The organism is Acidobacteriota bacterium, from assembly GCA_009861545.1.
Lineage (GTDB): Bacteria > Acidobacteriota > Vicinamibacteria > Vicinamibacterales > UBA8438 > WTFV01.
On the sequence record VXME01000095.1, the window covers coordinates 1 to 57,671 of the forward strand.

At 69.5% G+C, this 57,671-nt stretch carries 48 protein-coding genes, 1 tRNA gene and 1 pseudogene (1 of these 50 running past the window's edge); 9 read left to right on the forward strand and 41 right to left on the reverse strand.

Annotated features, from left to right (window positions below; translation table 11 throughout):
- The 12 genes and pseudogenes from F4X11_15565 to F4X11_15620 form a co-directional block, all read right to left on the reverse strand.
- On the reverse strand, positions 1-1,200 hold a 1,200-nt coding region (locus F4X11_15565), incomplete at its 3' end, for an AAA family ATPase (GenBank protein MYN66427.1).
- Positions 1,201-1,426: 226 nt separating this feature from the next.
- Complete coding sequence (locus F4X11_15570; protein ID MYN66428.1) at positions 1,427-4,915, reverse strand: PD-(D/E)XK nuclease family protein; 3,489 nt, start codon at positions 4,913-4,915, stop codon at positions 1,427-1,429.
- Positions 4,916-5,684: 769 nt separating this feature from the next.
- Positions 5,685-6,698, reverse strand: a pseudogene (locus tag F4X11_15575) (IS110 family transposase).
- Between the two features lie 395 nt (positions 6,699-7,093).
- Positions 7,094-9,562 carry an FtsX-like permease family protein gene (locus F4X11_15580; GenBank protein ID MYN66429.1) on the reverse strand — a complete coding sequence of 823 codons (2,469 nt, stop codon included), beginning with the start codon at positions 9,560-9,562 and terminating at the stop codon, positions 7,094-7,096.
- Between the two features lie 722 nt (positions 9,563-10,284).
- Positions 10,285-10,908: a hypothetical protein gene (locus tag F4X11_15585; protein MYN66430.1), complete on the reverse strand. Its 624-nt coding sequence runs from the start codon at positions 10,906-10,908 to the stop codon at positions 10,285-10,287.
- Positions 10,909-11,378: 470 nt separating this feature from the next.
- A complete protein-coding gene (locus F4X11_15590) occupies positions 11,379-12,431 on the reverse strand; it encodes a hypothetical protein (GenBank protein MYN66431.1) in 1,053 nt (350 codons plus the stop codon).
- Between the two features lie 807 nt (positions 12,432-13,238).
- Entirely contained in the window at positions 13,239-14,579 is a 1,341-nt protein-coding gene (locus tag F4X11_15595; GenBank protein ID MYN66432.1) for a hypothetical protein, read from the reverse strand.
- Positions 14,580-14,603: 24 nt separating this feature from the next.
- On the reverse strand, positions 14,604-15,026 hold the full coding sequence (locus tag F4X11_15600; protein ID MYN66433.1) for a hypothetical protein: 423 nt from the start codon (positions 15,024-15,026) through the stop codon (positions 14,604-14,606).
- A complete protein-coding gene (locus tag F4X11_15605; protein ID MYN66434.1) occupies positions 15,023-15,478 on the reverse strand; it encodes a hypothetical protein in 456 nt (151 codons plus the stop codon). The genes F4X11_15600 and F4X11_15605 overlap by 4 nt, the downstream gene beginning before the upstream one ends.
- A 224-nt stretch (positions 15,479-15,702) precedes the next feature.
- Complete coding sequence (locus F4X11_15610; GenBank protein MYN66435.1) at positions 15,703-16,500, reverse strand: hypothetical protein; 798 nt, start codon at positions 16,498-16,500, stop codon at positions 15,703-15,705.
- Positions 16,501-16,769: 269 nt separating this feature from the next.
- Positions 16,770-16,846 (reverse strand) — tRNA-Arg (locus tag F4X11_15615).
- A gap of 75 nt (positions 16,847-16,921) precedes the next feature.
- A complete protein-coding gene (locus F4X11_15620) occupies positions 16,922-18,802 on the reverse strand; it encodes a hypothetical protein (GenBank protein ID MYN66436.1) in 1,881 nt (626 codons plus the stop codon).
- A gap of 72 nt (positions 18,803-18,874) precedes the next feature.
- Here F4X11_15620 and F4X11_15625 point away from each other — a divergent pair, with 72 nt between their 5' ends.
- Positions 18,875-19,378 carry a MogA/MoaB family molybdenum cofactor biosynthesis protein gene (locus F4X11_15625; protein MYN66437.1) on the forward strand — a complete coding sequence of 168 codons (504 nt, stop codon included), beginning with the start codon at positions 18,875-18,877 and terminating at the stop codon, positions 19,376-19,378.
- Positions 19,379-19,401: 23 nt separating this feature from the next.
- Positions 19,402-20,613 (forward strand): molybdopterin molybdotransferase MoeA, encoded by a 1,212-nt coding sequence (locus tag F4X11_15630; GenBank protein MYN66438.1) that lies wholly within the window; start codon positions 19,402-19,404, stop codon positions 20,611-20,613.
- A gap of 96 nt (positions 20,614-20,709) precedes the next feature.
- Here F4X11_15630 and F4X11_15635 read toward each other — a convergent pair whose 3' ends face one another.
- The 10 genes from F4X11_15635 to F4X11_15680 all read right to left on the reverse strand — a co-directional run bounded on the left by F4X11_15635 (position 20,710) and on the right by F4X11_15680 (position 29,767).
- A complete protein-coding gene (locus tag F4X11_15635; protein ID MYN66439.1) occupies positions 20,710-21,174 on the reverse strand; it encodes a hypothetical protein in 465 nt (154 codons plus the stop codon).
- Positions 21,171-21,971 (reverse strand): hypothetical protein, encoded by an 801-nt coding sequence (locus F4X11_15640; protein MYN66440.1) that lies wholly within the window; start codon positions 21,969-21,971, stop codon positions 21,171-21,173. The genes F4X11_15635 and F4X11_15640 overlap by 4 nt, the downstream gene beginning before the upstream one ends.
- Before the next feature lie 95 nt (positions 21,972-22,066).
- Positions 22,067-22,666 carry a superoxide dismutase gene (locus tag F4X11_15645; GenBank protein ID MYN66441.1) on the reverse strand — a complete coding sequence of 200 codons (600 nt, stop codon included), beginning with the start codon at positions 22,664-22,666 and terminating at the stop codon, positions 22,067-22,069.
- Positions 22,667-22,842: 176 nt separating this feature from the next.
- Entirely contained in the window at positions 22,843-23,973 is a 1,131-nt protein-coding gene (nadA, locus tag F4X11_15650; GenBank protein MYN66442.1) for a quinolinate synthase NadA, read from the reverse strand.
- Positions 23,974-24,260: 287 nt separating this feature from the next.
- Positions 24,261-25,361 carry an aminofutalosine synthase MqnE gene (mqnE, locus tag F4X11_15655; protein ID MYN66443.1) on the reverse strand — a complete coding sequence of 367 codons (1,101 nt, stop codon included), beginning with the start codon at positions 25,359-25,361 and terminating at the stop codon, positions 24,261-24,263.
- Positions 25,362-25,401: 40 nt separating this feature from the next.
- Positions 25,402-25,896 (reverse strand): hypothetical protein, encoded by a 495-nt coding sequence (locus F4X11_15660; protein MYN66444.1) that lies wholly within the window; start codon positions 25,894-25,896, stop codon positions 25,402-25,404.
- Between the two features lie 116 nt (positions 25,897-26,012).
- On the reverse strand, positions 26,013-27,551 hold the full coding sequence (locus tag F4X11_15665; protein MYN66445.1) for a trehalose-6-phosphate synthase: 1,539 nt from the start codon (positions 27,549-27,551) through the stop codon (positions 26,013-26,015).
- A 51-nt stretch (positions 27,552-27,602) separates the two neighbouring features.
- A complete protein-coding gene (locus F4X11_15670) occupies positions 27,603-27,926 on the reverse strand; it encodes an iron-sulfur cluster assembly accessory protein (protein MYN66446.1) in 324 nt (107 codons plus the stop codon).
- 77 nt (positions 27,927-28,003) lie between these two features.
- Positions 28,004-29,173 carry an aminotransferase class V-fold PLP-dependent enzyme gene (locus F4X11_15675; protein MYN66447.1) on the reverse strand — a complete coding sequence of 390 codons (1,170 nt, stop codon included), beginning with the start codon at positions 29,171-29,173 and terminating at the stop codon, positions 28,004-28,006.
- A gap of 78 nt (positions 29,174-29,251) precedes the next feature.
- Positions 29,252-29,767, reverse strand: a complete 516-nt coding sequence (locus tag F4X11_15680; protein MYN66448.1) for an Rrf2 family transcriptional regulator — start codon at positions 29,765-29,767, stop codon at positions 29,252-29,254.
- A 48-nt stretch (positions 29,768-29,815) separates the two neighbouring features.
- Here F4X11_15680 and F4X11_15685 point away from each other — a divergent pair, with 48 nt between their 5' ends.
- Positions 29,816-30,247 (forward strand): hypothetical protein, encoded by a 432-nt coding sequence (locus F4X11_15685; GenBank protein MYN66449.1) that lies wholly within the window; start codon positions 29,816-29,818, stop codon positions 30,245-30,247.
- Here F4X11_15685 and F4X11_15690 read toward each other — a convergent pair.
- The 3 genes from F4X11_15690 to F4X11_15700 form a co-directional block, all read right to left on the reverse strand.
- Positions 30,241-33,417, reverse strand: coding sequence for a c-type cytochrome (locus F4X11_15690; GenBank protein MYN66450.1), 3,177 nt, complete (start codon positions 33,415-33,417; stop codon positions 30,241-30,243). The genes F4X11_15685 and F4X11_15690 overlap by 7 nt on opposite strands.
- Complete coding sequence (locus F4X11_15695; protein ID MYN66451.1) at positions 33,417-34,667, reverse strand: Gfo/Idh/MocA family oxidoreductase; 1,251 nt, start codon at positions 34,665-34,667, stop codon at positions 33,417-33,419. Before F4X11_15695 ends, F4X11_15690 begins: the two co-directional genes overlap by 1 nt.
- Before the next feature lie 125 nt (positions 34,668-34,792).
- Entirely contained in the window at positions 34,793-35,956 is a 1,164-nt protein-coding gene (locus F4X11_15700; protein ID MYN66452.1) for an ATP-binding protein, read from the reverse strand.
- A gap of 251 nt (positions 35,957-36,207) precedes the next feature.
- Here F4X11_15700 and F4X11_15705 point away from each other — a divergent pair, with 251 nt between their 5' ends.
- Positions 36,208-36,642 (forward strand): nucleotidyltransferase domain-containing protein, encoded by a 435-nt coding sequence (locus tag F4X11_15705; GenBank protein ID MYN66453.1) that lies wholly within the window; start codon positions 36,208-36,210, stop codon positions 36,640-36,642.
- Positions 36,639-37,067, forward strand: coding sequence for a DUF86 domain-containing protein (locus tag F4X11_15710; protein MYN66454.1), 429 nt, complete (start codon positions 36,639-36,641; stop codon positions 37,065-37,067). The genes F4X11_15705 and F4X11_15710 overlap by 4 nt, the downstream gene beginning before the upstream one ends.
- Positions 37,068-37,125: 58 nt before the next feature.
- Here the strand turns inward: F4X11_15710 and F4X11_15715 are convergent, their stop codons facing one another.
- From F4X11_15715 to F4X11_15740, 6 genes are read right to left on the reverse strand one after another with little or no spacing between them, the layout of a single operon-like run.
- Positions 37,126-37,728, reverse strand: a complete 603-nt coding sequence (locus tag F4X11_15715) for a hypothetical protein (GenBank protein ID MYN66455.1) — start codon at positions 37,726-37,728, stop codon at positions 37,126-37,128.
- A 9-nt stretch (positions 37,729-37,737) separates the two neighbouring features.
- Positions 37,738-38,736, reverse strand: a complete 999-nt coding sequence (locus F4X11_15720) for a site-specific DNA-methyltransferase (protein MYN66456.1) — start codon at positions 38,734-38,736, stop codon at positions 37,738-37,740.
- A gap of 51 nt (positions 38,737-38,787) precedes the next feature.
- Positions 38,788-39,960: a molybdopterin-synthase adenylyltransferase MoeB gene (gene moeB, locus F4X11_15725; protein ID MYN66457.1), complete on the reverse strand. Its 1,173-nt coding sequence runs from the start codon at positions 39,958-39,960 to the stop codon at positions 38,788-38,790.
- Complete coding sequence (locus tag F4X11_15730; GenBank protein MYN66458.1) at positions 39,957-40,241, reverse strand: MoaD/ThiS family protein; 285 nt, start codon at positions 40,239-40,241, stop codon at positions 39,957-39,959. Before F4X11_15730 ends, moeB begins: the two co-directional genes overlap by 4 nt.
- Entirely contained in the window at positions 40,223-40,654 is a 432-nt protein-coding gene (locus F4X11_15735; GenBank protein MYN66459.1) for a M67 family metallopeptidase, read from the reverse strand. Before F4X11_15735 ends, F4X11_15730 begins: the two co-directional genes overlap by 19 nt.
- An 18-nt stretch (positions 40,655-40,672) precedes the next feature.
- On the reverse strand, positions 40,673-42,025 hold the full coding sequence (locus F4X11_15740; GenBank protein MYN66460.1) for a pyridoxal-phosphate dependent enzyme: 1,353 nt from the start codon (positions 42,023-42,025) through the stop codon (positions 40,673-40,675).
- 240 nt (positions 42,026-42,265) lie between these two features.
- Between F4X11_15740 and F4X11_15745 the strand changes: the two genes are divergently transcribed.
- From F4X11_15745 to F4X11_15755, 3 genes are read left to right on the forward strand one after another with little or no spacing between them, the layout of a single operon-like run.
- Positions 42,266-44,086 carry a PQQ-binding-like beta-propeller repeat protein gene (locus F4X11_15745; protein ID MYN66461.1) on the forward strand — a complete coding sequence of 607 codons (1,821 nt, stop codon included), beginning with the start codon at positions 42,266-42,268 and terminating at the stop codon, positions 44,084-44,086.
- 55 nt (positions 44,087-44,141) lie between these two features.
- Positions 44,142-45,350: an aminotransferase class I/II-fold pyridoxal phosphate-dependent enzyme gene (locus F4X11_15750; GenBank protein MYN66462.1), complete on the forward strand. Its 1,209-nt coding sequence runs from the start codon at positions 44,142-44,144 to the stop codon at positions 45,348-45,350.
- 33 nt (positions 45,351-45,383) lie between these two features.
- A complete protein-coding gene (locus F4X11_15755) occupies positions 45,384-46,592 on the forward strand; it encodes a CoA transferase (protein ID MYN66463.1) in 1,209 nt (402 codons plus the stop codon).
- Position 46,593: 1 nt separating this feature from the next.
- On the opposite strand, the gene F4X11_15760 is transcribed toward F4X11_15755, so the two are convergent.
- The 6 genes from F4X11_15760 to F4X11_15785 form a co-directional block, all read right to left on the reverse strand.
- Positions 46,594-47,022: a hypothetical protein gene (locus F4X11_15760; GenBank protein ID MYN66464.1), complete on the reverse strand. Its 429-nt coding sequence runs from the start codon at positions 47,020-47,022 to the stop codon at positions 46,594-46,596.
- Between the two features lie 9 nt (positions 47,023-47,031).
- Positions 47,032-47,460, reverse strand: coding sequence for a hypothetical protein (locus tag F4X11_15765; GenBank protein ID MYN66465.1), 429 nt, complete (start codon positions 47,458-47,460; stop codon positions 47,032-47,034).
- Positions 47,461-47,477: 17 nt separating this feature from the next.
- Positions 47,478-48,152, reverse strand: coding sequence for a metal-dependent transcriptional regulator (locus tag F4X11_15770; protein ID MYN66466.1), 675 nt, complete (start codon positions 48,150-48,152; stop codon positions 47,478-47,480).
- Between the two features lie 135 nt (positions 48,153-48,287).
- Positions 48,288-49,706, reverse strand: coding sequence for a hypothetical protein (locus F4X11_15775; GenBank protein MYN66467.1), 1,419 nt, complete (start codon positions 49,704-49,706; stop codon positions 48,288-48,290).
- A gap of 400 nt (positions 49,707-50,106) precedes the next feature.
- A complete protein-coding gene (locus tag F4X11_15780; GenBank protein ID MYN66468.1) occupies positions 50,107-51,261 on the reverse strand; it encodes a hypothetical protein in 1,155 nt (384 codons plus the stop codon).
- A 71-nt stretch (positions 51,262-51,332) separates the two neighbouring features.
- Entirely contained in the window at positions 51,333-52,529 is a 1,197-nt protein-coding gene (locus F4X11_15785) for an RtcB family protein (protein ID MYN66469.1), read from the reverse strand.
- A 90-nt stretch (positions 52,530-52,619) separates the two neighbouring features.
- On the opposite strand from F4X11_15785, the gene F4X11_15790 reads away from it, so the two are divergent.
- Positions 52,620-53,639 carry a hypothetical protein gene (locus tag F4X11_15790; protein ID MYN66470.1) on the forward strand — a complete coding sequence of 340 codons (1,020 nt, stop codon included), beginning with the start codon at positions 52,620-52,622 and terminating at the stop codon, positions 53,637-53,639.
- Positions 53,640-53,731: 92 nt separating this feature from the next.
- On the opposite strand, the gene F4X11_15795 is transcribed toward F4X11_15790, so the two are convergent.
- The 4 genes from F4X11_15795 to F4X11_15810 all read right to left on the reverse strand — a co-directional run.
- Positions 53,732-55,489: a transcriptional regulator gene (locus F4X11_15795; GenBank protein ID MYN66471.1), complete on the reverse strand. Its 1,758-nt coding sequence runs from the start codon at positions 55,487-55,489 to the stop codon at positions 53,732-53,734.
- A gap of 57 nt (positions 55,490-55,546) precedes the next feature.
- Entirely contained in the window at positions 55,547-56,140 is a 594-nt protein-coding gene (locus tag F4X11_15800) for a hypothetical protein (GenBank protein ID MYN66472.1), read from the reverse strand.
- Between the two features lie 315 nt (positions 56,141-56,455).
- Positions 56,456-56,689 (reverse strand): hypothetical protein, encoded by a 234-nt coding sequence (locus F4X11_15805; protein ID MYN66473.1) that lies wholly within the window; start codon positions 56,687-56,689, stop codon positions 56,456-56,458.
- A gap of 67 nt (positions 56,690-56,756) precedes the next feature.
- Positions 56,757-57,671: the 3' end of an AAA family ATPase gene (locus tag F4X11_15810; protein ID MYN66474.1), read on the reverse strand. The gene runs 960 nt beyond the window's last position; only the last 915 of its 1,875 coding nucleotides appear in the window; its start codon lies beyond the right edge, outside the window; the stop codon is at positions 56,757-56,759.

Below are 57,671 nucleotides of genomic sequence, written 5' to 3' on the forward strand. Positions count from 1 at the left end.
GAAGCTGGCGACGCCGGCAGGCCGAGCGGCGTATGCGGAGCGCAAGTGGTTGTCGACGAACAAATGCTTGTAGCGTTGTTGAAAGCTTCGTCGCACCCCGTCGTCGTTCTTGACGAGATTCCGCGCCTTGAGCAGCAAGTCGAGAAAATCCAGCGCTCCGGCCCTCGTCTTCGCATTGTCGTACCGTTCCTCACAGGTCCGCAGTTCGTCGCGCAGCAGCGCAGCCAAGTCAGCGTTCGCATCGGCCTCGAACTCGCCTAGCTCGGTCTGGAGCGCATCACGCATCTGCCAAACGTCCGTACGCGAAATGCCACGGCCGTAGTGTTCACCTCGGCCCTTGCGAGCACGCTTGAAATCCTGGTTCTGGCCGAGCTCGATGAGCAAGCTCTCAAGCCGCGTATAGTCGCGCTGTGTCACCCTCTCGGTGCGGTGGATGTCCTCACTCAGCCGCCGCACAGACCTGGTGTCCACAAAGAGGTGGTCATAGCGGCTCGTAGGGCTGGCTGACTGATCAGCGAACCGGTGCAGCCGCTCGACCAGCGCATCGATCCGATCTTCCCGGTCGAACGGGGGACGTTGCCACCCCGCGTGGAAGTCGCGCCATTGCGACAGCTCCCAGCCGGCGTTACGAAGGCGCTCTATCGGAGCCTCGTGGGTGCCGGAGCCAGGCTGGAAGCCGGCGAACACTGGACGTCGCAAAGAACGTTGCACGCCCTCGGGCGGATCGGCGAGCTGCTCCTGGAGCCAGTGCTGAAAGCTGGTGTTGTACATTCGCCGGGCCTGAGCTTCAGTCAGCACTGTGAAGAGCGGATCGACCTGCGCCTCGACGGGCCGCTCGCCAAGTAAGTCGGCACAGAAGCCGTGAATGGTGCTGATCTGCGCTTCTTCCAACCGGCGCAGCGCGTTGTCCAGCCGATTCCTCTTCTTGGACGCGGGTGCCGCCGCCTGCCGAGCCGCTTCGAGCGTCTCGCGAAGCCGCAACTTCAGTTCGCCGGCCGCCTTCTCGGTGAACGTGACGCCAACGATCTCGGTGACCTCGGCGCGGCCCGTCTCGATCACACGCACCATGCGGTGGACAAGCTCGGTCGTCTTGCCAGTCCCGGCGGCGGCCTCGACGATCAGCGTGTCGTCGAGGGCCGAGGTGATGAGGTCGCGGTCGCGTTGATCGGCGAGCGCCGACGTCTGCTTTTTCGTTGTCATCGTCCAGGAACTGCGCTTCCTCCCACCGTTCCGAGCGGTTGGCTCCTCGCACCGTTCGAGCGCCTGGGAAACCCCGGTGTCCCGGCTGACCGACGGCGGCTAGGCCTACAGGCGACCAAGTCCGGGCAACGGCCGTAGACACTCACCTCGGGACCGGAGATCGTCCTCGCCCAACCCTTGAGGCTCGACGCAGCAGAGGTTTCAAGATAGCCACGTTCAGACCGCACTAGCGATGTCCTCTCAACTCGAGGAGATCGCCGATCGGATCAAGCGGCTTGTCCTTCACGCGCCGTTCCTGATCGGGACCGCAAACCGGAAGAAAGTCACACCAAGTGCAGGCCTCCTCCGTCGGTGCGGGAGGCAGCATGCCAAACTCAACGGCGCGATCCACGATCTCAAGCACCTCGATACCAGTTCGCCGCACCCGATCGTCCATCGGCACGACATGGTCGGTGAAGCCGCCGGCCGATGTGCAGTACGAGATACGACCCGCCTCCACGCTGCACCCTGTCGCCTCCTCGACCGCGAGGCTGTAGAGGACCGGCTGGAGCTGCGTGCCGCCGTCGATGACCCAGCGGTGCGGCGAGCGGTTCTTCGACGTCTTGTGGTCGGTTACGCGCAGAATCCGCGTTCCCGGCTTCCGCTCGACCAAGTCCACGGCACCCCGCAGGACGAACCGTCCGTCAATCGTGATTGGATCGCGCAGGCTCTTCGGATCATGGCCGGCGTGCCCGAGCAGGCCGAACGCGAACTCCAAGAGCCAGGGCTTCCATTCGCCGTGCGACGCCAACTGATCCACCCAAACGCGGAGATCCGTGCGGATGGCGGCAATCTCGTCGTGCCAGACGCGATCGATGGCTGGCGACAGACGCTGGTAGTAGTCCGCAGCAATGCGTGTGAGAGTCTCGTCGAGTGTATCGAGCACACGCTCCACCTGCGCAGCGGCAATGTCGATCTGTTCGCGCTGGACAGCGCGGAAGAACTCGGCCTGCACCTGATGAACGAGCCTGCCCTTCGTCAGCGGGTCCATGCGTTGGAGCGGCTCGGCCTCCTTGAGCGGAGCCAACCCGTACGCGGCCGACAGGAAGAAGCGATACGGGCAGGCCGCGTACAGCTGGAGCGCCGACACTGAGTACGGCCGAGCAGTCAATCGCTGCCCTTCAAGGAAAGGGCGCGTTCGATCGGTCACGCGCACGAGCCCGTCGAACTTCGACCAAACCCGCCTTGCTCGGGCCCAGCGCTCGGTGACCGAACGCTTGAGGCACTCGTTGAGCGTGAGCATGTAATGGGCGTGCCCCTTTACCTCGCCCGTGCTGAACATCAACCGGCGAAGCACCGACAAGTCGTGCTCGAACGGATCGATGGCGGTCATCGCTTCGGCCGGCGCCGGCCACGCGAGGCTGGCCTGAGACTCGCTGGCCGCCATCCGCTCAAGCGTCTCGCGGTCGGGCACTCGCCCGGTGATCGCACGCATGATCTCGAGCGCGTAGAACGACGGCACGCGGCTCCGTGCCTTGGACGACTCGATCCGTGGGAATGACGCATAGAGGCGGTCGGTCACCGCGCCCACCGTCAGGCGCAGCAGCAGGCGCTCGCGCTCGGCGCGATTGTCCCGGACGGCAAGGCCACTCGTAAGCTCGTGCCGCAGTTCGTCGAGCAGCAGGGGATCCTCTCGCGGCTTTTGAGGGAACAGGCGCTCTGCCAACCCCGGGGCGAAAACGACGCGGAACGCGCGGCCGCGGACCTGGTGTGGGCTGCCCACGAAGACAGAGCCGTAGCGATCGGCCGGCGGCTCCACCGCTAGCGACAGCAGGCGACCGGACAGGACGTCCCGGACCTCGGCGAGCGACACTGGCCCTACTGTCGCCATCGGCCGCAGGTCGGCAAGGACCCGAAGTAAGTGCTCTGGTGTCCGAAGTACTCGCGGTGCGAACCCCTCGAGGCGCCGCAACCAGTCGCCCCACGTAGCTTGGTCGGGCCAGTCGGATACGTGTTCGACGAGCGGCAGCGCGAACGCGCGAAGGTGCTGGAGGTTCGCGAGTTCACGCTCGATGTGCGGAATACGGGCCGAATCCGGGTCGTCGTCCTTCAGCTCGCGGATCATCAGCCGATACTGCTCGGCGAGGCCGTCGAGCCGGCGCACCCAGCGCTCGCTGCCGCCAATCACGGCCGATTCGACGAGTAGGCTCTCCCATTTCCAGGGAGCCCGAAGCGTGCCCGAGACGATGGCCGAAGGGTCAACGTCGGTCTCGTGGCCCTCTGAGCTCCTCTCGCTGGCCCCGGTTAACGGATCGAGAATGCCATTGTGGGAGGCGCCTTCCGGTGAGCGCCCCGGCTGCGCGCTCAGCACCTCGTCCCTCGACTCAACCCAAGTCTCCCGTCCGTCTACATTCAACGGGACCTGTGCAAGCGACAGGTATTCGGCGAAGCGCTTCGCCGAGAAGTTCTCGACGCAACAGTTCAGCATCGCCAGGAAAGCGCGACCGGCGGGGTGCGGGCGCCGGACCCCGGAATCGAAGTAGGCGGGTATCCGGGCGCGCGCCAGTGCATGCTCAAGTACACCCTGGTACTGCGGTGGGGAGCGCACGAGAACAGCCATTTCGTCGAAGCGAACGCCAGCGGCAGCCTCCACGAGTATCCGGCGCGCGATTTCGACGCACTCGCGACCTTCACCCGGCGCCGAGAACCAAACCAGTTCACCTGTCGGTTCGCGCTCTGGCGGAGGATCGAGGCGAAAGAGGTGTCGTGTCAGCCGCGTCAGATCCGTACCCTCGTCTTCATCCAGGAATTCGGATGGCAGCGGCCGTTCGCGAACCTGCGTGATGGCGGGCAGGTCGCCGTCGGGGATGGTGAGGCACGTCTGGGGAGATCGCTCGATCACAGCCCAGAGAAACTGAGCCTCAGCCTCGGAATCGAAGGGCACGTCGAGAAGAAGCGTCGGCATCGGCAGCCACGACGCGTCGGGCGAGGTCAGGACCCTGGTCGCCTCGTCGAACAGCGACGCGCGATCACAGACGCCGGCCAGTACCATCAGCTCTTCCAGCCGGTCCAGGAGGCCGGCCAGATCCGGCCCGCTCTGCGGCAGCCGCGTCAGCGGGTTGGCTGAGACGCCAGCCAGCCGAAGGTCGAGCAAAGTGTGGGCGAGGGCTTTGGGAAATCCGGGCGCACTCGAGACGGGCAACAAGTACTTGAGCGCCTCATCCTTGGCGGCTTCGGAACTGGCACGGGCCGCGACTGCCTCATGGCCGAGTGTTGACGCCGGTGCCCAACCGCGGGAGGCCAAGCTCGCGGCAGCCAAGCGCGCAGCAAGTTGCGTGAACGAAAGGCGATGCAAGCCGAACGTCGCGGCGTTCTCCATCCCGATGCCGCGGGCCACATCGTCGACCGCTCTGCGTGAGGCCCCGAGCAGAAGGATCTCAGTCCCCGGGGTAAAGGCGTCGAGAAAGGCGCGCGCCTCCCGCAGGCGTACCGCGGCCGATGCCGAGATGACAACTCGGTGGCCCCCGCCCCCAAGACCCTTTTCGGGGGGACCCTTCGGCGGTTCCTGGCGCGGAACTGCCCCAGCGGGTACTCGCCGAACTGCGTCAGTCACGACTGACCGCTCCTCGTCTCGCGAAGCCACCTCTTCGGCTCCTGTCTCGATCGTCGTCAAGCACTCGTGCGCCTCGCCTTCCTCGACCCACTGCTTGCAGTGGTAACACTCGTGGCCGCTCATACCGGCATTCTACGTTCCGGCTCTCGCGCTTCAGTGCCGCGCCGACCGTCGGCGAGAGGGTCAGGAACCAGCGACGAGCGAATCGGCCACCGCGCTGACCGCCGTTCCCCAACCGCGATTCGAGCCCGACTTTTCGGTGAATTCTACGCTCGGCGGCATCCGAGATTTGACACCCTATCTGACACCCTACGGAGCGGACACGGGTGCGATTTCTGGACCTGGCTGGATCCGGAAGTCGCGAATTCGCTAAGGAAACGCCGATCTGGACACCTCCAGACGTGGCCGGACAGGCTACATCAGGATTCGCAATCAGCAGGTCAGCGGTTCGAGTCCGCTCGCCGGGATCCAACAAAATCAACAACTTACAGGGTTTAGCGGGATAGCCGATTGTGGCTGTGTCGGCACTATGTAGGCGAATTCCCCGCACAGGCCCGCAAGAGCCAGCGCCGAGCGGCAACATCGTGAACGGCTGCGACGGACGCCCCGTTGGGCCTCCTTGGCCCCGTGCCGTGAACAACTCGTCGTGTGTGGACGCCTCCGAAATGCAAGCCTGTTCTGAGCCCTTTCCCCTGCCCTCGGTCTGCTCCTGAGGTTGTCCGCGACAACGGAGCGGCCCCCGGCGCCGCGAGTGTTCCCGTGGAACGAGGGCCAGCCTCCCGGCTGGCCCTCAAGCGCTTCCCGCACGGTCGGCCGCGGCTGTCACCCAAAGGGCCGGAGCGTAGCGCAGGACCCGCGGAGCGGGTTGACAGCCGGGGTTGACCGTGCGCGAGGTAGAAGCGCTCCGAGCGAGGGTTTTCCGTCGTTCGGTGCACACCGTCAGGTGCTGTCGTGTGTCCGGCCTCATTGATTGCGGCACATGAACCGCCGCGGGCCCGTATGGAGATACGCGGGTCGGGTCCTTCGTGCCGCGTCGCACCGCCCAACTGACCGTCGCCATCGCGCCGGAGACCAACAGCCGCCGAAGGTCGCGCTGACCCATCTTCGATATCTTGCCCAGCTTCGACTTCCCGCCGGTCGAGCTCTGCCGGGGAACCAGGCCCAGCCAAGCCGAGAAGTCCCGGCCGTGCCGGAAGCTCTCCATCGGCGGCGCGAAGGCCTGGATCGCCATCGCGCACAACGGCCCGATTCCCGGGACACTCATCAGCCGCACCGTCTGTTCGTCGTCGCGAGCCCGCTCACGCAGCTCCTTCTCCAACTCGGCGATCTTCTCGTCGAACTCGGCGATCTGAACGAACAACAGCGCGCCCAGCTCCCGAACCGGGCTCGGAAGTCCCGAATCGGCATCTTCAATCGCCTGCGCAAGCCGCTCGATCTGTGCCGGCCCTTGCGGCGCCACGACTCCAAACTCCGCGAAGTGTCCTCGCAGCGCGTTGATCGTCTGCGTACGCTGCCGAACCAGCAGATCGCGCGTGCGGAAGAGCATGCCTTGCGACTGCTGGTCCCGCGACTTCACCGCCACGAAGCGCATCGTCGGCCGCGAGGCCGCCTCGCAGATCGCCGCCGCGTCGGCCGCGTCGTTCTTCTGCCGCCGAACGAACGGCTTCACGTAGACCGGCGGGACCAGCTTCACCTCATGGCCGAGCTTCCCGATCTCGCGGCCCCAGTGGTGCGCACTCGCGCACGCCTCCATCGCAACGATGCATCGAGGCTGAGACGCCACGAAGGCCAGGAACCTGTTGCGGCTCAGCTTCTTGCGGAACGCAACCGACCCGTCCGCCCGCGCGCCGTGTAGCTGAAAACTCCGCTTCGCCAGATCGATGCCGATGATGGTAGCGTGCTCCATTGGATGCCTCCTCACAGGTGGTGCGTCATGACAGCTCCACCTTGGCACATTGCGATGCCGTCAAGAGGGGGCGTCCACCCCATCATCGATCCCGTGCTTGAGCAGGGACTTCCCTCTGAACGTTTTTCCGTCCGAATTTCTGTCGACGCCTTCCGGCCGGGGTAACTTCTGCCGGTCCGGCTCCATCACAGCTCCTTCCGCCGGCTGTCCTGGATCGAGGGCAGCTCCGCCGGTCCGGCAGCGGATCAGATCAGAGCACAGGGGCGAGTAGGCACGACGCCGGTGGCCCGGCGCCGTAACTCCTGGACAGGTTCCCGACGGGCTGGCGCCCGTCGAGGTGGACCGGGGGAGGTCCGAGCATGTGTGCGAGCGTCGTTCGCCGACGCCGCTCTGGCTCAGATCCCCGCGCGCAGCGCCTCGGTGGGCTCCACGCGTAGCGCACGCCGGATCGGCACCGCGCACGCGAGGATGGAGATCACGAACGTGAAGACCGCGAACGTCGCGACGAGGGCGGCGCCCCGCGCCGACTGCGCCACGCCCAGCGCGAAGACGATGCCGACGGCGAAGGAGATTCCGAGGCCCACCTGGACGAATACGGGCTTCAGCATGGGAATGATGATCCGCAGCCTGTCGGCGCCGAGGGCCGCGCGCAGGCCGATCTCCCGGGTGCGTCGCTCGACCCGGAACGCCAGCACGGAGTAGATGCCGGCGAGCGACAGGAGGATCGCGAGGGCTCCCACGCCCGTGACGATGGCGGAGGTCAGCGTCAGCTCCAGCATCAACGAGCCACCGACCTGGTCGAGTGGAAGGATCTCGTCGAGGCGCAGGGCGGGATCGACCGACTCGGCGAGGGTGCGCAGGCGCGAAGCGAACAGGTGTGCGTCGCCCCCCACGTCTCCGCTCACGTAGACGGGGTAGGCCGGCAACTGCGCGAGCGGGTGGTACAGGCCGGCGCCGTCGGGCGAGTCCTCGGCGAGCATCGCGAGATCGGGAACCACGCCGACGATCCGATACCAGGGTTCGGTCTCGGCGTCGGCGTCCCGTCCGGGTGGGGGCGCGTACCGCACCCGGCGACCGACGGCGTTGCGCCCGCCGAGCACGCGGTCGACGAACGACTGGTTGACGATGATCACACCCTGGTCGGAATCGGCGTCGCCCGAGTTGAACCCGCGGCCGGCGAGCACCCGCGTATCGAGCGCGTCGAAGTAGTCGGGGGCGACCGAGGCGGTGCCTACCCTCGGCGCGGTCCTCGGAGGGGTGAGATCGCCGTCGGTCTCGACCTCGATGGCGCTCTGCGGATGCGACATCCGCGCGAAACGGTTGGCGAGGGTCACGGCTCCGACACCCGGCTCGGCCTCCAGCCGCAGCCGCAGCTCCTCGTACCGCTCCCGGTAGAGTGCGGCGAACTCCTCCTCGGAGAGCTGCGGCCCCGCACCGAGCTCGTCTTCCCGGTCCATCTCCACCCTGGCCGAAGCGTATCGACTTCCGTCGAAGGGAACCTCGGGGCCCCGCTTCTCCAGCATCTGGGTGAAGACCGTGTAGGCGATCGGCACCGCCAGCGCGGACAGGGCCACCTGTACGACGATGATCCCGGACCAGAGGCGGCTCACCCCGGTGCTCTGCAGCCCGGTGTTGGACTGCCGCAGACGGCTTTCCAGATTGCCTTCGGTGATCTTCAACCCGGGCAAGGCGCCCGCGACCAGGGCGCCGAGCACCGTCAGCCCGAGGGCGTACGCCACGGTGGTCAAAGAGAGGCTCGGGCCGAACCAGAACGGCAACTGGCCCTCGAGCGACTCGAACGTGCGGAACACCCACCGCATGGAGATGCCCGTGGCGAGCAGGCCGACGAAGGCGCCGACGAGGCCGAGCACCAGCGTCTCGGCGAAGAGCTGGGCCACGACGCGGCCACGGTCCGCGCCGAGCGCGACCCGTACCAGGATCTCCCGTTCACGGGTGGCGGCCCTCACGAAGACCAGCAGGGCCACGTTGGCCGCCATCAGGATCAGGAACAGGATGAAGAGGCCATTGCTGGACATGAGCCCGACGGACACGGCGTTCGAGATGTCCATCACCTCGTTGGGGAAGGGCAGCACCTGCGCCCGTAACTGCTGGTGCGTGTCGGGATTGCCGAGCACGACCCGCTGGGTCACGGTGGTCAGCTCGACTTGCGCCCCCTCCAGGTTCGCGCCCGGCGCGAGACGGCCGAAGATGCGAACCGGCGGGCCCTCCAGGGGCGGATGGCTCGACGAGGTCAACTGGAATGGAACCCAGAAGCTCTCGGAAATCGGGAACGCGAAGCCCTCGGGCATGACGCCGACCACCGTGTGCGGCTGTCCGCCCACGCGAACCTGGCTTCCCACGATGTCGGGGGCGGACGCGAACGCGCCGCGCCAAACGTCGTGCCCCAGCACGACGACCGGCGCCGCGCCGAGCGCTTCGTCGGCCGCGACCAGCGTGCGGCCGAGCTGTGCGGGGACGCCTGCGACACGGAAGGCCGCCGCGCTGATCGCCGCCCCCCGGACCGGCGCACCGGCCACGTCCTGCCACCGGAGGTTCCGCTCGATGAGGCTGAAGATCCCGATGTCGTCGACGGAGCGAAGCTCGTCGCGCCACAGCATGAACTCGTGCAACGCCCGCCGCTCGGGACGGCTCGCGGCCGCATCCCACATGCGCAGCGCCACGATGCGGTCGCCCCCCGACACCGGCAGGGACGGATAGACCAACTGGGTCAGGAACTCGAACGCCATCGCCGCGACCGCGATAGCGAACGCGATCGAGAAGCCGCCGACGAGTGTCAGACCCGGATACTTCGAGAGCATCCTGCCGGCCAGCTTGAGGTCGAGCCAGGACATCCTGAGCTTCATCGGCCTTCCCCATGTTCACACCGACGGCGGAGCCTACGGTCTCCCAGTGCGGTGCGTAGCTCCGCGATCGGGTGGTCGTAGCCGAGGTCGCGCCGTGCAGGCTCGACGCAGCACTCCAGGCGCCAGCGCACCCCGTCCTCGTGCCAGATGAACAAGGAGGATTCCTGGTGGTCGTGGGCCGGGCACCGCGCCGTCCAGCCACCCCTCGACTTCTCGACACGCTCCAGGCGGCCGAGCAGATCCGTTTGCTCGATCATGAGTTCACGGCCACAGACTCGGCCCGGCGAACCGGCCTGCGTAGAAACCCGCGCACGAACCCTTCACGAGGGCGTCGTAACCAGTGTCTCGACGCGCCTCCAGCGCCGACGTCGCCCTCGTCGTCCGAATACACGCGAAACTCTTCGGTACCCCACCGATGACCTGGTAGTCGACGGCGCGGACCGTCGCCCCGGTCTCGCGATTCACCGTCGTGAATGCCTTGACGATCGCCACCCGGGTGCCGTTGCCGTCGTACAGCGGTGTCGCCGATGCGGGCCTGCGTCAGGCGCATCGGCGTCGCGGTGGCCTCCGTGCTCATGCTGCGGAAAGTACCATGTCGGTGGCAGGAGATGATTCGTCTCCCTGTCTAGCTTTCCGTTGACGAGGTGTCTGCCGGCCGTGGCGACCGGACCAGCGACAGCGCCGACCACGGCTGCGCCGTCAGGATCCACGCGACCCAATCCCTACGGCAAATCCAACCGTAGCGCGACGCTCGGTTCCCGGCGCCTGGGGGCAAGCTCGAGCACGTACGTCAGCCCCACGGGCGCGTAGTCGGTGTGCTCGACCGCCACATTGACGTGCCGGTCGGTCGGCCCGGCGGCCCTGTGCAGATGGCCGTGGACGTTGACGGCTCCGGCCGGTATCTTCAGCAGTGGTACGTGCGTCAGCACCAGCGGCGGAGTGGTGGCGCACAACGCGGTCCGGCAGACCTTGTGGAAACCAGCTCGACGCAGTGCCGAAACGTCGCGGTCGTGGTTGCCGAGGACGAGGAGCCTCTCGCCCGGGCATTCGGCCACGTCGAGCACCAGGCGATCATCGCGCCAGGCATCCGGATGGGCGACGTCGCCGAGGCAGATGACGGTGTCCTCGGCGCCGACGCGACGCCTCCAGCTCCGGAGCAGGTGCCGGTTCATCTCCTCGACGCTCCGGAACGGCCGACCCCAGCCCAGCAGCACCGAGGGGTCCGACAGATGCAGGTCCGACCAGAGCCAGGTCCGCTCCGGCGCACTGGCCACGATCGGGATGTCGGCGTCGGCCGGCAGGTCCACCAGCAACTCGACGAGGACATCCTCCAGCACGGGATCCATGGATCGATTCTCGCCCGCACAGAGCCTCGGAGTCGACCCTTCGAACGTCGAGGCGGCGGTCGCGGACGCGACGGACGCCTCGACACTTCGCCAGCAGGACCGGTCACTGCCGCTCGGCAGGTTCCGCTGTCGTCGCCTCGATCGCTCCGGGAACTCCGGGAAGATCCTGAATCTGGTTTAGAACGACACGACTGCGAGGCAACGATGTCATCGTCACGCTGCGCCGCTCGACCGACGGGGCTGATGAGCCCGCCGACGGTCCGCGGTCTGTGGGGCGGTGACGCGGTCGGGGCCGCCGTCTGCGAGCGGAGACGGCGCCGCGGCCGATGGACCCGGTCGTCGGACTCGGGGTAGGCCCGATCGCCCGTCGGTTCGCGGAGGTAGATCGTCGGCCCGGCCGGCTACCGCGACGAGCTGCGGTCGGTCTGCGTCACCCACTCCGCTCGGCGGCGCGACCCGCGCCCGTGCAGTCAGCGCGTCGGGCGGAACTGGTTCCGGCCGCTTCGACGCGCGGGTTCGCTGTCGTCGAGAGCGGGGCTCGGCGCTGCGGCAGGCGGCTTCGCTTCGCCGGATGGTAGTCGTTCCGGAACCGGCGGCGGCGACGCACTCCGGAATGCCTCGTCGCGCGCGGCCGTGAAGATGCTGATGATCCGGGAGCGGTAGCCCTGAATGGCTCGCTCCCGCGCGGCCCGCCGTGTTGACGCGCGCCACGCCTCCCGCCGGCCTTCCAGCTCCCGCTCGATCAGCGGGGCCAGACGGTCCTCTTCGGCCTCGCGCTGGCGGCGGGCGACATCGTCTTGCCGTTTCTCCTTGGGCGTACGGCGGTCGTCGCGCTCCCGCACGACCTCGACGACCTCCTGGAGGAACGAGTCGACCCCGGCGCGTACCGCAGCCAGCGTCTCCTCCGGGAAGCTGGGCACGCGCTGCCGGGCCATCGCCTGCTCGACGCTGTCCGCCGCCCGCTGCACCCGTTCCCGGTGTTGCCGCAGTCGCGCGCCGAGCTCGCCGCGGCCGACCACCTCGTCGCAGGCGACCTCGAACACCTCGAGCACGCTCCGCCGGTGCCCGGCGAACACCTCTGCCTCGACGGCCGACCGCGCGGAGGAACGAGGCCGCGACCGCATCCGCCTGTCGATGGTGTCGTGCAGATAGCCCCGCTCTGCGCGGCGACGCTCGAGGTGGGTGTAGCGTCTCTCGACCTCGCGGCGCTTGTAGCGCTCGCCCACCTCCACGACCACCTCCGTGACGAACGGAAGCGATGTGCCGTCGGCAGCCACCGCCAGCGTCTGGTCGGACACCGCGGGAACCCCCGGGCCGGGTCCAGGCGGCGACGTCGTCGGCAGCGCCGCCTCGGCCGCTTGCCGCACCTGCGCCCGATGCGCGGCGAGGCGTTCGCCTAGCTCTCCGCCGAGCACCTTGTCGCAGGCCACCTGGAAGTACTCCCGCAGCTTCGACAGGTACTTCTCGAGCACGGCTGCCAGGACCACCAACCACTCCGGGCGGTCCGCCGAGCACCGTTCCATCGCCCGCGTCCTCGAGGAGCGCCTGCTGCGCGTCGCGCCGAGCACCGCCGTCGTACCGGTCGCCGCGGGGTACGTCGTGACCCGCCCGGCGCCGGTAGCGCTCGCCCACCTCCACGACCGTCGCTCGGTGGAACGCGTCGTCGTCCGCCCGGAGCAGCTCGCCGAGCAAGTCGTCGGCGAGCGCGGGAACGCGGTAGCCGGGCCGGGCGTCGGGATACGGCCGCGTCGCCGGCACGAGCTTCTCCACCTCGTCGGCCGCCTGCCAGACCCTCTCGGCGAGTCGAGACTCCACCTCCGCCACGACCGCGTCGAGCACAGCCGATCCGATCTCCACCCCGGCCGCCAGCCCGGGGCCCGCGACTCGCACGCGGCCGCGTACAGCGCGCCGCCGTCGGGGTGCTCACTGCTGCCGCCGCCGCGGTACCGCAGACGGTGTGCTTCCGGCGCGCGAACGACTCGGTCGCGGTCAACGCCGTGTCGACCTGCTCCAGCGTGCTCCGGTCCGACACGGCGCGCCGAACTCGCTGCGGTAGTAGGACCGTTGCTCGGGGTCCTAAAGCACGGCCTCACGACGCGGCAACCGGCTGTCCGCTTCCGTCTCGTCGAGGACCTGCTCGACGGAAGACATCGACGGCCCGCCCGTCCCGCGCTCGTCGGCGAGGTCCGTCAGCCGCGCGTCGTACAGCTCCCGCCCGGCGGGCGTCAACGCCGCATGCCGCTTCTCGGCCCTGCGCTTCCGCTCCGCCTGCTCCGCGCGCCGCGGCTCCTCGGCCGCCTGATGCTCGCGAAGGCGGGCCGCGGCGGCATCTACGACCTGCTCCTCGGCCGCCTGCGTCTGGACGGCGCCAGCGCGGCGCCGCGCGTCCTCCAGGAACGAGGCGCCCTGCTCGGTGGAGCGGAGTTCCTTCCGGCGGTGATCGAGGTCGTGGCGGACCCACCCTCCGACGGCCGCGACGACCCGTTCCCGCTCGTCGACGTCGGCGGCCGATCGGCCCCCTGGAGGACGCGCTCCGTCGCCTCGCCCAGCCAGACCGGCCCGTGCTTCGTCGCGCGGATGTCCCTCTCTCGACCCGCGACCCGGCCGCGCCGCCGTGCCTCTTCCCGTCGCCGTTCCTCGTCCTCGCGCTCCGCCTCCTGCGCTCGCTCGAGCGCGGCGACGAGCTCGGCCACGGCCGGGTGTTCCCCGCATTCCTCCACTGCCGTCCCGAGTACCGCGCGGCCCGCGTGCGAAAGACCGCGAGTGCGCTCCGCGAACGACTCCGCGTCCGCCAGCACGGCGTCGACCTGCTCCAGGGTGAACCGCTCTCCGAACGCACCGGCCGCCGCCACGTAGTAGAGGCGGCTCCACCGGGCGCCGTGGACCGCGCCCGCCCGCGCCAGCTGCCCGGCATCCGACTCCGCCGCCGTCAGCGCCGCGTCGACCTGCTCCTCCAGCGGCTCTGCCCGGCCGGGACGACCGCCGCCAGGTGCGCGATCGCGATCTCGCGCCCCCCGGGCCGACGCTGCAGGTCCCGCAGACGAGCTTCCCGCTCCTCCTTCCGCCGCCGCGCCGCGGTGGCCTCCTCCAGCGCGGCCAACGGGTCCTTCGACTGCGACCGCGCGGCCGCGGACGCGCATCGGTTGTCCGACGACGTCAGGGTCGCCGGCGAATGCGCTCTGCCAGTAGCTATAGTCAAGCATCACGACCGGATGCCCGCCGCGCGCGACGTCGTCGCTCGGCAGCAGGGTGCGCCCGACCGCCGCCTCGATGCCCAGCATCGGGAAGTAGCTGCCGGTGACCGCCTCGGCAGGCGCCAGCCCGACGCCTCCGCCCTCTTCGCGGTCGATCGTCAACGGCACGAAATGGGAGGCCGCGATGTCGCTGAACACCTCGGCGGCGCCGTCGCGGACATCCTCGAAATCGGGGTAGGACAACGCGCCGAACCCGAACGATGCCTGGTGCAGGTAGAGGTTGACTACCTCTTCCGGCCTCTCGATCGGCGAATCGCGGAGGATCACGGCGTTGACGAGGCTGAAGATGGCGGTGTTGGCCCCGATGCCGAGCGTCAGCGAGACGATGGCAACCGCCGTGAACGCCGGGCGCTTGGCCAGGGACCGCTTGCCGTCGCGGATTTCGCGAGCGACGCCGAGCTGGTGCTCCAGCACCATCCGCGTTCCTCTCCCCGCCGGGACTTAAACGAGGGGACTCGGACGCGGTAACCAGCGCGACGCGTCGGCTAGCTCCTGAGCGTGTCGCGTCTGTTCCTCCCGATCCGCGGCGGCGGATTCCGGTAGCACGATGTCGCCATGGTACGGATTCTTGTTGGGTATGGGCGTGGCCATCACGTTGCGGTCGTTGCGACGTGCCGTTCCGGCATCCACGGTCGCCCAACCGTGGAACGCACGACCTCGATCGGCGGCGTTCGCTTCAGCCAAGGCAAGAGCGTCGGGCGCCGGTGCGATGCTCAGTCTGTCGACGGAAATGCGGGTCTTGCCCTCCTGGATCAGGAATACGTGGTGGGGAACGGTTGATCGAAGAGCGCGGTTGGCGTGTCTGTGCGAGAAGACATGCCGCCCCAGTTCTTCATCAGAACCGATCTCCGGAGGAACGCTCACCAGGTCTGGTCCGGTTCGTCCAGGTCACTGACTGCTTCCCGTACGAAGCCGTCAGGCAGCATGGTTGCGGTGTCGTACCGGGCGCGGCGATGCTGGCCGTTCAGGTTGACCGAGCACAGGACGCCGCCTTGTGAGTCGCATAGCACGAGCACCGACCGCCCGTGCCCGCCCGGCACAACGAGGGCGACCTCGCCGTCTGGCGTCGGATAAGCCTCCAGACGGGAAGGGCGAAGCCTGTAGAGATCCTGTAGCAGGCGTCTGGCGTTCGTCAGTGCCAATTGGGACGGTTGCGGAAAGCCTTCCTCCGCTGCTTCCTCGGCTGTATCGTCGAGATCGCGCAGAGAGGCGCGCAGGTCGGCTGTCGGCGACGACTCGGCCGACGTGACCACTGGCCGGGCTTCTCCCGGCCACCGAACAAGGGAGAAGAACGCGGGCTGCAGCAGTCGACGCATGTCCACGCTCGAGACATGGTGGAGCGTCTCGACGTCTCGGGAAACCCGCCCACTGAGTCTTCGCCAAAAGTCAACCGCCCCTGGACTCGTGGACCGGCGCGGGTCCTGCGGGCTGTCGACGACGAACAGCTCGGCGAGAGGCGGCGGAACGTCCTCTCCGTGGGGCATCGAGGTGATACGTCCTGGCGCCGTATCCGTTGAGCTCGGTGTGGTCTGCAGCGAAATCATGTCAGGTCGCGCGTCGCGTACGATGTGAACTTGTCCGCTAGCGTGCGGCAGTCTAGCACGTCGCTCTCCCAGTTGCTGACGATGGAGATCAGCGCTTCAATGCGTTTCTGCGAGCTGGTCTGCTCCAGATCGCGGTGGACGTTGCCCTGAAACAGAAGTCCCGGCAAGGGCTGGCCGTTGGGACGACGTCTCGTCGCGCCGAGTACGTCCACGATTATCTTGCGTGAACCGAAAGGGTAGATCGCCTTGAGCTGAATCTCCGGCTCGCTGTCCTTGTACGACAGCCACGAACCCTGATCACCCAGCGCGTTCGCCACCTTGGCCGGGTTGGCGGCCGACAGGCAGACGTGAAGTTTCGGATTGATGCCCACCGCCCGGTACGGAACGTGCGGCACGGCTCGGGCGTAGCCCTCCGCCATTCTCGGGCAGACGATGCCGCTCAAGGACGTTCCGGACGCTGACTGCACGAACATGACCCGCTCGGGGTCGGCGCGCACGATCAGGCCGTCCTCGTAGACAAGTTGCGCGAAGACGGGGGTGGTCACGGGGTCTTCTCGAAGCTGCCGGCGCTCGTCGACGATGTCGTTGTCGGTCAGGAAATCGGGATTGACGATCGACGGGTTGTTTGATGTGGCGACCAGGACGACCGACAACTCGACGAGATCGGCCGATCGCGTGTCGCCGCCCGCCACGTGTGCCTTCTCCGCCATCTGACCGTTCGCGCCTGGGTCCGCTGGGAGCGGCACTTTCACAACATTCTCCATTGTACCAGCCGACCGCGTCGCAGCCGTCAAGACGCTGCCAGGGAGCGTGTCGCGCCAGCACCGTTGAAGCAACGCCCACGTTGCCGAGCCAGGGGGGCCGTCGTGGACGAGAGTCTTGTGGACGCGCTCGCGCTCGGAGGTTGGTGTGGATTCCCGCCTCTTCCAGCGCGTTCCGGTAGATTCCGGTGTCTTCCTTTGCACCGGGTCAAGGCCCTGCGAGCCCGCCGCCGTCGAGTGCCGAAAACCGCCGCTATTCAGGCGATGTTTCGGAATTCAGGGGAACGGCGAAGAAGAGAGGATGGCGCGCCCTGCAGGATTCGAACCTGCGGCCTCCTGGTTCGTAGCCAGACGCTCTATCCAGCTGAGCTAAGGGCGCGTTCGTCGGTGGCCGAAACGCCCATTATATACCCGACCGCGCGGCCGGATCGGCGCCGGCCGGTGCGCGCTCGCATCACCGCCGGACGGCGCGTGGGCGGGTCAGCCCGTGCCCGGCCGGGAGCCCGTCGCCGAGGGTGACCGGCAACCGTCCCGCGATCGGAATCTCGCCCGCGATGGCCCTCACCGCCGTCCGTTCGGACAGCCCGCGGTAGTCGTAGGTCAGCAGCACCGAGGGCAGCTCCGGCAGAGAGGGCGCCACGTACGGATTGCCGAAGAAAACGGAGACGAACGGCTGACCGCGCTCGGCCGCGTCTTCGGCCAGGTCCCGCAGGAACGCGACGAGATCCTCGTCCAGATCCATCCGGCCGCTGAACGAAGCGGTGCGCACGAAGATGCCGGCGACCACGGCGTCGTAACGACCGGCCGTCTCGCGCACGAGCTCGAGGTCGGTCGGCGGCGTCCGGTCCGACAGCTCGATCGCGGTCAGGTCGGGCCAGCGGGCCCGGAGCGCCGGAATCGCGAGGCGGCTCGGCGCGCCGATGCCCCAGCCCGACGGGTAGTCGAGCACCGACAGGTAGAGCAGCGCTCGGTCGCGCGGCGCGCGTAGCGGGACATCACCGGTCGCGTCCCGAATCAGCGTGATGGATCGCTCGCTCACCGCGCGGGCGACGGCCCGGTGCGCCCGGGTGCCGACGAGCGCCGGCAGGGCGTTCAGGTCGACACGGGAGCCGCGGTGCAGACCGAGCCGCGCCTTCGCCTCGAGGATGCGGCGCACCGACGCGTCGAGTTGCGCCGACCCGATCGTCCCGTCCGCTACCGCCGTGCCGACACCGGCAAGAGCCGCCCGGTCGTCCGGCGAGTCGAGGACCACGTCGTGCCCCGCCGCCACCGCCCGCGCCGCCGCGGCGGCGGGCGGCAGCATGCGGGTGATGGCGCGCATCCGCATCGAGTCGGTGAAGACCAACCCCTCGAATCCGAGCTCGTCCCGCAGCAACCCACCCGCCATGGGCTGGCTGAACGTCGCCGGCCGGCGGGCGTCCGGGTCGAGCGCCGGCAGGGCGACGTGCGCGGTCATGACCCCGCCCGCCCCGGCCGCGATACCGGCCCGGAACGGCGGCAGCTCGACCGATTCCAGGCGCTCGCGAGGGTGCCGGATGACCGGCAGATCGAGATGCGAATCGACGTCGGTGTCGCCGTGGCCCGGGAAGTGCTTCACCACGGCCAGCATGCCGCCGGCCGCCAGCCCCTCGATGTACGCCGCGGCCAGCCGGCCCACGGTCGCCGGATCCTCGCCGAAGGACCGGGTATTGATCACCGGGTTGCGCGGGTTGTTGTTGACGTCGACCACCGGGGCGAAGTTCACGTGGATGCCTATCGCCCGCGCCTCGACCGCCGTGATGCGGCCGGCCTCGAAGGCCAGGCGGGGATCGCCCGCCGCCCCGAACGCCATGGCGCGTGGAAAGTTCGTCGCGCCGTCCATCCGGAACCCGACCCCGGTCTCGAAGTCGGAGGTGACCAGCAGGGGAATCTTCGCCGCCGCCTGCAGGCGGTTGAGAAGCGACGCCGCGGCCAGCGGCTGGCCGAGCACCGTCCGCGAGTATGTCGGGTTGAGCAACACGTCCGGCCGCCCCCGACGCGCACCGAACACGTGCATGCCGCCGACGTGGTGCTCCCGCACCAGCGCCGTGAGGTCGTCGTGGATCGCGCTGTCGCTGCTGACGTAGACCGACCGGAACGTAGGGGTGACGAGCTGGCCCACCTTCTCGCCGACGGTCAGCCGGTCGAGCGTCTCCTCCACCCAGCGCCGCGCCGCCGGGTCGAGGTCGTCCTGGGCCGGAAGGACGGCGGGCCCCGGCGTCACGAGCACGAGGACCGCCACGGCGAAGGCAGCCCAGGATCGCCGCCGCGCCGCCGGCGCTCCACGGAATGGCGACCGTGTGGATTCCGCCCGCATCACGGGATTCTACAACCCGCGGCCCCGGCAGCGGCGCCTGTCCCTCGAGCGGCGCTCGCTATAATCGTCCGCATGAGCTATATCGCGCACCGCGCGGAGGGGCCGGCGACGACCCGCTGCCGCGTCGTCACGGTCAGCGACACGCGGACCGAGGAGACGGACCGGGGCGGCGGCGCCATCGTGGAGCTGCTCTCCCATCAGGGACACGACGTCGCCGGCAAGACGATCGTGCCGGACGACCCGGCGCGGGTGCGCGACGCGCTGCGGGCCGGCATCGAGACCCCGGACGTCGACGTCGTCATCGCGACCGGCGGGACCGGCATCACGCGGCGGGACGGTACCTACGAAGTGGTCGCCGCTCTGCTCGACAAGCGCATCGACGGCTTCGGCGAGTTGTTCCGCGCCCTGAGCTACGAGGAAATCGGACCGGCAGCGATGCTGAGCCGCGCCTGCGCCGGCCTCGCCAGCGGGACCATCGTCATCAGCCTGCCCGGCTCGGAGAACGCCGTGCGGCTGGCGATGACGAAACTGATCCTCCCCGAGCTGGGCCACATGGTCCGCGAGGCCCGCCGGTGACCTTCGACGGGCGCGGCACGAAGATGCGCCCTTTTCGGGAGACGATCCCGATCGACGAGGCCCTGCGCATCGTCGGCGAGGCCGCCCGGCCGCTCGACCGCACGGTGCGCGTCGGGCTGGCGGCGGCCAACGGGAGGGTGCTGGCCGCCCCAATCGTCGCGGACCGCGACGTACCGCCGTTCGACCGCGCGGCGATGGACGGCTACGCGGTGGTCGCGGCCGACACGTCCGGGGCGGGTCCGCAAGCGCCCGCAGAGCTGCGCTGCGTCGGTACGGTCCACACCGGCGAGGTCCCAACCCGCGCGCTCGTCCGCGGGGAGTGCATCCAGATCGCGACCGGGGCCCCGCTTCCCGACGGCGCCGACGCCGTGGTCATGGTGGAGCAGACCGACCGCCGCGGCGACGCGGTCGAGATCCTGGCCGCCGTGCATGCGCGGCAGCACATCGGCCGCCGGGGAGCCGACATCGAGGCCGGCCAGACCGTGCTGCAGCCCGGCGACGTGCTGACCCCGAGCCGCGTCGGCTCGATCGCCGCCCTCGGCATCGCCGAGGTCGACGTCTACGACCGGCCGCGTGTCGGCATCGTCTCCACCGGCGACGAGATCGTCGAGCCGGGACAACCGCTCGCTCCCGGCCAGATCTACGACATCAACCGCTTTACCCTGGGCGCCGTCATCGGCGAGCACGGCGGGACGGCCACTGCACATCCGATCACCGGCGACTCCCTCGAGGCGCTCGGCGCCGCGGTGGACGCCATCATCGCCAGCGGAACGGACATCCTGGTCTTCTCCGGCGGCAGTTCCGTCGGCGAGCGCGACCTGACCCGCGACGTGCTCCGTCGGCGGGGCGACGTGGCGTTCCACGGCATCGCGGTCAAGCCGGGCAAGCCGACCGCGTTCGGCCACATCGGCTCGACGCCGGTGCTCGGCATGCCCGGCTACCCCACCTCGTGCCTGTCGAACGCCTACCTGCTGCTGGTGCCGCTGCTGCGCCGCATGGCGCACCTGCCGCCGCACCGGACCCGGACCGTCAGCGTCCCGGCGGCCCACCGCTTCGCCTCGGTCGGCGGCCGTCACCAGTTCTACTCGGTGCGGGTCGTCGACGGCGCCGCGGTCGGGGCGTTCAAGGCGTCGGGCGATATCACCAGCATGTCGCAGGCCGACGGCTACATCGAGATCCCGATGGGGATCGACGCGGTCGAGGAAGGCGAGCGGGTCGACATCACGCTGTTCTGACCGTCCGGGAGCCTGCTCCGCAAAACGCAGCGAAGCGGATTTGCGAGACGCAAGGTCGATGGGCCGAAACGCCGAGCCTGCGAGCGTCTCGGGGCGTTACCGCTTGCCGATCCGCCGCGCCCACTCCAGCTCGAGGACGTCCGCCGTGTGGAGGTCGAAGACTTCCCCGGTCCGCCGGTGGTCGCCGCGGAACTCGGTGTGGCAGCGGTAGCAGACCTCCAGATCGCGCAGCCGGCCGTAGACGACGAGGTCGAGCAGCGCGGCGCCGCCGAGCACGCCGTAGGCCACCAGGTCCATCTCGTACCAATAGAAGCCGGCGCTGACCAGGGCGCCGGTGATGATCACGGCCAGGCCGAGCTTGGGATCGAAGTCCTTGCGGACGTAGACCTCGCTCCCCTCGCAGACGGGGCAGGCGTCGACCTCCTCGCCGGCGCGGACCTTGTCGCTCACCGCGAGCGAGATCGCGCGGTCGCACCCGCCGCACAGCACCGCGGCCGGCGCCTCGGCCGCCGCGATCGGCAGCCTGCCGGCGCACTCGGGACAGATGATCGTCAAGTTCATAGCGGCACCCGCTGCGAGATCAGCAGGTACTTCGCGAGCACCTCGCCGACGATCACGGTGAAGAAGTCGACGTAGAGGATGCCGGTAGCCGACTGCGTGGAGCGGATCTTGGCCGTCTCCCACGTCAGGTACGAGAGCACGGCGGGTCCGAGCAGCCCGAACAGCACCCGCTGCCAGAGGAAAACGCCCTCGATCGACAGCGCGTAGCGGTCGAAGCCGGCCCCCGACGGCGCCTGCCAGGTGGCCATCGCCGCCGCGATGACCGCGCCGACGACCGCGATTCGTACGACCGTCGATCCGATGTGGAACTTCACGATCCGCTGCAACAGGGAGACGTCCATCGACGGCAGCACGAGGTACCAGTGGCCCAGGATCATCGCGGTGCAGCTTCCCCCGAGCAGGGCCGCCGACGAGAGAAAGCTCGCGGCCGTCAACCACGGAGACGGCCCGGCTTCGACCACCGACCAGCCGGCAGCCTGCACGACGAGCGCGGCCCCGCCCCCCAAGGCGGTGGTCCAGAGCAGGAGCGGACGCAGGGCGGCCAGCGCGCGGCCGATGGTGGCCCAGTAGACGAGCAGCGCGCCGGTCGCCACGAGGAGGCAGCCGAACCCGAAGGCGGCCGCCGGCGCACCGGCCGGCGGATCAGGCCGGAACGCCAGCGCAATCAGCAGGAGGACGGCGGCCAGCCCGGCGTTGAAGCGGAAGAACTTGACTCCCGCCGCCTGCCCCACCAGCAGCAGCGACGCGGCGATGCCGACGGCGAGGTGGGCGAGAAACAGGAAGAGCACCGAGGCCATGACGCGAAGATCTCCTCCCGTTCTCCATTGCTACGGGGCGTCGCGCGCCGGGAGTCCGCGCCGCGGACGGGCGGCGCCGGCGCAGACGACCCTGGCTACCCGAGCCTCCGGTTCACCTCGTCCCAGTCGATCGTGCCGAACCAGGCGGAGATGTAGTCGGGACGGCGGTTCTGGTACTTCAGATAGTAGGCGTGCTCCCAGACGTCGAGGCCGAGGATGGCGGTCTTGCCGTCCATGACGGGACTGTCCTGGTTGGGCGAGCTCTCGATGCTCAGCGCGCCCCCCGCGTTGATCAGCCAGACCCACCCGCTGCCGAACCGGCCGACCCCGGCCGCGGCGAACCGCTCCTTGAACGCGTCGAACGAACCGAACGCCGCGTCGATCGCGCGGGCCACGGCGCCGGTCGGCGCGCCGCCCCCGTTCGGGCTCATCACCTGCCAGAACAGCGTGTGGTTCGAGTGCCCGCCGCCGTTGTTGCGGACCGCCGTCCGGATCGCCTCCGGCACGCTGCCCAGGTCCGCGATGAGCTCGTCGACGCCCTTCGCGGCCAGCTCCGGATGCCCGTCGAGCGCCCCGTTGAGCTTCGTGACGTAGGTCTGGTGGTGCTTCGTATGGTGAATGCGCATCGTCTCCGCGTCGATGTGCGGCTCCAGCGCGTCGTAGTCGTAGGGCAGCGGGGGCAGTTCGTGAGCCATCGGTCTGAGTCTCTCCTGTGGGATCGAAGCGCCCGGTCCCGTCGAGCGCCAAGCGTTGCAGTGCAGCGAACGAGTTTAGCAGAGCGCATCCGGCCTGCCGGCGGACCTGCAGCCTGGGCGGCGACGGCTCCGGACCGCTCTCCAGCATCCGGTCCGGGCGCCGCTGGACCAAGCGTTCAGTGAATCTCCAGCATGCGGTCGAGCGCCACCCGCGTCCATTCCTTTTCGCGATCCGGCACGCTGATCCGGTTGTGGACGACGCCGTCGCGCAACGCGTCGAGCACCCACAGCAGGTGGTTCGGCGACACACGGAACATCGTCGAGCAAAGGCAGCCGATCGGATCCAGGGTCAGAATCGTGCGCTCGGGGGCCAGTCCGGCCGCCAGCCGGCTGACCAGATGAATCTCGGTGCCTATCGCCCACGTGGACCCGGGCGGGCTGCCGGCGACCCGGTCGATGATGTACTCCGTCGAGCCGCTGTCGTCGGCCGCCTGCACCACGTCCCAGGTGCACTCGGGATGCACGATGACCCGCACGCCGGGATGGGTGCGCCGGACGTGCTCCACCTGCGGCACGGTGAACCGGGTGTGCACGGAGCAGTGCCCCTTCCACAGGATCATGCGAGCGTTGCGCAGCGCGTCGGGATCCACCCCGCCGTTCGGCAGATCGGGGTCCCAGACGACCATCTCGTCGAGCGGCACTCCCATCCGCCAGGCGGTGTTGCGGCCCAGGTGCTGGTCCGGCAGGAACAGGATCTGCCGCCCGCGCGCCCATGCCCAGCGCAGCGTCGGCTCGGCGTTGCCCGACGTGCACACCACGCCGCGCCGCGCGCCGCAGAAGGCCTTGATGGACGCCGCCGAGTTGATGTAGGTCACCGGCACGACGTCCGCGGCGCCGAGGGCCTGCAGCTCGGCCCAGCAGCCCTCGAGTTGATCCGCGGCCGCCATGTCCGCCATCGAGCAGCCCGCCGCCAGGTCCGGCAGGATCACCTGCTGGTGCGGCGCGCTCAGCACGTCGGCGCTCTCGGCCATGAAGTGGACGCCGCAGAACACGATGTAGTCGGCGTCGCGCCGGTCGGCCGCCTGCCGCGCCAGCTTGAACGAGTCGCCGGTGCAGTCCGCGAAGCGGATCACCTCGTCGCGCTGGTAGTGGTGTCCCAGGATCAACAGGCGCTCTCCGAGGTCGGCGCGGGCCCGGGCGATCCGCTCGGCCATCTCGTCGTCGGAGAGTCCGAGATAGCGGTCCGGCAACGCCTGCCGCTCTCCGATCTGGGTCTTCTCGAACCGGGTCAGTTCCTCGACGTCCATCACCGCACTCCGCGCTCCAGCTTGTGAAACTTTTCTCAAGCGCGCGTCGAGAAAAGGCGCCGACCCGTCCGGTGAGTCGGCGCCAGCGTCCACCGAGAACGCCCGCCGCGCTGCTGGCTGTCAACGATGCCGCTACGCAGCGACCGTCAACTTTGTGAAAAGTTTCTCAAGCTCAGGTCATCAAAAAGGCCAGATCCCGAAGCGGAACCTGACGCTATCTTGAATCTTACCACGCATCCCCACCTGCCCGGTCGGCGCCGGAGTGCGCCCAGGCGCCGCGGCGATCCTCACGCCGGCTGCGAGACGACGTTGTACAACGTGTCGCGCTCCACCGGCTCCCGGCCGGCGACGCGGATGAGGCGGGAGATCTCGGCCGGGGTCATCGCCTCGGGGGTCGGGGCGCCGGCCATGTGGTAGATGCGCTCTTCCTGCACCGTGCCGTCGAGGTCGTCGACCCCGAACCAGAGGGAGGTCTGGGCCACGCCGACGCCGGTGGCGATCCAGAACGCCTTCACGTGCGAGAAGTTGTCGAGCATCAGGCGGGCAACGGCATGCACGCGCAGGGTGTCGGCGGCGGTGGGGGCCGGCAGCTTTTCCATCCGGTTGTTGTCGGGATGGAACGCCAGCGGAATGAAGGCCTGGAACCCGCCGGTCTCGTCCTGGAGGGCGCGGGCGCGCAGCATGTGGTCGACGCGTTCCTCGGCGGTCTCGATGTGGCCGTAGAGCATCGTCACGTTCGAGCGCATGCCGATCCGGTGGGCCAGCCGGTGGATCGCCAGATAGCGGTCGGCATCCGCCTTGTCGTGGCAGATCTTGCGGCGCACGCGCTCGGAGAAGACCTCGGCCCCGCCGCCGGGCAGCGAATCGAGCCCCGCGTCCATGAGATCGCGGAGGACCTGCTCGTCGGTCATGCTGTAGAGCTCGGCGAAGAACGCGATCTCGATCGCGGTGAAGCACTTCAGGTGGATCTCGGGCCGGATGCGCTTGAAGCCCCGCAGCAGCTCCAGGTAGTAGTCCCAGGGCAGATCGGGGTGCAGTCCGTTGACCACGTGCACCTCGGTCAGCGGCTGGTCGGCCCGCTCGCGCAGCTTGTCCCAGGCCTGCTCCAGGCTCATGGTGTACGCGCCTTCGTCGCCGGGCTGCAGGCGGGCGAAAGCGCAGAAGAGACAGCTGGCGACGCAGACGTTGGTCGCCTCCAGGCGGATGTTGTGGTTGAAGAACGTGCGGCCGCCGTGGCGCTTCTCGCGTTCCCGATTGGCCAGCCAGCCGACCGCCAGCAGGTCCGGAGCGTCGAACAGCCGAATCCCGTCCTCGATGTCGAGGCGGATGCCGCCGTCCAGCTTGTCGGCAACGTCCCGCAGCCCCGCCGAGGCAATCCGCGCGAACATTGGCTCCCCCGAAAGACAAGATGATTGCCGCGCGCCGGACTCAGGCGTCGTCGTCCTCGGACACGGCGTAGGGTGTCGAAGCCTGCCGGACGACGATGGTCATGCCGAAGAGAACGATCACGCCGGCCGCCGCGAGGGCCAGGTAGCCGCCCGGGGCCATCGTCGGATTCGGCGCCGCGACCGCGGTCCGGCTGCCCTGCACGATCGCGCGCGCCTGCGACTGCGCCCAGACCTGATCGGCGGTGGTCCGCTCCATCCACTGCTCGCTCACCAGGACGATCCCGAACGCCGCCAGCCCCACGAGCAGCAACGGGTGGCGCGAGTTCTTCCGCGTGATCACACTGAGAAAAGCGAGGACGGCGGCCAGGATCCCGAGCCCGAGGACCCATATCCCGGCGATGCTGGGGAGGCCGCCCAGACCGCGCTCGCCGACCAGCATCCACGGCATGAACGCACTGCCCGCGAGCACCAGCCCGGCGGACAGCGGCAGATAGTACGCGCGCATGCTGTGGGACAGAATCCCCGCGCCAGCCATCACGGCAGTCTAGGAGCTTGCGCCGTAGAATGCAACGCAGTGAATTCTGCCGCGCAAGCGCCTGGGGCGGTCGGGGCTGGGGCCGAACACGGAGCCCCGCGATGGGGTTGGCGGCGCTACGACGGTTGCGAGCCCGGCGGAATCCGCACGCGGCTGACGCTGCGCCGCTCGCGCTCGGCGGGGCGAACGCCCGGCGCCGGGGGCAGCGCCCGCGGGTTGAGCTGCTCGAGCCCTTCGAGGATGTCGGACGCCCACCCGAAGATGTCGCGACCGGCCACGATACGCCGCATCGCGTGCATGCGCCGTCGGCGCTCGTCGCGCGGCATGTCGATCGCCTGCTCTATCGCCGAGGTGAAGCCCTCGACGTCGTAAGGGTTGATGAGCAGCGCATCGTGGAGCTGCTGCGCGGCGCCGGCCATCTCGCTCAGGACCAGCACCCCGTCCTCGTCCTCCCGCGCCGCGACGAACTCCTTGGCCACCAGGTTCATGCCGTCGTGCAACGAGCTGACGACGCAAAAGTTCGCGAGGCGGTAGAGCGCCACGAGGCGCTTGATCCGGAACGACGACTTCCGGTAGCGGATGGCCCGCCCGGATCCGTGCCGCGCATTGATGTCGGCCACCTTGCGGTCGATCGCCTCGACGACGTCGACGTAGCTGGGTAGGCTGGAACGCGAGGGGACGCCGACCTGCACGAACGTCAGCCTGTCTCGCACGTCGCTGCGCCGCTCCAGCAGCAGCTCCAGGGCGTCGAGGCGCTCCAGAACGCCCTTCGTGTAGTCGAGGCGATCGACCCCGATACCTATCAGCGGCGTGTCGAGCCCCAGCTCCTGCCGCAGGCGCGCCTGCTCCGCCCCGAGCCCCGGGTCCTGCGTGATCCGCTGGATCCGGTCGTAGTCGACGCCGATCGGCACCGCCTTGACCGCCACGATCCGGTTGCCCATGCGGACGGTGTTGCGCGTCACCTCGAGGCCGCTCTCGCGGGCTGCGGCCAGGAAGTTGCGGCGGTCGCGATCGAGCTGAAAGGCGATGAGATCGTTCCCGATGAGGCCGGTCAGGATCTCGCGCCGCCAGGGACAGATGCGGAGCCGATCGGCGCTTGGCCACGGGATGTGCCAGAAGATGGCCGTCTTCACCCCCGGCTGGCGGCGGCGGAGCCTCCCGCCGACGAGCGCGAGATGGTAGTCCTGAATGAAGACGGGCGCCGACAGGTTCGGAAGCTCCCCCTCGATGACGTCGGCGAACCGGTCGTTGACCTGCTGATAGCGCTCCCAGTCCGGCTTGCGGAAGATGGGCCGTACGTGCGCCTCGTGGCACAGCGGCCACAGCCCCTCGTTCGCGAAGCCCTCGTAGTACTGCTTCGCTTCCTCCTCCGTCAGCCAGAGCCGGCGCAGGGTGTAGCCGGGACGATCCGGCGGAACGATCACGCGGTCGTGTTCGTCGACGACGTCCCGGTCCGCCTCGCCGGACCCGTGCGCGATCCAGACCCCGCCGCGTTCGCGCATCAGGGCGTCGAGCGCCACGGCGACGCCGCCGGTCGTCGGCGACCACTGAATGCTCCCGTCCCGGGCGCGGGTATGCTGATAGGGCTCGCGGTTGGACACGACCACGAGCGGCCGGCGCGGGCGGATCTCGGGTGTGTCGATTGTGGCGGACATGACTGCGCAACGGCGCTGGATGTCGGGCTCGCGCCGACGTCCGGCCCCCGGCTACACGTCGAACGACAGTCCGCACCCGCACTCGCTCTTCGCGTTGGGGTTGCGGAAGATCAACGACTGCCCGAGCATGGACGCATCGCAGTCGAGGACGGTGCCGCGCAGGTACTTGTAGCTCTTCGGGTCGACGAAGATCCTCATGTCGTCGGCCTCGAAGACCTCGTCGTCCGGCCGGGGTTCGGTCTCCCACCGGAACACGTAGCTGAAGCCCGAGCACCCGCCCGCCTTGACGCCGACCCGCAGCCCACCGTCGGCCACGCCGTCGTTCGCCATCGCGTCGCGGATCCGCTTCGCCGCCGCGGCAGTTACCTCAATCATCGTCGGGCGTTCCAGTGTACCCGATTGCCCGCGGCCGCGTCAGCGCGGCAGGCGGCTTCGGTCGGGCGCCCGCGGCGTCAGCGGGCGTGCGGCGACAGCTCCCGCAGGCGGGCGACGAGGCCGGCCACCTTGTCGACCGCGTAGTCGACGTCCTCCCGCGTCGTCGTGCGCCCGAGGCCGAAGCGGATGGAGGCGCGCGCGAGCGCGTCGCTGACCCCGATGGCGTTCAGCACGTGCGAAGGCTCCGGGTTCACGGACGTGCACGCCGCCCCCGAGGACACGGCGACGTCGTCGAGCCCCACGAGCAGCGACTCGCCCTCGATCCCGTCGAAGCTGACGTTGAGGTTGTGCGGCAGGCGCGCGGCCAGCGATCCGTTGACGCTCACGCCGTTCAGCCGCTCGCGCAGCCCCGCGAGAAGGCGGTCGCGCAGACGCCCCACGCGGGCGCCCTCCTCCTCCAGATCGGCCTGACAGATCGCGGCCGCGGCGCCGAAGCCGACGATGCCCGGCACGTTGAGGGTGCCGGATCGAAGACCCTGCTCGTGTCCCCCGCCGTCGACCAGCGGATCGATGGAGAGGCGCGGGCGGCGGCGGCGGACGTACAGCGCGCCGATGCCTTTCGGGCCGCACATCTTGTGGGCCGTGAACGAGAGCAGATCGACCCCCAGCGCCTCGACGTCGACCGGCACCTTGCCGACCGCCTGCGCCGCGTCGGTGTGCAGCACGATGCCGCGCGGCCGCGTCAGCTCCGCAATCCGCGCCACCGGCTGTATGACGCCGATCTCGTTGTTGGCCGCCATCACCGACACCAGCCGGGTGTGGGGCCGCAGCGCGCGCTCGACGTCGGCCACGTCGCAGAGGCCGTCCGGCGCCGGCGGCACGCGCGTCACTTCGACTCCCTCGCGCTCGAGCCGCCGGCACGGATCGAGCACGGCGTGGTGCTCGGTCGTCATCGTCACCACGTGCAGCGGCCGGCGCGGATCCGCCGCCACCACGCCCCGCACCGCGAGGTTGTCGGACTCGGTCGCCCCGCTCGTGAAGCAGATCTCCCGCGGGTCGGCGCCGATCAGCTCGGCGACCTGCCGGCGCGCCGCCGCCACCGCGTCGCGGGCGGTCCACCCGAACGCGTGGTGGCGGCTCGACGCGTTGCCGAAGCGCTCGGCGAAGTACGGCAGCATCGCCTCCACCACACGGGGATCGACCGGCGTGGTCGCGTGGTGATCCAGGTAAACGGGCAATTCGGGCATGGCGGGTTCCCTTCGGCCTTCCCGAAACCCACGGCGCCGGAGCGCGCCGCACGGGAGGCCTCCGTCCGGGGCAGGCTGTCAATCGGCAGCGGCAGGAACGGAGAAGGTCGACTCGGCGGGCCTCCGCACCACGGTGAGCGGCAGCGGCTCGGGCGGCTCGTCGCTGACCAGCTCGTTGACGGTGAAGGAAGCCAGCGATTGCACGATGCGATCCTTGAGCCGCCAGAGCGGATCGCGCACGTTGCACTTGGCGTACTGCTCGCAACTCTCGTCCTCGTCCGAGCAGGCGGTCACGAGGACCGGACCGTCGATGGCCTGGATCACATCGGCGACCGAGATCAGGGTCGCGGCGCGCGCGAGCTGGTAGCCGCCGCGGGTCCCCTGATGCGACGCGACGATCCCCGTTCGCACGAGACGCTGCAGCACCTTCGCCATCAGCTCGACGGGGATGTCGTAGCACCCGGCGATCTCGCGGGCATTGGACGAGCTTCCGGGCGCGCACGAAGCGAGGTGCTTCAGTGCGATGAGCGCGTAGTCGGCCTTCTTCGAAAATCGCAGCATGGGGTCCGCCGCGAACGCAGCGCCAGTCGTCATTCTAGATCGCGGCGGCCGGTGCGCCAAACGGATAGACTCGACAACTCCATGCGCCCGCCGCCACAGGACGTCGACCGGCACCTTCTCGCGCTGCGCCAGTCGGTCGCCGCGCTCCGCCGGCACGCCGAGTTGTCGCCCTGGAGGTTGCTTCTGGACGCCAGCCGCCGGAGATCCGTCGAACGCGGCCTGCAGCTCTACACCCGGAGCCTCATCGAGCTGACGCGCCGGATCGGCCCCGCCGCCAGCCGGAATCCCGCGGCCTATCCGTCGTCGATCGCGTGCCTGGTGGCTGCGAGGGTGCTGCCGTCGGACCTGGCGGAGCGGCTGGGGGACTTCGCCCCGCTGGGTGACGCCCTCGGCAAGGGCGGCGCCAGGCTCGGCCGCCGGCAGATGGCCACGCTGCTGGACGAGCACTTGGACGACTTCGACGAGCTGGCGGACCGCGTCGAGCGCTGGCTCGCGGAGCGCCGCCCTCAGTGATCGTGCTGCCGCAGATAGGCCAGCAGGTCCGCGAGCCCGGCGGCGTCGAGCCCCTGCTCGAGCCCGTCCGGCATCAGTGAGAGACCCTCCGCCCGGAACTCGCGGATGCGGCGGCGCGGCACGGTGTCGGTTTCGCCGTTCGCCCGCGCCAGCGTGACCGCGGCGTCGTTCTCGGCGGCCAGGATGCCGTTGAGCAGCTCGCCGTCGACGGTCTCCACCAGGTAGTTGGCGTACTCGGGCGCGAACGCGGCGCTCGGGTCGAGAATCGAGGTCAGCAGGTCCTCCTCTCCCCGGAAGAACGACATGTCCAGGCTCGGGCCGACCGGATGGCCGGCGCCGCGGAACCGGTGGCACTGGGCGCAGAGCGTCCGGAAATGCGCTTCCCCACGCTCGGCGCTGCCCCGTCGGCCGACCACCTGCGGAAGCCACTCGTCGACCACCGCCTGCCGGTTGCCGAACTCCTCGTCGGTGAAGAACGCGGCCGCCCGGGCGTGGATGTCCTCGGTGGACCGGCGCAGCAGCCGGCGACGCTGCCCGAAGTCGAGGTCCAGCTCGCCGGCGCGCAGGTCGCCGTTCTCCAGCGCCTCGATCAGGAGCACGTGGAACGGCTGGTTCCGCAGCAGCATGTCGAGCACGACGTCCTTGACCGCCGGCGCGTAGCGGCGCCAGCGGTCGAGCGTTCCGCCGCCGCGCGCCGGGTCGTCCAGACCGGCCACCGCGCGGGCCGCCTCGACCTGGAGCGCCGGCGGCGCCTGCGGCTCCATCAGCGCCAGCAGCGTCTCTGCGACCTGCGCCCAGGCGCCCAGGCCGAGCAGTGCGATCTCCGCGATCCGTGCCTCGACCGTCAGTTCCTCGTTCAAGGCGCGGACGCGGGCGCGCTCCAGGGCGCGGTCGACGGCGGGCAGGTCCGTCGCGCCGGCGGCGGAGACGACCCGCAACGCCGCCCGCACGATACCGGGGTGGCTGGAATCCAGGAGCCCGGATACGGCGCGCGCAGCCCGGCCGGCCGCGGCCGGCGGCGGCCCGGCCCGCTCCAGACCGTCGGCCAGGCCGTCGAGCAGCGCCGCCCGAGGCGCGTCCCCCTGGGCCGGCCGGACGGCCAGGTCGGACAGGCTCCGGATATCGTCCGCCCCGCCGGCGGCCACCGCCATCGCCGCGAGGTGGCGTACGGCGTCGAGCAGGCCGGCCTCCCGGTCGGGCCCGCCTCCGCCGCCATCCGTGTCGAGCAGGCCCCGCAGCACCTCCGCGTGGTCGTTCTCGATGGCGGCCAGCACCGCGTAGCGCGTCCAGTCGTACTGCGCGTCCTCCCGGAGCACCCGTTGCAGCGCGCCCCTCGTGCTTGCCGTGTTCACGCCGGCCAGCGTCAACACGGCCTGCATCCGGACGCGGGCGTCGGCGTCGCCGGCCAGTTGCGCGACCAGGTCCGCCGCGTTCGGATCGTCCAGGTGGTCCGCGGCCAGCACCGCGGCGCTCTCACGGACGCCGCCCGGCCCGCGCTGCACCGCGCCGCGGAGATCGCCCACCTGCAACGCATCGAGCCCCCGCAACGTCCATAGCGCGTGCAGCCGGGCCAGCGGGTCCCGGCCGTTGCGGAGCACGCGGCGGAGCGGTTGCACCGCGGACGCGTCCCGCCGCTCCACCAGGAGGCGCTGGGCCGTGTCGCGCCACCACTTGTTCGGATGGGCCAGGCTGTCCACGAGCGCCGGCGGATCGGCCCCGGCCAGCGCCGGACGCACCGGGGCCAGCCCGTCACGCGGCACGATCCGGTAGATCCGTCCCTTCTCGTCTCCGGCCCGCAGGTCGAGCGTCGCTTCGACCGCATCCGGGATCCACTCCGGGTGCTCGATGACCTCGCGGTGCATGTCGACGACGTAGAGCGCCCCTTCCGGCCCGGTCGCCACGCTGACCGGCCGGAACCAGTTGTCGCGCCCCGCCAGCAGCTCCACCCCCTCGGCCCGGCGGCTCGCCGTGAAGCTGGGACCGTCCGGCGTCAGCACGTCCTGGTGCACGACGTTGACCACCACGTCGTTGACGAAGAGGCTGTCCCGATAGGCCGCCGGCAGCGCGCCGCCGCCGTAGTACGCGATCCCGGAGCCGCCCGAGAAGTGCCCGGACTGATCCGGGTTGTTGACGCGGGTCTGGGCGTCGGACACCTGGAAGAGCTGCGCCGAGCTGCCGTGGTCCGAGATCATGTCGCGCGTGGTCGGCAGCACCAGCCACGGGTTGTCCCGCAGGTATCGGATCGGGAAGACCATGTGCTGGATGTGGTTTACGTTGTGGGTGCCGAACATCCGGCCCCACGCGTCGAAGGCGATGCCGTGTCCCCCCGTGGTCTCGAAAGACTGCTCCAGCGCGCCGGTGTCGGGCCGGAAGCGGAAGTCGGCGCCGCGAATCGAGACGGCCGCCTCGGGCCGGCCGGCCGGATGACCGCTGCCGTGGTTGCCGCCGTTGGCGGCGTAGACCCAGTTGTCGATGCCCCAGGTGAGCCCGTTGATGTTGTGCTGCGTGTTCTCGACCGGGAAGCCGGTGAACAGGACGTCGCGCGTGTCGGCCACCCCGTCGCCGTCCGGGTCGCGCAGGTGCAGGATGTCGGGCGGCGCGGTCACCAGCACGCCGTCGCGCCACGGCAGAACCGACGTCGGGTAGGGCAGCTCGTCCGCGAACAGCGTCCAGGTCTCGTAGTAGCCGTCGAGGTCCTCGTCGACCAGGCGCTTGACCCGGCCCACAGGCGGCGAGCCTTCCGGCCGCATCGGGTAGCCACCCATCTCGACCACGAACATCCGGCCGTCGGCATCGAACGCGACGGCTACCGGATCGACGACGGCGGGCTCCTCGGCGGCCAGCTCGAGACGGAGGTCGTCCGGCAACTGCGCGGTGGCGATGAACTCGTCCGGATCGAGCGACATGCCCCGGTCGTCGCCGTGCATGCATCCCGAAGCGGCAAGGACGAGCACGAGCAGCCCGAGAAGGAGAGTCGAGCAGTGCCGAACCCATCCCGGCGCCCGCACAGCGCTGGTCGAGGACGCATCTCGGGTGTGTTCGATCGAGGACCCGCGCAGCGCGGGCCGCTCGACTGCGGCGCCGCACTTGCGGGCTTCCCGAACACCGGCCGGACTGCAACGCGCGATGATCTGCATGAGTCCACCCCCGTCCCGACCGTCCAACCGCATCACCGCCTGCCCTGTCCCGTCCAGGTGCCCCGGGCCACCGCCGGCACGAACGCGTCGAGCCCGTCGGGCCGGAACGGCAGGGTTCGCCCCTGTTCGGCGCTCATGTAGGCGGTCATCAGCAGCTCGACCACCTCGACCCCGTCGTCGAAGGTCAGGTCCGGTGTCTCTCCCCGGAGGAACGCCCGGACCATGTGCCGGTTCTCCGCCGTGTAGCCGTACTCGGCCGTTTCGTCGACGACGACCGGCATCGATCCGACCTCGGCATTCTGCTTCTCGACCAGGTCCTCGCCCGCCGCGCCGCGCACCTCGCGGCTGAAGAACAGCTTCACGCCGCTGTCGAGCGAGTTGACGGCCAGCGAGTACTCGGGGCCGAGCAGCTCCATGCTCAGCCGCAGCCCGGCGCCGACGTAGCTCCACGACGTGCTCGCCTCGCCGATGAGCGGCGTCCCGTCGTCCGCCTCGTACTCGATGGTGACGCCGGCGAAATCCTCCGCGGGACGTGCCGCGTAGTCGACGGCGACTCCCATCGTCCGCCGCAGCCGGTCGCTGTACTCGGGCCGGCTCCACTTGAGGGATGCGATCCGGCCGGTCACGCGCCTTGGCCGAATGGACACGCGGGGCGCCCCGGGCGCCGTCAGCAAGTGCCGCACCACCTCCACCGAGTGGCACGCCATGTCGTTCAGCACGCCGCCGCCCTGCAGGTCGCCCCGCCAAAACCACGGGCTGTGGGGTCCGCTGTGCTCCTCGGCGGCGCGGGCCAGGTACGGCCGGCCGGTCAGGGCGGCGCCGCGACGCCAGATCAGCTCTCGGCCGCGGGTCACCGGCGGCGCGAAGATCTGGTTCTCCAGGTAGCCGTGCGGCAGGCCCGCCTGCTCGACGAGCGCGCGCATCCGCTTCGCCTCGGCGACCGTGCGCGCCAGCGGCTTCTCGCAGGCCACGCCGCGCAGTGTCGCGCCGGCCTTCACGGCGGCGCAGATCGCCTCCAGGTTCGCGACCCGCGCGTGGTTCGGTCCGCACAGCCAGACGGCGTCCACCGCCGGGTCGGCAACCATCGCCTCGATGGAGGGAAACGCGCGCGCCTCTCCCACATCCAACTCGCGCGCCAGCGCCGCCGCCGACTCGGCGTGCCCGGCGTTCGGGCTCCAGCAGCCGCGCACGTCGGCGTCGCGCACGCCGACCAGCGAGCGGATGTGAAAGCGGGTGATGAATCCGCTGCCGATGAAGCCGATGCCGAGCCGGGGGGAGGTCACGTCGCGGACAGGCTAATGCAGGGAAGCGGCGGGCTCAAGACCTCGCGGGCGAGCGGCGCGCTCGATGGCGCGACGGAGGCCCGGCGAGGAGTCGCTCGTCCCGGCCGGCCGCGAGCCCACCGGGGTCACTCGATGATCGCGTTCCCCCAGAGGCGTTCCAGAAAGACGCGCCACGGCAGCACATCGATGTCGCCGGAACGGCGCGGGGCAGTATCGTTACTGACGACGATGGCTTGCCGCGGACCGTGCTCCTCACGGAACGCGCGGATGCCCTTCATGTCTTCCGGCCGGACGCGGCTCGTGCCCTTCACTTCGATGGCCACCTCGGCCTCGCGACCGAGCACGAAGTCCACCTCCAGGCCTGACTTCGTCCGCCAGTACCGGATCGGGACATCCCGCTCCCGGTAGCTCCGAAAGGCCAGCAGCTCCATCAGCACGTAGTGCTCCAGGGCCTGCCCGAACGCCGGTCCCGCGGCGCGCTCCAGGCGGCGCCCGCTCAGGTAGCCGGCCACGCCGACGTCGAAGAGGTAGAACTTCGGCGCTCGGACGAGGACGGCGCGCGACCGTCGCCGGCTGAACGGCTCGAGGAACTCCCCGAGCAACGTGTCGACGAGGATCTGGAAGTACTCGCGCACCGTCTTGGCATCCACGCCGCAATCGCGCGCGACGCTACTGAAGTTCAGCACCTGCCGGTGGCAGAAGCCCAGCGCGTCGAAGAAGCGCGCGAAGGCCGACGCGTTGCGGGTCAGCCCCTCGGCGAAGACCTCCTCCTTCAGGTAGTCGTCGACGTACCCGGCCAGCGCGCGGCGATGGTGGGTGGCGTCGTAGTGCTGCGGCACGAGCCCCCGATTCAGCGCACGCAGCAGATCGAGCTCGGGAACCTCCGGCCACGCGAGCGGATGCAGCCCGAACCGCCACGCCCGGCCGCCCAGCAGGTTGGCCCCGCCCCGTTTCAGCTTCCGGGCACTCGATCCGCAGAGCACGAACGCCAGGCCGTGCTGCTCGATGAGCCGGTGCACCTCGTCGAGCAGGGCCGGCACCTTCTGCACCTCGTCGACGACGATGGGTCGACCGCGGCGACTCCCGTCGAGTGCCAGTACCCGCTCGGTGAACAGCCAGGGTTCACGCGTGAAGTCCAGAGCGGTGCGGGTCTCGAGCAGGTCGAAGCGGGCGGAGCCCGGGAACCGTTCGGCGAGCAACGTCGACTTGCCCGTCTTGCGCGGCCCCCACAGGAAGGCCGACTGCCGTTCCGGAAGGTCGAAAACGAGCTCGCGGCGGTACGAACCCATTCGGAGTGTATTCCTGCTTGGCTGGACCAATCAGGATTATATTCCGGGATGGTCTACACCGCCTGCTCCTGACCGAACCGGCCGAATGATGACGCGACCCGGGTCGGCGCGTTGCTCACCGGCCGGGCATCGCCCTCAGCAGGAACTGATCTCACCGATCCAAGAACGTACATCGGGCTGGTTCTCTTCGGCGGCCCTCGCACCGCCGGGCCGCCTTGCACCGCTCCGCGTCGATACCGCATGATGCAGACATGAAGTCCGGGCAGATCGAACGGTCGCTCATGGAGCGCCTTGGACGAGCGCTGGAGCCGCGGGCGGAAATCCTGGAGGCTTACCTGTTCGGTTCGCACGCCCGCGGGAACGCGCACCGCCGGAGCGATGTCGACGTCGCCGTCTATGTCGACGAAGCCCGCATCGAGGCCGGTCCCTTCGGGTACCAGGCAGACCTGACGACCGACCTGATGGCTGCGCTCGGAACGAACGCGATAGACGTCGTCGTCCTCAACGCCGCGCCGCCTCTGCTCTATCACCGCGTGCTGCGCGATGGTGTGCGGCTGCTCTCTCGGGATCTGCGAGCGACGACCAACCGCGCCGGACAGGCACTCTCCCGGTACTTCGACTTCCTCCCGCAGATGGCGAAGATGGACGCCGCGCGGCGCTTCGCGGCCGGCAAGGACCGTCGGTGACCCCTGGCCACATCGACCGGGAAGTCGTGGACCGGCACCTGATCGCCCTGCGCCAGGCGCTGGCCGCGCTGCGCCGGCACGCCGGCGTCTCGCCGCAATTGCTCCGCGCGGACTCCGACCTTCGATGGATCATCGAACGCGGCCTCCAGCTCTGTGCGCAGAACGCGCTCGACATCGCCAGCCACATCGCGTCCGCGACCGGCCTCGACCCGGCGACCTACGGCTCGGCCATCGACTGTCTCGTGGAAGCGAACGTGCTGCCGGCGCCGTTCGGTGAGCGCTTCCGCGCGATCGCCGGCTTCCGCAACGTGCTCGTGCACGGCTATCTCGACGTCGACCTCGACCTCGTCGCCAAGCTGCTTGGCGAGTCCCTCGACGACTTCGAGGAGTTCGCCGGTCACGTGGAACACTGGCTCGGCGAGTGACGATTCATGCTGCGCTCGACACGCATGGAACGTCCGGCCAGGCACCGCTTGGAGGCGATCAAACAGGGATAGCGTTGGGGTTCCTCTCCCTGACCTGCTCGACCAGCGTGTCGAAGAACGCGTCGAAGGTCTGCGACGTCGCCAGGATCGGTGGACCGGAACTGAAATCCACCTCCACCAGCACGAAGTCCTCCACGGTTCCCGTAGTCCAGGACGGCGGCCGACGGCCGGAAAGGGAGGTCGCGCGGTCTCGAAAGAGATTGCACCACGTCGAGCCATGCTTCTGGGAGAGGCTGTCTTCCGCAACGTTGAAGATCATGATGTAGCCGATCACGATCTCCGGCGAGTGAAGTTGGGCGTTCGCGACCTCGCCGACCAGGTCGTCGATTCGGTTGGGAACAGTTCCCCCGAGGTTCTTCAGCAGTGACTTGAGGGAGATTCCCAGGCGGTACTTCCTGTCGTACTGCCACGCGATGTCCCACCTCTTCTCCCGGCCGGCACCAGGAATCGACGCCTCCTTCTCGACGTCCTTCACGCCGCGGCGCGTCAGCTCCTGCACGCAGAAGTCGGCCAGCACATCGAGCCGCGAAGTCGAGGTCGCTTTGTCTTCGGTGACGGCTATCCGGTAGAGGTCGTCGACGGCGTCCTGGGCAGTGATCATCCGTGGCCCTCACGCCGTGGCGGACAGTCCTTGTTCCCTGTCGATCTCGCCGATGCTTACGTCCGTCGATCTCAGCAGGCTGGCCGTTTCGTTCCGCAGCCGCGCCAGCGCCTTTCCGTAGTACACCGGGTCGACCTCGATCCCGAGCGTGTTCCTGCCGCACGAAGCCGCGGCGACCTGCGTCGACGCGGTGCCGGTGAAGGGATCCAGCACGGTGTCGCCGACGAAGCTGAACATCCGGATGAGCCGGTCCGCGAGGGCAACCGGATAGGGTGCGGGATGGTCCCGGGTCGATGCGCCGGCGATATCCGTCCACACCTGCCGGAACATCGTCTTGAAGCTCGCCTCGGACAGCAGGCTGAGCGAGCGCGCGGCGCGGCTGGGCCGCCGGTAACCGCCGGCCTTCCGCTGCATCAGGATGAACTCGACGTCGTTCTTGATCACGGCGTTGGGCTCGTACGGCTTGCCCAGGAAACCGCCCGTGCCGCGCTCCACCTCGTGCGCCGCGTTCGCGATCTTGTACCAGATGATCGGCGCCAGGTTGTCGAACCCGAGTGCGCGGCAGCGCTCCTGGATGGACGCATGTAGCGGCACCACCGTATGCCGGCCGCTGTTCCGGCGCCGGGAGAGACACACGTCACCAACGACGCAAATGAGCCGTCCGCCTGGCACCAGCGCCCGATGACACATGCGCCAGACCTCGTCGAGCTGATCGAGGAACTCGTCGTAGTCTGCGACCCAGCCCAGTTGGCCCGCAGTGCGGCGGTACTCCTTGAGGGTCCAGTAGGGCGGCGAGGTGAGCACGAGGTGGACCGACTCGGGCGGCAGGACGGCGCGGCGGGCGTCCCCCAGCAACAACCGGTGACAAGTCGGCACGTGCGCCACGGCGGCACTGATCTTCGCCATGGCGGACCGATCCTTGGCGATCCGCGGCAGATCACGCGCCGGGTCGTCGAGCTGCCTGAACGGTTCCGGCACGAAAGCGTCGAGCGGCGCGTCGGCGGTCATCTCGCGTGCGTCCCGGACTCGGAATCAACGCTCCACCGAGCGGAGAAGACCTCAGTACTTCGGCAGCGACGGGTCGACGGCGTCGATCCAGCGCAGGATGCCGCCTTTCAGGTTCCTCGCCTGCGCGAAGCCGGCCTCGCGGAGCAGCTTGACGGCCTTCGCGCTGCGAACACCCGACTTGCAGTGGACGATCATCTCTCCGCGCCCTTCCAGCTCGTGGAGGCGGCTGGGCAGATCGCCGAGGGGGATGAGCGTCGATCCGGGAATGGAGCAGATCTGGTACTCCTGGGGCTCGCGGACATCGAGGATGAAGACACCGTCCCCGCTGTCGAGGCGCGCCTTGAGCAACTCGACGGTCGCTTCGTCGCCGGCGCCGGCCGCCGGCTCGGGCGCCGCCGGGGCGGCCGGAACGATGCCGCAGAACTGGTCGTAGTCGATGAGCTCCGTGAGGGTGGGCTCGTCGCCGCAGACCGGGCAGTCCGGGTCCCTGCGCAGCTTCAGCTCGCGGAAGCGCATCCGCAGCGCGTCGTAGACCAGGAAGCGGCCGATCAGCGGCTCGCCGACGCCCATGATGAGCTTGACCGTCTCGGTCGCCTGGATGGTGCCCACCACGCCGGGCAGGATGCCCAGAACCCCTCCCTCGGCGCAGCTCGGCACGAGGCCGGGAGGCGGCGGCTCCGGGTAGAGGCAGCGGTAGCACGGGCCGTCCTTGGCCCCGAAGACCGAGGCCTGCCCCTCGAAGCGAAAGATGCTGCCGTAGGCGTTCGGTATGCCGAGGATGACGCAGGCGTCGTTGACCAGATACCGGGTCGGGAAGTTGTCGGTTCCGTCGACGATGACGTCGTAGCCGCGCAGCACGTCGAGCGCGTTGGCGGACGAGAGCGCCACCTCGTGGGTCTCTATATGGACCTCGGGGTTGATGGCGTTCAGGGCGTCGCGCGCCGAGTCGAGCTTCGGCCGCCCGACGTCCGGCGTGCCGTGGATCACCTGCCGCTGCAGGTTGCTGTAGTCGACCACGTCGAAGTCGACGATGCCGAGCCGGCCCACGCCGGCCGCGGCCAGGTACATCGCCACCGGCGAGCCGAGGCCCCCGGCGCCGATGCAGAGGACGCTGGCCGCCTTCAGCTTCAACTGCCCGTCCATGCCGACCTCCGGCATGATCAGGTGGCGGCTGTAGCGGGCGACCTCCTCGTTGCTGAGCGCCGGCGGCGCCGCCACGGTCACGACCCCACCCCGCCCGCCACCGACGGGATGATGCTGACGGTGTCGCCGTCCTTGACCGGCGTCGCTTCCCTCTCCAGGAAGCGGATGTCGTCGTCGTTGAGGTAGATGGCGACGAAGCTGCGCAGCTTGCCCTCGTCGTTGTAGAGGTGCTTGCGCAGGTCCGAGTACCGCGCCGTCATGTTGGCGAGCAGCTCGCCGACCGTACCGCCCTCGGCCTCGACGACGTCCTGCTTGTCCACGTAGACGCGCAACGGCGTCGGAATCAGAATCCTGGTTGGCATGATGTTTCCTCGATGGCGACCTGCTCTTCGTCGAACGCCGACCGGTCCTCGCGCAACCGCCACGAGGTCAGCGCCCCCGGCTCGCCCCCCGCGACCGAGACGATGACGTAGGCGAATACGGGCCAGGCGTGGTCCAGGTCGTACTGCGACGGGCGCGCCGGATGGTCCGGGTGCGAGTGATAGAAGCCCAGCAGATCGGCGCCCAGCGCGTCCGCCCGCCGCTCGGCCGCGCGGTAGTCGACCGGCCGCACGCGAAACCGGCGACGCGATCCTTCCTCGGTCGTATTGGGCAGGGCCAGCGCCTCGACCACCCGATCGCCCCTGCCGATGAGCGCCCCGCAGCATTCGTGCGGGTACGTCTCCCGGCCGTGGCGCCGGATGCCGGCGTCGGCCTCGGCGCACAGCGTCAGCATCGGTCGCCCCACGTCGGCTCAGTCCGACTCCGCGCCGGACTCGATGGCGAAGCCCTTCTCCCGCCACGCGAGCGTGCCGCCCGTCATGCTCCGCACGTTGCGGTAGCCGAGCGACTTGAGGAACAGCAGCCCCGACAGCGACGCGTTCCCGCGCTGGCAGACGCTCAGGATCGGCGCGTCGCGATCCGCCGGCAGCCCGGCGTGGTTCTCCGCCAGCTCGGCCAGCGGCCGGTTGACGGCGCCGGGCACGTGCGCCTCCTCGTACTGCTTCCGGGGCCGGACGTCGATCACGAACGGCTTGCCGTTCTGAAGTTGCGCGTGCGCCGATTCGACGTCGATGGTCAGGTCGGGATTGCCCCGCACGTTCTCCTTCATCGTGTCGAGCAGCGGATTGGGCGGCAGCGCGGCCGGCTTCGCCCCCTGCGCGACGAGCCCCGGCAGGTGCTTCACCACCGACGAGGCGTACTTGAAGGCGTTGTCGGGGAAGATCACCACCACGACGTTGCCCGGCTCGTCGGGCACCAGCTTGAACGCGCCGGCCAGGGCCATGGCCGAGCTGGGACCGGCGACGAGGCTCTCCTCGCGGTTGAGCCGCAGGCAGAGCTCGAACGCTTCCTGGTTGTTCACCTCGACCAGCCCGTCGTACTCGTCCGGGAAGAACAGCTTCGTCTGCTGGAGCTGCCGGATGCTGCGGACGCCCGGGATGTCGTGCCCCTCGCTCGGATGCACGCCGAGCACGTGCACGCCGTCGCCCTGCTCCTTGAGAAACCGCCCGGTCCCGGTGATGGTGCCGCAGGTACCGAGGCCGGCGACGAAGTGCGTCACCCGGCCCGCGGTCTGGCGCCAGATCTCCGGCCCCGTCGTCTTGTAGTGCGCCTCGGGGTTCGCTTCGTTGACGTACTGGTTCAGCATGTGGAAATCGGGTCGGTCGCCGATCTCCATCGCTTTCGCGATAGCGCCTTCCGGGGCGCCCGGGGCCGGGCACAGGGTGTCGGCCAGCTCCATCACGTCGGCCCCGAAGAACCGCAGCATGGTGCGCTTCTCCAGCGGAATCTCGCTCGACAGCGGCGTCGTCAGCGAGTAGCCCTTCGCGTTGGCGATCATCGCCAGCGCCATGCCGGTGTTGCCGGAGGTCGGCTCCACCAGCTTCTGCTTCTCCTGCACCGTTTGCCGCGCCTCGCCGTCCGCGAGCAGGTTCGCCGCGACCCGGTCCTTGACCGCCCCGAACGGGTTGTACCACTCCAGCTTGCCGTAGACCTGGGTGTGCCGGAACGGCGTCACGCGGTTCAGGCGAACCAGCGGCGTCGGGTTGTCGGCGTCGGAGAGCAGCCCGAGAATCGAGTCGTAGACGCGCAGCCCGTGATCATCCATAACCCTTTAGATCCTAACCGATCACGCGCCTCGCCCAAGCCGTGACAAGGCCCCGCGGGGACGCTCCGCAACCTGACCGGACGGCGCGGCGCGAGTGTCCGCGGCACTGTCCCGCCGACCTGGCGAACCGGCGGCCGGAGGCAGTCCCGAAGGTGCGAAACGCACCCGGTTGGCGTATGGTTGCGGGCAGCGACGAGGGTGATCCTGCGCCGTACGGACGCCGAAGCCGCTCCTGAGGAGATGACGATGCCGAATCGACCGCTTGCGTTGGCGAGCCTGTTGCTCGGACTGGCGATGCTGGCTTTCTCACCCCTGCTGAGCGCGGAGCAGGGCGAGACCCTCACCCGCGAGGTGCGGCCGTTCGTGCCGGTCACCGACGAGATGCTGCGGAACCCCGACCCCGGGGACTGGCTGATGACGCACCGGACGTACGACTTCCAGACCTACAGCCCGCTGGACGAGATCGACCGCGACAACGTGCACACGCTCCAGGTCGCCTGGATGCGGGCGATGGACGAGGGACCGCAGCAGACCCAGCCGCTCGTCTACGACGGGGTGATGTATCTGGCGAACAACGACGATCACATCCAGGCGCTCGACGCGACGACCGGCGACCTGCTCTGGGACTACCGGCGGCAGCTTCCGGCCGACCTGCGCCAGTACGTCACGCTGGGCAACCGGACCCGGAACCTGGCCATCTACGGCAACCACATCTACCACCTGACCGCCGACGCGCACCTGCTGGCGCTGGACGCGCGCACCGGCGAGGTGGCCTTCGACACCGAGATGGCCGACTACCGAGCGGGGATCACCCACTCTACCGGCGCCATGATCATCGACGGCAGGGTGCTCGCCGGGAGGGCCTGCTTCCCCACCGAGATCCCGGCGCGCTGCTTCATCTCGGCCCACGATTCGGACACCGGAGAGGAGCTCTGGCGGGTCTACACGGCGGCCGGCGCGGACGACCCCGGCGGGCAGACGTGGGGCAACGTGCCGACGTCGGAGCGGATGCACGTGTCGGCGTGGGGCGCCCCGGGCAGCTACGATCCGGAGCTCGGCCTCATCTACTGGGGCATCGCCGTCCCGATGCCCTATACCCGCATCATGCGCCGCGGCCACTGGGACGTCGGCGACAGCACGCCCTGCGAGCTGTACTCCAATTCGACGGTGGCCCTCGCCGTCGGCGACGGCGCCATGGAGTGGTACTACCAGCACCTCCCCTGCGACGACTGGGACCAGGACTTCGTGCAGGAGCGCACCCTCATCGACACGGTGGTCGACCCCGACCCCGAGGCGGTCATGTGGATCAACCCGCGCCTCGCCGGCACGGCCGAGCAGCGCAAGGTCGCCGTGACGATGGGCGAGCCGGGCGGCCTGTTCGTCCTCGATCGCGAAACCGGCGAGTTCCTGTGGGGGCACCCGCTCCCCTACGAGAGCACGGAGCGGTTCGTCATCAGCGACATCGACCCGGCGACCGGACAGGTCTTCATCAACATGGACCTGGTGGCGCGGGAGGTCGGCGACCAGTTCGTCATCTGCGGGCACAACGTCAAGGGCTGGTGGTCGTGGTCGTACAGCCCGCGGACCGGCATGCTCTACATCCCGATCAACCGGTCCTGCCTGAACCAGACCGCCAACGACCGGACCGTCTCGGGCACGAGCCCGCGGTTCACGCAGCCCGAGCCGGGCTTCGAGGACGACGGCCACCTGACCGAGGTGCGGGCCGTGGACATCTCGACCGGGCGCGAGGCGTGGCGCTACACGCAGCGGGCGCCGAACGCCGGGTCGACGCTCGCCACGGCCGGCAACGTGGTCTTCCACGGGGACCTGAACCGCCGCTACCGCGCCTTCGACGCCGAGACCGGCGAGGTGCTGTGGGAGACGATTCTGGGCAGCCAGATCACCGGCTTTCCGGTCACCTACGAGGCGGGCGGGAAGCAGTACCTCACCGTGCCGGTGGGCGGTGCGGCGATATTTCGCATGAGCAACTACGCGCCGGAGCTGGAGGCGCCGATGGGCAGCAACGTGCTGGTCACGTTCGCGCTGCCGCCGTCGCGATGAACGGGCGTCGGCGAGCGCGACCTCGAAGGGGGGCCGATCCGCATCGCGTTGTACGATGGGGCCGGCGAGGATAGGGAACCACCGAGGTCGAGTCATGAGAATCCCCCCCTTCGAGCTCGAGCGCTTCCAGTCGCTCCACGAGCACCGGGTCGAGATCAACCTGACGGAGAGCGGCGTGGAGCCGCTGGAAGTGGGCGAGCTGCTCGGCCCGGACGCCGCCGGACTGCTGCTGGACCAGCCGCTCGCCTACACCCAGTCCAACGGGACGCCCGAGCTGCGCGCCGCCGTCGCGGCAACCCTCCCCGGCGCCGCCGAGCACCACGTGCTCGTCGCCAACGGCGGCGCCGAGGCCAACTTCGTCGCCTGCTGGCGCCTGATCGAGCCGGGCGACGAGGTCGTGGTGATGCAGCCGAACTACGGGCAGGTGCAGGGCCTGGCCGAGGGGTTCGGCGCCATCGTCCGGCCCTGGCCGCTGCGCGAGGAGCGCGCCCAGCCGTCACCCCGCTGGGCGCCCGACGTCGACGAGCTGCGCGCGCTGGTGTCGGCTCGCACGAAGCTCGTCGCCATCTGCAACCCGAACAACCCGACCGGGGCGCGGCTGACCGAGGCCGAGGTGGCGGCGGTCTGCGAGATTGCGGGCCGTCACGGCGCCTGGGTGTTGTCCGACGAGATCTACCGCGGCGTCGAGCACGACGGCGTCGAGACCCCGAGCGTGTGGGGCCGGACCGAGCGGGTGATCGTCACCGGGGGCCTGTCGAAGGCCTACGGCCTGCCCGGCCTGCGCATCGGCTGGGCGATCGCCGCCGAGGACATGGCCGCCGAACTCTGGAGCCGCCGCGACTACACGACGATTGCCCCGAGTGCGCTGAGCGACCGGCTCGCCCGCCACGCCCTGGTCCCGGCCCGCCGGACGGCCCTGCTGGAGCGCACCCGGCGGCTGATCGCCGCCAACTTCCCGATCGTCGGCGCCTGGCTCGACGCGCACGCCGGGAATCTGGCGTGGGTGCCCCCCGAGGCCGGGGCGATCGGATTCGTCCGGTACGGCCACGACATCGGATCGACCGCGCTCGCCGACCGTCTCCGGCAGACCGCCGGCGTGCTGGTGGTTCCCGGCGACCACTTCGGCCTCGACGGCTGGCTGCGGATCGGTTGCGGCGGCCGCGCCGCGTCCCTGCGGGAAGGACTCGCCCGGCTCGACCGCGTGCTGGCCGATCTGCCGCAACGGGCCGCCCGGTTCCCGGCCGGCGCCGACGCCGCGGGATAGATCGCACTCCGCTCCGACCAGGAAACCGCAACCATGACAGAGAAGCAGTCCGCTACGCCCGGCGCCCTCGACGGCGTGACCGTGCTCGACCTGACCCGCGTGCTCTCCGGCCCCTACTGCACGATGATGCTCGCCGACATGGGCGCCCGCGTCATCAAGGTGGAGCAGCCGGGCAAGGGCGACGACACCCGCGCCTGGGGACCGCCGTTCCAGGACGGCGAGAGCGCCTACTTCATGAGCATCAACCGGAACAAGGAGAGCGTCACCCTCAACCTGAAGCATCCGGGCGGACGCAAGGTGCTGGACGCGCTGATCGAGCGGGCCGACGTCCTGGTCGAGAACTTCCGGCCGGGCACCCTGGACCGGATGGGGCTGGGCTACGCGGATCTCTCCGAGCGGAGGCCGGACCTCGTCTACTGCTCCATCTCCGGCTTCGGCCAGACCGGCCCCCGGCGGCGGGAACCGGGCTACGACGCGGTCATGCAGGGCGAAGGCGGCCTGATGAGCATTACCGGCGCGCCCGACGGCCCCGGCTACCGGCTGGGAGTGGCCATCGCCGACATCGCTTCGGGGATGTTCTCGGCCTACGGCGTCGCCGTCGCCCTGCTCGCCCGGCACCGCACCGGCCGCGGGCAGCTCGTCGACGTGGGCATGCTGGACTCGGTGGCGGCGCTGCTTACCTACCAGGCGGGCATCTACTTCGCCACCGGCACGCCGCCGGGCAAGCTCGGCAACCTGCACCCGACGATCACGCCCTACGAGACCCTCGAGGCCGCCGACGGCGATCTGGTCGTCGCGGCCGGCAACGATCAGCTCTGGCGGACGTTCTGCGGGGTGCTCGGCCTGGAGGCGCTGGCCGACGATCCGCGGTTCCGCACCAACAAGGACCGGGTCGGCGCGCGGGAAGCCTTGCGTCCGCTGCTGGTCGAGCGGCTGCGCACGCGGCCGGCCGCGGAGTGGCTGGCGGAGCTGAAGGCGGCCGGGGTCCCCTGCGGCGGCGTTCGCGATTTCGAGCAGGTGCTGACCGACCCGCAGATCGTCGAGCGCGCGATGGTAATCGCACTGGAGCATCCGGTGGCCGGCGCCATCCGCCAGCTCGGCGTCCCGGTCAAGCTGGGCGACACGCCGGGGGCGGTTCGCACGCCGCCCCCGGTGCTGGGACAGCACACGAGCGCCATTCTCGGCGAGCTCGGGTACTCGGCAGCGGAAATCGAGCGGCTGGCGAACGACGGCGCGGTCTGAGCTACCGTTCCACCACGGGCGCCAGCGCCGACAGTACGAAATCCAGCAGCGCTTCCGGGGCGAGGTCGCCGAGGGCTGGATGCTCGGCGACGACGCGCTCGTCGCTCAACAGGCGCTGGCCCCGCGCGTAGGTCATCCTGCCCATCAGCGCGGGCGGATCCCGGGTCGTGTCGAGCGCGATCTCGATGACGTCCTCGCTGGCGCCGCCCGGCGACAGGCGCACGGCTCCCGCCGGTGTCTCCACCGCGAAGCGATAGCCCTCGGCCTTCAGCGCCGAGGCCACGGTCCTGAAGAGCGGCGCGGCCACGACACGGAGTACTCGCCGCCCCTCCTCCTCGGCCGCCGCCGCGTGCCGGCGTCTCTCCTGCGCCCGCGACCGCGCGTCGTCGATGGCGCGCCGCACACGGCGCCGAACGTCTCCGGTGTCCATGTCGTCCCGTCAGTCCCGCGGCGCCGCGCCCGCCTCGTAGATGCGCACCAGCTCGATCAGCTTGTAGCCCCGGGTCTGGTAGGGCGGAATCACCCGCTGGGTGTGCAGGTACTGGATCAAGCCCTCGTCGGCGTAGTCCGGCTCCCCCAGCTCCGACTCGTCCGCCAGGGCCGTTTCGAGCGCCTCCATCGTCATGACCTTCTCGGCCACGGTCCGCCGAACGGGGATGACGCCCCACAGGCGGCGCCGCTCCTGTCGGTCGCGCGTCCGGAAGCCGACGTAGATCTCGTTGCTGATGAAGTTGTAGTCGACCTCCGCCCGCGTCGCCACCGCGTCCTCGACCCGCAGGAAGACGATGTCGTCCCGCTCGGCGAGCCACGCCAGCAACTGCTCGGTGAAGTCGCCCTCGCCCGACCACTTCTCCCGATCGATGTCCATCGCCTCCCCAACCGCGCTCAACCGCGCGGCGCCACCAGCAGCTTCGCCGCCGCCCGCATGCCGATCATCACCGGACGATCCGGCGCGACGCGGACCTGCACGTGATCGGCCGCCGAGTCACGCACCGCGACCCGGATCGACTGGCCGGGCGTCAGGTCGTGGCTCTCCAGGAAGCGGAGGAACTCGGCGTCCTGGTCGGTGACCCGCGTCAGAACGACCGGCGTGTCCAGCGGACAGGTCAGCAGGCTCTGGTAGCGCGGCCTCGCGATGGCGCCGTCGGGGTCCGGAATCGGATCCCCGTGGGGATCGACCGCCGGCCGGCCGAGCATGGCGTCGATCCGGTCGATGAGTCGATCGGACGCCGCGTGCTCGAGCCGCTCGGCCTCGTCGTGCACCTCGGCCCAGCTCATGTCCAGCACCTTCACCAGGAACAGCTCGATCAGACGGTGGCGGCGAAGCACCAGCGCGGCCAGCTTCTGCCCCGCGGGGGTCAGGCGCACGCCGGCGTACGGCTCGTAGCGCACGAGCCCCGAGTCGGCCAGGGCCTTCACCATCGTGGTGGCGGTCCCGGGCACCACGTGAAGGGCGCTGGCGAGCCGCCCCATCGGCACCAGCGCGCCATCCTCACCGTGAGCGATCTCGGCCTGATAGATGGCCTTCAGATAGTTCTCGACGGTGCTGGAGGGCGGCATGCGCGGCAGAAGCGTACCACGGCGACCGGCCTCCGGGCCGCGTGAGAATCCGCGATCCGCGTCGGTCGCGCACCGGGCGGTCAGCGTCTCCGCCGCGATTCTCGGAAGCTGCGGCGTAGAAGCGGGACGGACGCCCTAGAGCGAGTCGAGAAACGCCGCCAGCGCCGCGCGGTCGGCCGGCGCGAGGCGCTCGAAGCCCTCCCGCGCCAGGGCCGCCTCGTTCCCGTGCCGCCGGATCGCCTCGACCGCCGTGGCGGCGCTGCCGTCGTGCAGCAGCGGACGCCGAAAACGCAGGCCCCAGAGCGGCGGGGTCCGCATCTCGTCCGGCTCGGCGCTGGCCTGCCGAATGCCGTCGCCGGTCCCCACGTCGTGCAGCAGGAGGTCCGAGAACAGTGCGACCGGCTGCCGGTCGAAGAGCGGATTGGCGCTCGGTCCGGTCGCGAGCACCGGCACGTGGCACGCCGCGCAGCCGATGGCGTCGAAGACCTCGCGGCCCAGCGCCGTCAGCGGCGAGCGGGGTCCCCGCGCGGGCGGCGCCAGCAGCCGCATGAACGACTCGAAGTTGTCGATGCCGCGCCGGCCGGTGGGCGGATCGACGATGTCCTCGGGGTCCGGCGCCTCGTCGCAGAGCGCGAGCTGCCGCGCCGACAGCCGGAACGTGAGCTCGGCCGGAAACAGGTCGTTCGTAATCCCCATCTCGTTGCGATAGGCGTCGGCCCCGAAGTCTAGCAGCGTCGCCCGCTGCGACTTCCACCCGAAGCGGCCCACCCGCGGCTCGCCGGTCGCCAGATCGACAACGATCGGAGCCCGCCCGCTGACCCCGTCGCGGTCGAGATCGTCCGCATCGGCGAGCGCCTCGAGCGCCGCGTCGGGAATCGCTTCGATCAGGCCGGCGCCGAACAGCGGGATCGGAACCCGCTTGGCGATGACGTTCGCTTCGGGCGGGATCACCGACTGGCAGGCATGGGTCGGGATCGAGAAGATCTGGAACAGCGAGCCGCGGCCCGGCTCGACGTCGCGGTACGTTCCGTCCGGCTCCCGGATGCCGGCGCGCGTGGTGGTCATGGGCGCGATCCCGCCGATGGCCGGCACGTTGTGGCAGCCCGCGCAGCTCGTGTTGTTGTAGGCCGGGCCGAGCCCTTCCTCGGCGTCCTCGACCTCCAGGAAGTCGTCGAGGCCGAGCATGAACTCCTCGAACTCGACCGGGGTCAGGCCGGGCAGCGGATCGCCGGGCAGCACCTGATGCTGTGCCGCGGGCCGCCCGACCGCGAGGAACGCCAGCGCCAGCAGCACCGCCCCGGCCGTGGCCCCCCTCCGCGCAACCGCTCCGGCCGCGGCCGACCGCCGTGCAAGCGCGCATCGCTCGGCAATCATCGGGATCCACCGCCGTCCGCACCGCTCGGCGATCATCGGGATCCACCGCCGTCCGCGCCGCTCGACGCCCTCCCGGCAGGCGCTTCGACGGCGGCGCCCCGCCGATCGGCCGGCGAGTGGTCCTCGACGACGATCGCGCCCCGCATGAAGTTGTGGCCGGCCCCGCACAGCCGCGAGCATTCGAAGTCGTACCGCCCGACCTCGACCGCCTCGAAGACGACCACCGCCTCGCCCTGGCGCCGTTTCGGCACCAGCAGGTTCACGTTGCGGCCGACGATGCGGAATCCGTGCATCGTGTCGTCGCTTCGAATGCGCAGCTCCAGGGTGGTGCCGCGCGCCACGCGGATCTCGGACGGCGTGAAGCTGAACCGCTCGGCCAGGATCCGCACGACGCGGCGCTCGTGATCTACCGGCCCGCAAGCCGCCACCTGCTCATCCCGCGGACCGCTGGCCGCCTCCTGCCCACGCCCCGGGCCGCGGGCCGCCTCCAACCCGGCCGCGGCCGACCGCGCCGGCCCCCCGTCCACGCCGGGCAGCAGCACGCCGGCCGCCAGAACCGCCGCTGCCAGCCGGCGCCGCATCAGAACCACCACCCCAGCCCGACGTTGAAGGCGTTGGGCCCGTCGATGACGGTGCTCCGGTTGCGGAGCACCGTGTAGTCCACCTTGACCGCCACGTCGGGATCGGGAAACCAGGTGGCGCCGAGAATCCAGGCGTCGCGGTCGAACGCCGGCAACGGCGCGAACCCGGCCGGCATGCGGTACTGCGTGTCGAAATTCTCGTAGCGCAGGAACAGGGCCACCTCGCGCGGGGCCGGCCGGGGGACGATGAAGTACGAGCCCTCCAGATAGAAGCCGCGCATCTGCTCGGCCACGTTGGGGCTGACGCCGGTGATGCGCGTGACGGCGCGGTTCAGGTCCTCCATCCCGTCGAGGAACACGTGCGCGTAGAGCCCGCGCAGGGCGAATTCGCCGACGCGCCAGCGCCCGTCGGCCTCGGCCAGGGTGACGCCGGTGTCCACGCGGGGAAACGCGAACCCCGTGTCGCCGCTCCACACGCTGGCGCCGAGCACCAGGCCCGGCGTTCCCACGTACTCCACCCGGCCGGTGCCGGCCACGTGCCGGCCGTTCGCCTCGGCGCCCTTCTGCCGCCCCTCGCGCAGCCCCTCGTCGGCGCTGAACCGCGCCGCGTCGAGCGTCTCCATCGCGTACGCGCGGTAGCGGAAGCCGCCCCGCAGCTCGCCGTGCACGCCGGCCCCGGCTCCGAACCAGGTGGTCGGGATGATCAAGGTCTCCACGAACGGCCGCTCGACGCCGTGAAAAACCGGCGGCTCGTGCCGCTCGTTGATGACCCCGACCGGCGCCAGCACCATCCCCGCCCGCAGGTTGAACGGCCGGCTGACGAGGAAGTCGACGTAGGCCTGCTCCAGCTCCAGCTCCCCGTCCGTCTCCGGCGAGACGACGGCGTGCTCCAGCTCCAGCTCCGACACGAAGCGCACGCGCTCCGAGAAGCTGTGGGTGAAGAGCAGCACGAAGCGGTGAAAGTCGAGCACCGGGTCGGCGTGCTGCGCGTCGTTGACGTGGAAGTCCATGTAGCCGGAGATCGGCCCGGTCCGGGACGTCGCGGCGCCGCCCGCAGGCTCCGGGGATTGCTGCGCGGAAGCCGCGGCCGCGCAGCCGGCGAGCAGCACGGCCGCTATTTTGCAGGACAGAAACTGTGATTTTGTGGTATGCATGTTTTGTATTTTGATTATTCAAAAACAACAGGGACATGTCAAGCCGCTACCGCCGCCGCTGTTTCGAGGCGCTACCCCTTCACGCAGACGACCTGCTTGAGGGTGTGGACCACGTCGACGAGATCGGAGGAGTTCGCCATCACCGTGTCGATGTCCTTGTAGGCGCCGGGGATCTCGTCGACGACGCCGGCGTCCTTGCGGCACTCGACGCCCGCCGTCTGGCGTTCCAGGTCTGCCGCGGTGTAGGCGGCCTTCGCCTGCGAGCGGCTCATCCGCCGCCCCGCCCCGTGGGCGCACGATTGGAGCGACTCCTCCGATCCGCGCCCCCGCACGATGTACGACCGCGCCCCCATGCTGCCCGGAATGATGCCCAGGTCGCCGCGCCCGGCCCGGATCGCTCCCTTGCGGGTCACGTAGAGCGGCTCGCCGAAGTGCTCCTCCTCCGCCACATAGTTGTGGTGGCACTCCACCGCCCTCCCGTCCACCCCGAACGGCGGCAGCAGCCCCCGCAGCGCGGCAAGGATGCGCGTCATCATCAGACGGCGGTTCTCGAGGGCGTAGCGCTGCGCCCAGGTGAGCGCGTCGACGTAGTCGGCGAAGTGGTCCGAGCCCTCCTCCAGGTAGGCGAGGTCCCTGGCCGGCAGGCGGGCGAGGTGGCGTTCCATGTCGCGCTTCGCAAGCTGCGTGAAGTAGCGGCCGAGCACGTTACCCACGCCGCGGCTGCCGGAATGGAGCATCACCCAGACCCGGTCCGCCTCGTCGAGGCACACCTCGATGAAGTGGTTGCCGCCGCCCAGCGTGCCGAGCTGCCGCGGCCACTTGGCGCGCACGCCGCGGATCATCTTCTCGATGCGGTCGTGGCGCTCCAGGATGCGTGCGAGGCCGGGCCGCAACGCGTCCAGCACGCCGGCGTCCGCGACCGGCTCCGCATGGGCGGAGAAGCCGACCGGCACCGCGTCCTCGATCGCCTCACGGACGGGACGCAGTGAATCGGGCAGCTTCGAGGCGTCCAGCGTGAGACGCGCGGCGCTCATGCCGCAGCCGATGTCGACGCCGACCGCGGCCGGGATCAGCGCGCGCCTGGTCGGAATGACGGACCCGACGGTCGCTCCGATGCCCACGTGCACGTCGGGCATGGCGGCCACGTGGCCCACGACGATCGGCAGCCGCGACACCGCCGCGAGCTGCTGGATGGACGCCTGGTCCACGTCGTCCGTGAAGATCTTGACCGGGACCCCGCCCCGCTCGAGCACCTGCCGCACCGGCATTCCCAGCCCTCCTTCGATCAGGCCAACCTTTCATTCTGACATGAAACCGGTTGGCGACCGGCGGCGAAAGACACGTGAATACACGGTGGTATGATGCCCCATGGGCGATCGGGAATGGGTGGCGAGGTGGCAGCGGAAACCCGTGCGCGGGCACCGGACTCGGGGCGGAGTCGCGCCGCGCCCGTGGACTACGCCGCCCGCTTCCCCGGATGCCGCCCCGTGCGCCTGCTGACCGACCGGCTCCCGGACTTCGAGAGCCGCCTGGAGTACTGGGACGCCCGGACCGAGACGGCGTGGGTAGTGGCTGAGCCGACCGGCGGCATCCACGAGGGCACGTCGCGGCGGCTGATTCATCTCGCGGAGCGGATCGCCCTGGTGCGGGGCACGCCGATCGCCTCGTTCGGATCCGTCGACCTGCTCGTTCGGGATGCCCGCGGCGCTCCCGAGCGGATGATGCAGGCCGACGAGACCCTCTACCTGCACCCCGGCCGGGCGCGGATGCCGCAGGGATCGCTGGTCATCGGCGAGCACGACCTGCCGGACGTGGTGCTGGAAGTGGACCACACGACGGACGTCCGGCCCGGCAAGCTGCCGCTCTACGAATCGTGGGGATTTCCGGAGCTGTGGGTCGTCGTGCCGCCGGCGGGGGCGCGTCGCCGGCGCCCCGCGGGGGTGACCATCCACCGGCTGCAGGGCGGGCGGTACCGGTCCGCGGCGGCGAGCCGCGCCTTCCCCGGCTGGACGGCGGCGGAGATCCACACGGCCCTGACCGAGCCGGCGACGACCGCACACACGTGGCGTGTACTGGAGCGTGTCGGACGGACGCTCGGCGCACAGGAGGGAACCGGCCCCGACGACACGCCGCTGCTGCGCACGCTCGGCGAGCAGGCACGCGCTGCCGGACGCGCCGAGGGGCGGGCCGCGGGGCAGGTCGAGGAGCTGGCCGTGCTCGTCCGCAGCACGCTCCAGGTGCGCGGGATTCCGGTGTCGGACCGGTTTCCGGGCGCACCGGCCGCACTCGCCGCTCTTCCGCGCGAGGTGCTGATGGCCGCGGCGCTCGCGTGCGTGGACGAGGAGGACTTCCGGCGCCGCGTCGGCTTGCCGGATTGATCACTTGACGTTCGCCTGGCCTCATCCATCTCCCGCAGCAGGTCATCTCGCCAGCCGGCCACCGCCGCTGATTTCCGGGACGGCGCGGCGCATCAGGCCGTGTACTCGTAGTCGAACACGCACGACGCGCCGATCATCTCGCGAAACCACAACGTGGCGCGGGCGCCCTGTGAGTCCGTCAGGTGCACCGGCTCGTTCAGAACGAAACGCACCGGCTGGGTCCGGCCGTCGTTGATGGCCACGTTGTTCGCGTAGAGGTACGTTCGATCCAGCGCATCGAGCTTCGGATTCAGCCGCCCCTGAATGCCCGGCAGATGCCCCGTCCGGTCGGCGATGACGAGCGATCCCCCGTTCGGGGCCGGCCGCAGGCGAGCCTCCAGGGGCTCGCCGGGCTGATAGTCGCGCGCCACGTGCGCCATGAATCCCGCCGCGGCGCAGAACACGCTCATCGGCAGCTTCGCGTAGACCACGAACTCGGCGCGCCCGAAGGCGTCCGTCCGCGCCTCGCGATACGTGTTGTTGGGATAGAGCAGCAGCACGTCGACGCCCGGCAGCGGCTGACCCGTGTCGCCGTGCCTGACCACGACGCGAACCGCGACGCCGTCGGACACCGGCGGCCGCGCCGCCGGCAGGACGACCTTCAGCTCCCGCTCGCCGATCAACTCGAAGACCGGCCGTTCGCCAGCAAGGGCGAACGTCTCGTCCTGAATGACGCCGATGCCCTCCCCGCGCCGTTCGATGAAGTACTGCCGCCCGCCCGCGCCCGGCACGTCGCCCACCGGGCACTGACCCAGCCGGGACGCCAGCAGCTCGTTGCGCGTGAACTGGCTGGTGCGCAGGTCGTCGGTCGTCATCGAATTGCACAGCCCGCCGGGCGAATACAGCTCCAGCCGATCGTCGAACATGAACAGGCGTATCCGCGACCCCGACACCGCGTAGTCGCGATGCACCACCGCGTTGACCACCGCCTCGAAGACCGCGCGTTCGCTGAACTGCGGAACGTCGATGCGCGCCGGGTCCTTGTACGCCGCAACACGCCGATTGCGGACCACGAAGCGCACTGCCTCGCGAATCTGCTCGTCGAGCGGACCGGTGACGTCCCGGGCGTCGAACTGCCGGCCGGCGTCCATGCGGTCGCCGCCGTAGCACACGGCCTGGATCCAGGCGTTCGGCAACCATTCCCGCGCATCGTCCGCCGCCAGTAGCACGCCGCCGACCGTCGCCCGCAGCGCGCCGCGCCGGTCCTCCTTCAGGAACTTCAGCTTCGACAGGGCGATCTCCGCCGGCTCGTCCGAGCGCGAGCTCACGTACTGGCGCCACAACGCCGGCCGCAGGCTGCCGATCCCGGTATTCCGCACGACCTGGGTGTCGGTGGCCGCGACATCAGACTGCCCGCGCGCCTGCGACAGCCGGCGGACCTCCGCGGAATCCATCTGGCGCTTCTTGTCTCCCCGCCGGCGAAAGTGTCCGCCGGGAGACCGGTGCACCGTCGCGCTCTCCGGAATCTCGACGACCAGCGCGCCACCGTTCGCCGGTTCCGGGGCCGGCACCCGGAAAACACCGAAGTCCAGCGCCGGCTTGACGCTGTCGGAACAGATCTCCGTCACGAGGTTTGCCAGCGCATCCAGTTGCCCGGGATCGAGACCCTGCGGGCTCCGGTCGTCGGCTACACCGAGAACCAAACGGCCGCCGCGAGCGTTGGCAAACGCCGCGAGCTCGTCAGCGAGATCGTCGCGGCGCGGGCCTGACACGCGGCCGCCGCGGAATCGAGCTTCCTTCAGCTCGAGATCCGTGTCTTCACCGAGTGCGACCTGCTCCCACAGGCTTGACACGTCGATTGGCATAGCCACCCGTCAACTCAAAGGGTCTCCGCTTGCTGTTGAAGGACCACGGGATTCCGGGTTGTCTCACGGAGCGGTAGTAGTGACCTCGCGCCGCGGACGCAACACCTCCCGCAGCGATTCTCGCAACTCCACCCTCAGCCTTACCAGACCTTCGGTGTTCTGAAGGTACTTTATGAAGCGTATATGCCTCAAGTCGAAGGGCACGTCCTGATCATTCTGCACCATGATCACTACATCCCGGTCGAGCGCATGTGCGAGACCGGTTTCGTACAATACATTGGGATTCCGTCCCGTGAGATCGCCCACAACCACTTGACTTTGTGCGATGGTCGAAAATATGTCGTCCATGATCCTCTGCGGTCCATAGATCTCGTCGACCCGACGGGTTGCGAGGCCCAAATCACTACAAGCGATCCTGATCGTCTCGTGCACCGGATCGAAATCCCGACTGAAGGGCATCATCACGGCTACATGTCCGAGCGGTGGAAGAGGCCATTCGGGAGTGGTAAAGAGTCTCGGACCGGTTTTCGATCCATCTTCGATGTGATGAAAAACCTCGTCCAGCAGAGCACCTTCTTTAACAGCCCAATGTGTACGCGAATGCTCCCACTGGCCCAAATGGAGCTCCTTCAGGCCGAAAATGTCCTCGGAGCTCATGCCGCCATACAGGTGATGGAACTGGAATGTAATCCGGCTACCCGACTGATACACTCTGTCGATTCGACTCAAGAACGCCGGGGTTCGAGTGCTCCCGTTTGGCATTGCCTCCGCCACTACCAGAGTCGGGAGTTCAGCTAATCTTGACAAGTCGCTCTCGTAGTGTTCGGACAGATGAGTATCCGTGGCCTCGAATACCCTGCTCTTGGGAAACCAACTGGTCCCGGACTTGCTCCGAAAGACATCGTTATCCGAATGACCGTAGCAAATCAGATTGTAGTGAGACTGCAACCAGTACATTTCCTTTGCCTAACCTCATTCTCGAATCTGCGCCTGATCGTACCACATCAGCAGTTTCGGATCCTCCTGGAGCACAATTCGCCACTCGTCGAGATCGGCGGCGTTGCGCGGATCCGGGACGTAACCAGCGGTCCTTCGCCTTGGCGCGCAGGACGAAAGCGTCCTTTCAGCAGGTTGCGGAACTCCGGCAGCTTCTCCGCAGTTGCGCAGGAAGTACTGCCGGCGCACCTCGTCCGACTCGAAGGTCATCCCGAGGCACTCCACGCGTGCCGCTTCGCCGGGTGCGGCGGACTCCGACAGGAGATCGGGCGCCGGACTATGGCTGGCCACGTCGTTCGTTTTCCGGTCTGCCGAGTCGGGCGGCCTTGAGCGCGGCTCCGGCTTCAGTCAGAACATAGCGCTGAGCCGCCGCGGTCGGCTTGCCCGGAATCGTCATGCGCAGGATGCCGGCTTCCAGCAACGGATCGACGTGCTGTGTCCTGAAGAGGCTGCGGTCGGTCTCGCCGATCGCTACCATGACGTTGGCGAGGCGGCGGGGAACGTCACAGAGTTCGACAATCCGCCATTGGGTCGCCGAGAGCGTGGTCAACAGTTTCGCCGAGGCAGCGGATGGCATCGACGATGTCGGACCGTCTCCTGCCGTGGGCGACTCCGCGGTCGTGGAGTTGTCGCGATCAGCGGCTGCGGTGGAAGGCGCCGAAGCCGAATCGCTGCCGACGTTGGCTTGCGCGAGTCGCGCACGCAGGTGGCCGGCCATGACGTAACGGTCGCCGGCGCGTTCCAGCAGCACCTGTGTGACCAACCGGTCTGCGACGGCGGTCGCTTTCGGGCCGGAAAGCCCCGTCACCGCCTTGATTTGCGAAAGCGTCAGGTGCTGTTGACGGCACGCGATAGCGACGGTCCGGGCCTCGTCGTCCGTGAGGCGGACACCGAGCTGTCCCTGGAACAAGAGCTGTTGTTCAGAGAGCAATTCCTCCTTCTTCAGCACCAGCTCGAAGCTCTTGCGCCGCCTGTCGCTCAGAATCAGTGGCGGCACATGTCCCAACTGCTGCCAGTTCCGGAACACGTCGCGCAAGCCCCACCCGGCATGCTCGCTGAGGCCGATGCGGCGGAACGCGAGCACGATACGCGGGTTGCGCACCTCTCTTTCGCCCGGTTCGAGCAGATCCGTGTCCGCGGCGAATGCGTCTCCCGGGTTCCAGAAGACCGTCTGGTCCGCATAGTACCGGAT

What these genes read in the sequence shown, in the direction of transcription:
- F4X11_15570 (MYN66428.1), bottom strand. Translation starts at nt 4,915, where the DNA reads ATGAGCGGCCACGAGTGTTACCACTGCAAGCAGTGGGTCGAGGAAGGC.
- F4X11_15580 (MYN66429.1), bottom strand. Translation starts at nt 9,562, where the DNA reads ATGAAGCTCAGGATGTCCTGGCTCGACCTCAAGCTGGCCGGCAGGATG.
- F4X11_15585 (MYN66430.1), bottom strand. Translation starts at nt 10,908, where the DNA reads ATGGATCCCGTGCTGGAGGATGTCCTCGTCGAGTTGCTGGTGGACCTG.
- F4X11_15590 (MYN66431.1), bottom strand. Translation starts at nt 12,431, where the DNA reads ATGGAACGGTGCTCGGCGGACCGCCCGGAGTGGTTGGTGGTCCTGGCA.
- F4X11_15595 (MYN66432.1), bottom strand. Translation starts at nt 14,579, where the DNA reads ATGGTGCTGGAGCACCAGCTCGGCGTCGCTCGCGAAATCCGCGACGGC.
- F4X11_15605 (MYN66434.1), bottom strand. Translation starts at nt 15,478, where the DNA reads ATGCGTCGACTGCTGCAGCCCGCGTTCTTCTCCCTTGTTCGGTGGCCG.
- F4X11_15620 (MYN66436.1), bottom strand. Translation starts at nt 18,802, where the DNA reads ATGCGGGCGGAATCCACACGGTCGCCATTCCGTGGAGCGCCGGCGGCG.
- F4X11_15625 (MYN66437.1), top strand. Translation starts at nt 18,875, where the DNA reads ATGAGCTATATCGCGCACCGCGCGGAGGGGCCGGCGACGACCCGCTGC.
- F4X11_15630 (MYN66438.1), top strand. Translation starts at nt 19,402, where the DNA reads ATGCGCCCTTTTCGGGAGACGATCCCGATCGACGAGGCCCTGCGCATC.
- F4X11_15635 (MYN66439.1), bottom strand. Translation starts at nt 21,174, where the DNA reads ATGAACTTGACGATCATCTGTCCCGAGTGCGCCGGCAGGCTGCCGATC.
- F4X11_15640 (MYN66440.1), bottom strand. Translation starts at nt 21,971, where the DNA reads ATGGCCTCGGTGCTCTTCCTGTTTCTCGCCCACCTCGCCGTCGGCATC.
- F4X11_15645 (MYN66441.1), bottom strand. Translation starts at nt 22,666, where the DNA reads ATGGCTCACGAACTGCCCCCGCTGCCCTACGACTACGACGCGCTGGAG.
- nadA (MYN66442.1), bottom strand. Translation starts at nt 23,973, where the DNA reads ATGGACGTCGAGGAACTGACCCGGTTCGAGAAGACCCAGATCGGAGAG.
- mqnE (MYN66443.1), bottom strand. Translation starts at nt 25,361, where the DNA reads ATGTTCGCGCGGATTGCCTCGGCGGGGCTGCGGGACGTTGCCGACAAG.
- F4X11_15660 (MYN66444.1), bottom strand. Translation starts at nt 25,896, where the DNA reads ATGGCTGGCGCGGGGATTCTGTCCCACAGCATGCGCGCGTACTATCTG.
- F4X11_15665 (MYN66445.1), bottom strand. Translation starts at nt 27,551, where the DNA reads ATGTCCGCCACAATCGACACACCCGAGATCCGCCCGCGCCGGCCGCTC.
- F4X11_15670 (MYN66446.1), bottom strand. Translation starts at nt 27,926, where the DNA reads ATGATTGAGGTAACTGCCGCGGCGGCGAAGCGGATCCGCGACGCGATG.
- F4X11_15675 (MYN66447.1), bottom strand. Translation starts at nt 29,173, where the DNA reads ATGCCCGAATTGCCCGTTTACCTGGATCACCACGCGACCACGCCGGTC.
- F4X11_15680 (MYN66448.1), bottom strand. Translation starts at nt 29,767, where the DNA reads ATGACGACTGGCGCTGCGTTCGCGGCGGACCCCATGCTGCGATTTTCG.
- F4X11_15685 (MYN66449.1), top strand. Translation starts at nt 29,816, where the DNA reads ATGCGCCCGCCGCCACAGGACGTCGACCGGCACCTTCTCGCGCTGCGC.
- F4X11_15690 (MYN66450.1), bottom strand. Translation starts at nt 33,417, where the DNA reads ATGCGGTTGGACGGTCGGGACGGGGGTGGACTCATGCAGATCATCGCG.
- F4X11_15700 (MYN66452.1), bottom strand. Translation starts at nt 35,956, where the DNA reads ATGGGTTCGTACCGCCGCGAGCTCGTTTTCGACCTTCCGGAACGGCAG.
- F4X11_15705 (MYN66453.1), top strand. Translation starts at nt 36,208, where the DNA reads ATGAAGTCCGGGCAGATCGAACGGTCGCTCATGGAGCGCCTTGGACGA.
- F4X11_15715 (MYN66455.1), bottom strand. Translation starts at nt 37,728, where the DNA reads ATGATCACTGCCCAGGACGCCGTCGACGACCTCTACCGGATAGCCGTC.
- F4X11_15720 (MYN66456.1), bottom strand. Translation starts at nt 38,736, where the DNA reads ATGACCGCCGACGCGCCGCTCGACGCTTTCGTGCCGGAACCGTTCAGG.
- F4X11_15730 (MYN66458.1), bottom strand. Translation starts at nt 40,241, where the DNA reads ATGCCAACCAGGATTCTGATTCCGACGCCGTTGCGCGTCTACGTGGAC.
- F4X11_15735 (MYN66459.1), bottom strand. Translation starts at nt 40,654, where the DNA reads ATGCTGACGCTGTGCGCCGAGGCCGACGCCGGCATCCGGCGCCACGGC.
- F4X11_15740 (MYN66460.1), bottom strand. Translation starts at nt 42,025, where the DNA reads ATGGATGATCACGGGCTGCGCGTCTACGACTCGATTCTCGGGCTGCTC.
- F4X11_15745 (MYN66461.1), top strand. Translation starts at nt 42,266, where the DNA reads ATGACGATGCCGAATCGACCGCTTGCGTTGGCGAGCCTGTTGCTCGGA.
- F4X11_15750 (MYN66462.1), top strand. Translation starts at nt 44,142, where the DNA reads ATGGGGCCGGCGAGGATAGGGAACCACCGAGGTCGAGTCATGAGAATC.
- F4X11_15755 (MYN66463.1), top strand. Translation starts at nt 45,384, where the DNA reads ATGACAGAGAAGCAGTCCGCTACGCCCGGCGCCCTCGACGGCGTGACC.
- F4X11_15760 (MYN66464.1), bottom strand. Translation starts at nt 47,022, where the DNA reads ATGGACACCGGAGACGTTCGGCGCCGTGTGCGGCGCGCCATCGACGAC.
- F4X11_15765 (MYN66465.1), bottom strand. Translation starts at nt 47,460, where the DNA reads ATGGACATCGATCGGGAGAAGTGGTCGGGCGAGGGCGACTTCACCGAG.
- F4X11_15770 (MYN66466.1), bottom strand. Translation starts at nt 48,152, where the DNA reads ATGCCGCCCTCCAGCACCGTCGAGAACTATCTGAAGGCCATCTATCAG.
- F4X11_15775 (MYN66467.1), bottom strand. Translation starts at nt 49,706, where the DNA reads ATGCTCGCGGCTGTGCGGGGCCGGCCACAACTTCATGCGGGGCGCGAT.
- F4X11_15780 (MYN66468.1), bottom strand. Translation starts at nt 51,261, where the DNA reads ATGCATACCACAAAATCACAGTTTCTGTCCTGCAAAATAGCGGCCGTG.
- F4X11_15785 (MYN66469.1), bottom strand. Translation starts at nt 52,529, where the DNA reads ATGCCGGTGCGGCAGGTGCTCGAGCGGGGCGGGGTCCCGGTCAAGATC.
- F4X11_15790 (MYN66470.1), top strand. Translation starts at nt 52,620, where the DNA reads ATGATGCCCCATGGGCGATCGGGAATGGGTGGCGAGGTGGCAGCGGAA.
- F4X11_15800 (MYN66472.1), bottom strand. Translation starts at nt 56,140, where the DNA reads ATGAGCTCCGAGGACATTTTCGGCCTGAAGGAGCTCCATTTGGGCCAG.
- F4X11_15805 (MYN66473.1), bottom strand. Translation starts at nt 56,689, where the DNA reads ATGACCTTCGAGTCGGACGAGGTGCGCCGGCAGTACTTCCTGCGCAAC.